Origin of the sequence: Edaphobacter paludis, from assembly GCF_039993895.1 — a bacterium.
GTDB lineage: Bacteria > Acidobacteriota > Terriglobia > Terriglobales > Acidobacteriaceae > Edaphobacter > Edaphobacter paludis.
The window spans coordinates 2,471,879-2,529,549 of sequence record NZ_CP121194.1; the positions used below are offsets into that span (position 1 = coordinate 2,471,879).

General features: G+C 56.3%; 49 protein-coding genes and 1 tRNA gene (2 of these 50 running past the window's edge). 35 read left to right on the forward strand and 15 right to left on the reverse strand.

What is annotated here, in order from left to right; translation table 11 throughout:
* The 3 genes from groL to P4G45_RS10265 form a co-directional block, all read left to right on the forward strand.
* Window positions 1-1,195: the 3' portion of a chaperonin GroEL gene (groL, locus tag P4G45_RS10255; protein ID WP_348266384.1), read on the forward strand. Its footprint begins 476 nt before the window's first position; the window shows 1,195 of its 1,671 coding nt (coding positions 477-1,671); the start codon falls outside the window, past its left edge; its stop codon occupies window positions 1,193-1,195.
* A 121-nt stretch (window positions 1,196-1,316) separates the two neighbouring features.
* Window positions 1,317-2,426 carry a Gfo/Idh/MocA family oxidoreductase gene (locus P4G45_RS10260; protein ID WP_348266385.1) on the forward strand — a complete coding sequence of 370 codons (1,110 nt, stop codon included), beginning with the start codon at window positions 1,317-1,319 and terminating at the stop codon, window positions 2,424-2,426.
* A gap of 234 nt (window positions 2,427-2,660) precedes the next feature.
* On the forward strand, window positions 2,661-3,419 hold the full coding sequence (locus P4G45_RS10265; protein ID WP_348266386.1) for a hypothetical protein: 759 nt from the start codon (window positions 2,661-2,663) through the stop codon (window positions 3,417-3,419).
* A 12-nt stretch (window positions 3,420-3,431) separates the two neighbouring features.
* On the opposite strand, the gene P4G45_RS10270 is transcribed toward P4G45_RS10265, so the two are convergent.
* Window positions 3,432-4,193, reverse strand: coding sequence for a hypothetical protein (locus P4G45_RS10270; protein ID WP_348266387.1), 762 nt, complete (start codon window positions 4,191-4,193; stop codon window positions 3,432-3,434).
* 89 nt (window positions 4,194-4,282) lie between these two features.
* Window positions 4,283-5,059, reverse strand: coding sequence for an ATP-binding cassette domain-containing protein (locus P4G45_RS10275; RefSeq protein WP_348266388.1), 777 nt, complete (start codon window positions 5,057-5,059; stop codon window positions 4,283-4,285).
* 35 nt (window positions 5,060-5,094) lie between these two features.
* Between P4G45_RS10275 and P4G45_RS10280 the strand changes: the two genes are divergently transcribed.
* On the forward strand, window positions 5,095-5,538 hold the full coding sequence (locus P4G45_RS10280; RefSeq protein ID WP_348266389.1) for a MauE/DoxX family redox-associated membrane protein: 444 nt from the start codon (window positions 5,095-5,097) through the stop codon (window positions 5,536-5,538).
* Between the two features lie 7 nt (window positions 5,539-5,545).
* On the opposite strand, the gene P4G45_RS10285 is transcribed toward P4G45_RS10280, so the two are convergent.
* A complete protein-coding gene (locus P4G45_RS10285) occupies window positions 5,546-6,307 on the reverse strand; it encodes a TIGR00266 family protein (RefSeq protein WP_348266390.1) in 762 nt (253 codons plus the stop codon).
* A gap of 166 nt (window positions 6,308-6,473) precedes the next feature.
* On the opposite strand from P4G45_RS10285, the gene P4G45_RS10290 reads away from it, so the two are divergent.
* The 6 genes from P4G45_RS10290 (at window position 6,474) to P4G45_RS10315 (ending at window position 15,597) form a co-directional block, all read left to right on the forward strand.
* Window positions 6,474-7,163, forward strand: coding sequence for a response regulator transcription factor (locus tag P4G45_RS10290; protein ID WP_348266391.1), 690 nt, complete (start codon window positions 6,474-6,476; stop codon window positions 7,161-7,163).
* Window positions 7,160-8,566 (forward strand): HAMP domain-containing sensor histidine kinase, encoded by a 1,407-nt coding sequence (locus tag P4G45_RS10295; RefSeq protein ID WP_348266392.1) that lies wholly within the window; start codon window positions 7,160-7,162, stop codon window positions 8,564-8,566. The genes P4G45_RS10290 and P4G45_RS10295 overlap by 4 nt, the downstream gene beginning before the upstream one ends.
* A gap of 150 nt (window positions 8,567-8,716) precedes the next feature.
* On the forward strand, window positions 8,717-9,742 hold the full coding sequence (locus P4G45_RS10300) for a YncE family protein (protein WP_348266393.1): 1,026 nt from the start codon (window positions 8,717-8,719) through the stop codon (window positions 9,740-9,742).
* Window positions 9,743-9,762: 20 nt separating this feature from the next.
* Complete coding sequence (locus P4G45_RS10305; RefSeq protein ID WP_348266394.1) at window positions 9,763-11,112, forward strand: TolC family protein; 1,350 nt, start codon at window positions 9,763-9,765, stop codon at window positions 11,110-11,112.
* 4 nt (window positions 11,113-11,116) lie between these two features.
* Entirely contained in the window at window positions 11,117-12,409 is a 1,293-nt protein-coding gene (locus P4G45_RS10310; protein WP_348266395.1) for an efflux RND transporter periplasmic adaptor subunit, read from the forward strand.
* Complete coding sequence (locus P4G45_RS10315) at window positions 12,409-15,597, forward strand: efflux RND transporter permease subunit (protein ID WP_348266396.1); 3,189 nt, start codon at window positions 12,409-12,411, stop codon at window positions 15,595-15,597. The genes P4G45_RS10310 and P4G45_RS10315 overlap by 1 nt, the downstream gene beginning before the upstream one ends.
* A 139-nt stretch (window positions 15,598-15,736) precedes the next feature.
* On the opposite strand, the gene P4G45_RS10320 is transcribed toward P4G45_RS10315, so the two are convergent.
* Window positions 15,737-16,054: a hypothetical protein gene (locus P4G45_RS10320; RefSeq protein ID WP_348266397.1), complete on the reverse strand. Its 318-nt coding sequence runs from the start codon at window positions 16,052-16,054 to the stop codon at window positions 15,737-15,739.
* Between the two features lie 77 nt (window positions 16,055-16,131).
* On the opposite strand from P4G45_RS10320, the gene P4G45_RS10325 reads away from it, so the two are divergent.
* The 4 genes from P4G45_RS10325 to P4G45_RS10340 are packed head-to-tail and all read left to right on the forward strand — an operon-like array spanning window position 16,132 to window position 19,674.
* Window positions 16,132-16,890 (forward strand): cytochrome C oxidase subunit II, encoded by a 759-nt coding sequence (locus tag P4G45_RS10325; RefSeq protein WP_348266398.1) that lies wholly within the window; start codon window positions 16,132-16,134, stop codon window positions 16,888-16,890.
* Window positions 16,887-18,653, forward strand: a complete 1,767-nt coding sequence (locus P4G45_RS10330) for a cbb3-type cytochrome c oxidase subunit I (RefSeq protein ID WP_348266399.1) — start codon at window positions 16,887-16,889, stop codon at window positions 18,651-18,653. Before P4G45_RS10325 ends, P4G45_RS10330 begins: the two co-directional genes overlap by 4 nt.
* Before the next feature lie 32 nt (window positions 18,654-18,685).
* Entirely contained in the window at window positions 18,686-19,459 is a 774-nt protein-coding gene (locus P4G45_RS10335; protein ID WP_348266400.1) for a cytochrome c oxidase subunit 3, read from the forward strand.
* Window positions 19,460-19,464: 5 nt separating this feature from the next.
* Window positions 19,465-19,674, forward strand: a complete 210-nt coding sequence (locus tag P4G45_RS10340) for a copper resistance protein CopC (RefSeq protein WP_348266401.1) — start codon at window positions 19,465-19,467, stop codon at window positions 19,672-19,674.
* 293 nt (window positions 19,675-19,967) lie between these two features.
* Here P4G45_RS10340 and P4G45_RS10345 read toward each other — a convergent pair whose 3' ends face one another.
* Together P4G45_RS10345 and P4G45_RS10350 are read right to left on the reverse strand one after the other, a co-directional pair.
* Window positions 19,968-20,669 carry an NAD(P)H-dependent oxidoreductase gene (locus tag P4G45_RS10345; protein WP_348266402.1) on the reverse strand — a complete coding sequence of 234 codons (702 nt, stop codon included), beginning with the start codon at window positions 20,667-20,669 and terminating at the stop codon, window positions 19,968-19,970.
* Window positions 20,670-20,795: 126 nt separating this feature from the next.
* Window positions 20,796-22,559 (reverse strand): CCA tRNA nucleotidyltransferase, encoded by a 1,764-nt coding sequence (locus P4G45_RS10350; protein ID WP_348266403.1) that lies wholly within the window; start codon window positions 22,557-22,559, stop codon window positions 20,796-20,798.
* 195 nt (window positions 22,560-22,754) lie between these two features.
* Here P4G45_RS10350 and P4G45_RS10355 point away from each other — a divergent pair, with 195 nt between their 5' ends.
* The 3 genes from P4G45_RS10355 (at window position 22,755) to P4G45_RS10365 (ending at window position 25,832) form a co-directional block, all read left to right on the forward strand.
* A complete protein-coding gene (locus tag P4G45_RS10355) occupies window positions 22,755-23,306 on the forward strand; it encodes a hypothetical protein (RefSeq protein WP_348266404.1) in 552 nt (183 codons plus the stop codon).
* A gap of 657 nt (window positions 23,307-23,963) precedes the next feature.
* The gene (gene lpxD / locus P4G45_RS10360) at window positions 23,964-24,968 is read left to right on the forward strand and encodes a UDP-3-O-(3-hydroxymyristoyl)glucosamine N-acyltransferase (RefSeq protein ID WP_348269248.1); all 1,005 of its coding nucleotides are present in this window, start codon (window positions 23,964-23,966) and stop codon (window positions 24,966-24,968) included.
* Window positions 24,969-25,019: 51 nt separating this feature from the next.
* On the forward strand, window positions 25,020-25,832 hold the full coding sequence (locus tag P4G45_RS10365) for a response regulator (protein ID WP_348266405.1): 813 nt from the start codon (window positions 25,020-25,022) through the stop codon (window positions 25,830-25,832).
* Here P4G45_RS10365 and P4G45_RS10370 read toward each other — a convergent pair.
* On the reverse strand, window positions 25,829-26,773 hold the full coding sequence (locus tag P4G45_RS10370) for a nucleoside hydrolase (protein WP_348266406.1): 945 nt from the start codon (window positions 26,771-26,773) through the stop codon (window positions 25,829-25,831). The genes P4G45_RS10365 and P4G45_RS10370 overlap by 4 nt on opposite strands.
* Before the next feature lie 116 nt (window positions 26,774-26,889).
* Here P4G45_RS10370 and P4G45_RS10375 point away from each other — a divergent pair, with 116 nt between their 5' ends.
* From P4G45_RS10375 to P4G45_RS10385, 3 genes are all read left to right on the forward strand, one after another.
* Window positions 26,890-27,261 carry a hypothetical protein gene (locus P4G45_RS10375; protein ID WP_348266407.1) on the forward strand — a complete coding sequence of 124 codons (372 nt, stop codon included), beginning with the start codon at window positions 26,890-26,892 and terminating at the stop codon, window positions 27,259-27,261.
* A gap of 279 nt (window positions 27,262-27,540) precedes the next feature.
* Window positions 27,541-28,215, forward strand: a complete 675-nt coding sequence (gene tmk / locus P4G45_RS10380; RefSeq protein WP_348266408.1) for a dTMP kinase — start codon at window positions 27,541-27,543, stop codon at window positions 28,213-28,215.
* On the forward strand, window positions 28,212-29,600 hold the full coding sequence (locus tag P4G45_RS10385) for a cytochrome P450 (RefSeq protein WP_348266409.1): 1,389 nt from the start codon (window positions 28,212-28,214) through the stop codon (window positions 29,598-29,600). Before tmk ends, P4G45_RS10385 begins: the two co-directional genes overlap by 4 nt.
* 29 nt (window positions 29,601-29,629) lie before the next feature.
* Here the strand turns inward: P4G45_RS10385 and P4G45_RS10390 are convergent, their stop codons facing one another.
* From P4G45_RS10390 to P4G45_RS10405, 4 genes are all read right to left on the reverse strand, one after another.
* Window positions 29,630-31,909, reverse strand: a complete 2,280-nt coding sequence (locus P4G45_RS10390) for an alpha-galactosidase (protein ID WP_348266410.1) — start codon at window positions 31,907-31,909, stop codon at window positions 29,630-29,632.
* Window positions 31,910-32,229: 320 nt separating this feature from the next.
* Window positions 32,230-34,365, reverse strand: a complete 2,136-nt coding sequence (gene glgX / locus P4G45_RS10395) for a glycogen debranching protein GlgX (RefSeq protein WP_348266411.1) — start codon at window positions 34,363-34,365, stop codon at window positions 32,230-32,232.
* A 253-nt stretch (window positions 34,366-34,618) separates the two neighbouring features.
* Entirely contained in the window at window positions 34,619-34,873 is a 255-nt protein-coding gene (locus P4G45_RS10400) for a hypothetical protein (RefSeq protein ID WP_348266412.1), read from the reverse strand.
* 22 nt (window positions 34,874-34,895) lie between these two features.
* Window positions 34,896-36,695 (reverse strand): sodium:solute symporter family protein, encoded by a 1,800-nt coding sequence (locus P4G45_RS10405; protein ID WP_348266413.1) that lies wholly within the window; start codon window positions 36,693-36,695, stop codon window positions 34,896-34,898.
* 350 nt (window positions 36,696-37,045) lie between these two features.
* On the opposite strand from P4G45_RS10405, the gene P4G45_RS10410 reads away from it, so the two are divergent.
* The 14 genes from P4G45_RS10410 (at window position 37,046) to P4G45_RS10475 (ending at window position 52,920) form a co-directional block, all read left to right on the forward strand.
* On the forward strand, window positions 37,046-38,653 hold the full coding sequence (locus P4G45_RS10410) for a carboxypeptidase-like regulatory domain-containing protein (protein WP_348266414.1): 1,608 nt from the start codon (window positions 37,046-37,048) through the stop codon (window positions 38,651-38,653).
* Complete coding sequence (locus P4G45_RS10415; RefSeq protein WP_348266415.1) at window positions 38,650-40,362, forward strand: carboxypeptidase regulatory-like domain-containing protein; 1,713 nt, start codon at window positions 38,650-38,652, stop codon at window positions 40,360-40,362. Before P4G45_RS10410 ends, P4G45_RS10415 begins: the two co-directional genes overlap by 4 nt.
* 65 nt (window positions 40,363-40,427) lie before the next feature.
* A tRNA-Ser gene (locus P4G45_RS10420) sits at window positions 40,428-40,515 on the forward strand.
* A gap of 704 nt (window positions 40,516-41,219) precedes the next feature.
* Window positions 41,220-41,531, forward strand: a complete 312-nt coding sequence (locus P4G45_RS10425) for a helix-turn-helix domain-containing protein (protein ID WP_348266416.1) — start codon at window positions 41,220-41,222, stop codon at window positions 41,529-41,531.
* 111 nt (window positions 41,532-41,642) lie between these two features.
* Window positions 41,643-42,887 carry a hypothetical protein gene (locus tag P4G45_RS10430; protein WP_348266417.1) on the forward strand — a complete coding sequence of 415 codons (1,245 nt, stop codon included), beginning with the start codon at window positions 41,643-41,645 and terminating at the stop codon, window positions 42,885-42,887.
* Window positions 42,888-42,943: 56 nt separating this feature from the next.
* The gene (locus tag P4G45_RS10435) at window positions 42,944-43,606 is read left to right on the forward strand and encodes a hypothetical protein (protein ID WP_348266418.1); all 663 of its coding nucleotides are present in this window, start codon (window positions 42,944-42,946) and stop codon (window positions 43,604-43,606) included.
* Between the two features lie 591 nt (window positions 43,607-44,197).
* Window positions 44,198-44,665: a hypothetical protein gene (locus P4G45_RS10440; protein WP_348266419.1), complete on the forward strand. Its 468-nt coding sequence runs from the start codon at window positions 44,198-44,200 to the stop codon at window positions 44,663-44,665.
* A 264-nt stretch (window positions 44,666-44,929) separates the two neighbouring features.
* Window positions 44,930-45,229 carry a hypothetical protein gene (locus P4G45_RS10445; RefSeq protein ID WP_348266420.1) on the forward strand — a complete coding sequence of 100 codons (300 nt, stop codon included), beginning with the start codon at window positions 44,930-44,932 and terminating at the stop codon, window positions 45,227-45,229.
* Between the two features lie 843 nt (window positions 45,230-46,072).
* On the forward strand, window positions 46,073-46,591 hold the full coding sequence (locus P4G45_RS10450) for a phage terminase small subunit P27 family (protein WP_348266421.1): 519 nt from the start codon (window positions 46,073-46,075) through the stop codon (window positions 46,589-46,591).
* Window positions 46,542-48,218 (forward strand): terminase TerL endonuclease subunit, encoded by a 1,677-nt coding sequence (locus P4G45_RS10455; protein ID WP_348266422.1) that lies wholly within the window; start codon window positions 46,542-46,544, stop codon window positions 48,216-48,218. Before P4G45_RS10450 ends, P4G45_RS10455 begins: the two co-directional genes overlap by 50 nt.
* A 9-nt stretch (window positions 48,219-48,227) precedes the next feature.
* Window positions 48,228-49,868, forward strand: coding sequence for a phage portal protein (locus P4G45_RS10460; protein ID WP_348266423.1), 1,641 nt, complete (start codon window positions 48,228-48,230; stop codon window positions 49,866-49,868).
* Window positions 49,858-50,595 carry an HK97 family phage prohead protease gene (locus P4G45_RS10465; RefSeq protein ID WP_348266424.1) on the forward strand — a complete coding sequence of 246 codons (738 nt, stop codon included), beginning with the start codon at window positions 49,858-49,860 and terminating at the stop codon, window positions 50,593-50,595. Before P4G45_RS10460 ends, P4G45_RS10465 begins: the two co-directional genes overlap by 11 nt.
* A gap of 149 nt (window positions 50,596-50,744) precedes the next feature.
* Window positions 50,745-51,971 carry a phage major capsid protein gene (locus P4G45_RS10470; RefSeq protein WP_348266425.1) on the forward strand — a complete coding sequence of 409 codons (1,227 nt, stop codon included), beginning with the start codon at window positions 50,745-50,747 and terminating at the stop codon, window positions 51,969-51,971.
* 544 nt (window positions 51,972-52,515) lie between these two features.
* A complete protein-coding gene (locus P4G45_RS10475) occupies window positions 52,516-52,920 on the forward strand; it encodes a hypothetical protein (protein ID WP_348266426.1) in 405 nt (134 codons plus the stop codon).
* 12 nt (window positions 52,921-52,932) lie between these two features.
* On the opposite strand, the gene P4G45_RS10480 is transcribed toward P4G45_RS10475, so the two are convergent.
* Window positions 52,933-54,126 carry a tyrosine-type recombinase/integrase gene (locus P4G45_RS10480; RefSeq protein WP_348266427.1) on the reverse strand — a complete coding sequence of 398 codons (1,194 nt, stop codon included), beginning with the start codon at window positions 54,124-54,126 and terminating at the stop codon, window positions 52,933-52,935.
* A gap of 304 nt (window positions 54,127-54,430) precedes the next feature.
* On the opposite strand from P4G45_RS10480, the gene P4G45_RS10485 reads away from it, so the two are divergent.
* Window positions 54,431-55,522, forward strand: a complete 1,092-nt coding sequence (locus P4G45_RS10485) for an integrase arm-type DNA-binding domain-containing protein (RefSeq protein ID WP_348266428.1) — start codon at window positions 54,431-54,433, stop codon at window positions 55,520-55,522.
* 79 nt (window positions 55,523-55,601) lie between these two features.
* Here the strand turns inward: P4G45_RS10485 and P4G45_RS10490 are convergent, their stop codons facing one another.
* The 3 genes from P4G45_RS10490 to P4G45_RS10500 all read right to left on the reverse strand — a co-directional run.
* Complete coding sequence (locus P4G45_RS10490) at window positions 55,602-55,835, reverse strand: hypothetical protein (protein ID WP_348266429.1); 234 nt, start codon at window positions 55,833-55,835, stop codon at window positions 55,602-55,604.
* 73 nt (window positions 55,836-55,908) lie between these two features.
* A complete protein-coding gene (locus tag P4G45_RS10495; RefSeq protein ID WP_348266430.1) occupies window positions 55,909-56,319 on the reverse strand; it encodes a hypothetical protein in 411 nt (136 codons plus the stop codon).
* Window positions 56,279-57,671, reverse strand: the 3' end of a protein-coding gene (locus P4G45_RS10500) for a CusA/CzcA family heavy metal efflux RND transporter (protein WP_348266431.1). It continues 1,745 nt past the right edge of the window; 1,393 of the gene's 3,138 nt are visible here — the last part of the coding sequence; the start codon falls outside the window, past its right edge; it ends in the stop codon at window positions 56,279-56,281. Before P4G45_RS10500 ends, P4G45_RS10495 begins: the two co-directional genes overlap by 41 nt.

A 57,671-nucleotide genomic window follows, 5' to 3' on the forward strand; every position in this document is an offset into this window, starting at 1 on the left:
CTCTGCCAACTCTGATTCGCAGATCGGCGAGATCATCGCCGCCGCGATGAAGACGGTCGGCAAGGACGGCGTCATCACCGTCGAAGAGTCGCGCACCATGGAGACACAGCTTGAGACTGTGGAAGGCATGCAGTTCGATCGCGGCTACCTCTCGCCCTACTTCGTCACCGATGCAGAGCGCATGGAAGTCTCACTCGAGAACCCCTACATCCTGATCTACGAGAAGAAGATCTCATCGATGAAGGACCTGCTGCCCCTGCTCGAGCAGATTGCCCGCACCGCCAAGCCCCTCGTCATCATTGCTGAGGACGTGGATGGTGAGGCGCTCGCAACTCTCGTCGTCAACAAGCTGCGTGGCACGCTGAACGTGGCTGCGGTCAAGGCCCCTGGCTTTGGCGATCGCCGCAAGGCCATGCTTGAGGACATCGCTGTCCTGACCGGCGGCAAGGCTGTCACAGAGGATCTCGGCATTAAGCTCGAAGGCGTGAAGATCGAAGACCTCGGCACCGCCAAGCGCGTAACCATCGACAAGGACAACACCACCATCGTCGATGGCGGCGGTGAGGGTAGCAAGCTCGAAGGCCGCGTGAAGGAAATTCGCGCCCAGATCGAGAAGACCACCTCGGACTACGACCGCGAGAAGCTGCAGGAGCGCCTGGCCAAGCTGGTTGGCGGCGTTGCAGTCATCAAGGTCGGCGCGGCTACCGAGACCGAGATGAAGGAAAAGAAGGCCCGCGTCGAGGATGCGATGCATGCAACCCGCGCGGCAGTTGAGGAAGGCATCGTCCCGGGCGGCGGCGTGGCGTTGATTCGCTGCACCAAGGCTGTCGAGGATGTCATCAAGAGCCTCGAAGGCGACGAGAAGATCGGTGCATCGATCATCCGCCGTGCGATTGAGGAGCCATTGCGCATGATCGTCTCGAACGCTGGCGAAGAGGGCGCTGTGGTCATCGGCAAGATCCACGAGTCGAAGGAGAACAACTTCGGCTACAACGCCGGAACGAACGCCTACGAGGACCTGGTGAAGGCTGGCGTCATCGATCCTACGAAGGTGACGCGCACTGCCCTGCAGAACGCGGCTTCCATCGCCGGGTTGATGCTGACCACCGAGGCCATGATCGCCGAAATTCCTGAAAAGAAGGAAGCGGCGGGCGGCGGACACGGCGGCGGCGGCGGCATGGACGGCATGTACTAAAAACCGCTGCTTTTTGAGCGAGCAAAGCCCCAGAGCGATCTGGGGCTTTTGCTGTTTTGCTGGAGCAGTATAGGATTCTCTAAATCTGTTTAGCTGGCAACAATGTACAGGAGAGGTATCCATGAGGCTTTCGCGGCGTGAGTTTTCGAAGTTAGGTGCGATGGGGCTGGCGGCACAGGTTTTGCCATCGGCAAGCTCAGAGGCGCAGGATGCGAACCGCAAGGTCGGCTATTGCGTCATCGGTCTGGGACGTATTGCGAACCACTTTATCGGTGGTGTGCAGGGCTCGTCCACGTCGCAGATTACCGGGCTGGTGAGCGGACATCGGGACAAAGCAGAGAAGTTCGCAGCGCGGCTCGGCGTACCCAAGAGCTCAATCTATAGCTACGAAGACATGGACCGGATGCGCGATAACAAGAGCATCGACGCGGTGTATGTAGCGCTGCCCAACAGTATGCATGCCGAGTACACCATCCGCTCGGCGAAGGCCGGCAAGCATGTCCTCTGCGAGAAGCCGATGTCGACCAGCGTAAGCGATGCGGAGGCGATGATTGCGGCGTGCAAGGCGGCGAATGTGAAGCTGATGATCGCCTACCGCCTGCACTACGAGCCAACCAACCTTCGCGCAATCGAACTCATCCGCCAAGGGGCACTGGGCAAGGTTCAGGTGATAGAAAGCGCGAACGGATTCTATGAGAATCTTGGCGAGTGGAGATTGAACAAAGCGATGAGCGGCGGCGGCCCGATGCTCGATGTCGGCATCTACAGCCTCAACGCCACGCGGTATCTGACCGGCGAGGAGCCCGAGAGCTTTACCGCATCGGTATCGACCATCGACCACGATGGCCGCTTCGACACGGTGGAGGAGAATACTACCTGGACGACAAAATTTCCGTCAGGCGCGCTGGCCAGTTGCTGCACGACCTATGGCGCGAACATGCGCAGCTATTACCGCGTGTATGGCTCGAAGGGATGGCTGGAGGTTGGCTCGTTCGGCTACGAGGGACTGAGGTTGCAAGCGAACTATAGCAGCGGCGGAAGAGGTACTCCAGCAACGGTGCTGGACGAGCCGAATACCGAGCCCGACCCGAAACAGTTCACCCGGCAGGCCGACCACTTTACCGAGTGCATCCTACAAAACAAGACGCCGAAGACTCCGGGCGAAGAAGGTCTGCGGGACATGCAATACATGCAGCAGATTTATAAAGCCGCGGGAGTTGTGGCGCTTTAAACAAAAACAGGCACTCGTTAACGCCGACCCTGTCTTCGATCCATGGCGATTTCTTAAGCGAGTCTTAAGCAAAATCCTCGATCATGAAAGGTTGTAGTGCAAAAAGTAGAGATATGCAGTAAAAACTGCGTAGCAAGAAAGGCTAAATTTATACCCGAATCTCAACGATGTCGCGTAGTTCGTCTGGTGCTGCGGTATGTGCGGTGGAGCACAATTGGCATCCTAGGTCTTCCTTTGGCATCTGTGCCTGCAAACGCCCAGCAAACCGATGTCGTGGCTCGGATGGCCGCCACTGAAAAGGCCGCGCGCGCGCAGGAGCGGCACTTCTCGTATCTGGCGGATGAACGCTCCACTCGGACGGGCAATCATATCTGGAAGGAAAAAGTCGTAGAGACGGACGACGGTGTGCTTCGGCGTCTGCTCGCAGTGGACGGCCGGCCCCTCGACGCGGGCCAGTCAGTTGCGGAGGAGCATCGTATCGAAGACATCGTTGCTCACCCTGATGCCTTCCGCAAGCTGAATCTCGGCCATACGGATGACGAGGTAAAAGCCACACAACTGTTGGAGATTATGCCCAGAGCTTTTCTCATCTCACCTGCTGGGGAGGAAAATGGCTGCGTTCGTTTTTCCGTTCGGCCCAACCCCGCCTTTCAGCCTTCCACTTATGAAGAGCGCATCATCCACGTCCTCGAAGGCACGGTCTCGGTCAAGGAGCCGGAGGAGCGGTTATGTGAACTGAAAGCCACAATCACGCAGCCGGTGGAGTTCGGGTTCGGCCTTCTGGGCAAGGTAAACAGCGGAGGGCGACTCGAACTGGAACGGGCGAAGGTGGACCCGCAGAATTGGAAGAGCGTGCACATCAGCGTGCATGTCGACGGTCGCATCCTTCTGCTGAAAAGTATTACGCGAGATCAGGAGACCACTCGCACCGATATCCACATCGTCCCTCAACATCTCAGCCTCGCCCAGGCGGCGAAGCTGTCCCTCCCGTGATCGGAACGATTCTCAAGGGATATTGATAACCTGAGCGCCCTTCGCTCCAAACCAGGCGACCCCGTTGCCGAGCATGGCCTGCCCGTTGTGGACGAACATGTCGTGGGGCATGGCTTGTTTGAATGCGTCAATGCAGGCTGGAGTGAAGATCAGGTCCCACTGAGCCGAAACTTCGGCTGCGGTCCGGAGCGTGCGGCCCTTGCCATTTTGATTGACGCGTAAAGGAAAATCGATATAGCGGACCGCAGTTGCGCGATCTCCAGCGAGGACGGCCTTGTAAAAGCACTGCACCCTGGCCTCGAATGCAGCATCGCTTTCGCTGGTGACACCCTCGTACCAGCGCGCATTAGCGAGGCCCTCGGAGCTTTGCTGCATTCGAAGCACGACCGGATACGAGCTGTCGTTCTTCATCCATCGGCCTTCCATGCCGACGCTGTTGTGGAAATCGAGCGGTTTGCCACCTTCGCTGCCGTTGCCTTTGAAACGCAGCGCAAACTGACCCCCCTCAGGTTCGAAAAGGACGATACCTGTACTCTGGGTTCCAGCTGTGAGGGGAATGTCCTTCAGGTCTTTCGCGTAGAAGTAGTGTCCGCCAGTGATGACACCTGCGCCGTTAACCAGCAGTGTCAAGCCAATTTTGCTTTGCCCCACACTGCCGGTAAAGCTGACTCTATTTATCCTGGCGGTGTTTTGTGCGTGCGAGATGCCAACTGCGAGGACGAGGGCAAGGACGACGATGCAGTGCATCAGTCCGCTTCTTCTCTTTCGGTTCAACCGGCACCTCCATGGGAAGGGTTAAGTGGCGCTAAGCATAACAAATGTTTAGACGCTGCACGTTAGTAGAAGAGGTGTTCCTCCGTTGCCTACCATGCGTGGTGAAAGCCGTCTCTTTGGGTTAGCTGGACCTCGGTCCGAAATAGATCGCTGAGTCTTGGTGCAGTGAGGAGTTCCTCTTTCGGGCCGTCGCCTATGATGCGGCCTTCGCGCAGTAGAAGGAGACGGTCAATCTCGGGAATGATGTCGGCGATGTGATGGGTGATGAGGAGAATGCCGGTTCCCTGCTGGGCCAGCTTGCGCAGCAGGTTACGCAGCTCGCGTTGCGCGCTGATATCGAGCGCATTGGAAGGCTCATCAAGCAACAGCATCTGCGAGGAGCCAACAAGGGCGCGGCCGATCATGATGCGGCGCTGCTGACCGGCGGACATCTCGCCCACAGGTTTGTCGATGAGATTGATAGCATCGATCTGTTCCAGAACTTCGTCTGCGCGCTCGCGCATGGCAGCCGTAACGGTGAGATTAGGCCAGAGAGTCGAACTCGAGAAGAAGCCGGTGAGCACGGCGTCGCGGCCCGTCGTATGCAGCGTGGGTTTGCCGGGAAGTTCGGCCGAGACCACGCCGAGCCGCTTTTTGAGTTCGGTCAGGTCCCAGCGCTCGCGGCCGAAGATGCTGACCCTGGTTTCCGGCTGGACGATGGGGTAGCACTCACACGTGATGGTCTTGATAAGCGTGGATTTTCCGCAGCCGTTAGGACCGAGAATGGCAATGTGCTCCCCGGTGTTGACGCTGAGATTGATGTCGTGGAGCACCATGTTGTCGCCGCGCGCTACGTTCACGTGAGTCAGTTCGAGAAAAGGTGGCATCTTATTCAGAATAGATTGTTTTGCGCGATGGAGGAATGATGAGAACTACATTCGATAGCAGCGATCAGCGGCTGGCATATGCTCTGCTGCGGATGGTGGTGGGCTTGAACCTGATGATGCATGGCGTCAGCCGAATGCTCGCAGGGACAGACAAGTTTGCAGCCCACATGGTGGGCCAGTTCACTCATTCACCGCTTCCCGGCTGGAGCGTATGGGATTTTGGCATGGTCCTGCCCGCCATGGAAGCGCTTCTGGGATTACTGCTGCTGATTGGTCTGCGAACTCGTGCGGCATTGGTCGCGGGAAGTCTGTTAATCATGGTGCTGACGTTTGGATCGGCACTGGCGCAGGACTGGCCCGCGGCCGCAACGCAATTGAACTACGCCCTCGTCTATTCAGCGCTGTTGTTCCTGCTGCGCTATAACGGCTGGTCGCTAGACGCCTGCATGGTCCGAGACGAGACCACACAGGCATCCTAGCTGGTTGTTAGCGATTGCTCATGCCCCCGAGGATGGACCCGACAATGCCGCCGACTACGCCGCCTTCAGCCTGTTCGGTGCGCTGTGTAGGCATGTATTCCATAATCTGGTGAGCGAGTTTCGAAATGGGCAGCGTCTGCAACCATACCTTGCCCGGGCCGGTAAGCGCGGCGAGGAAGACACCGTCGCCGCCGAAGATCATGTTCTTGATTCCGGGAACGCGTTGGATCTGAAAACTGACGCAGGACTGGAAGGCCCCGACGTGGCCGGGATGAACGCGCAGGGTTTCACCCGCGGCAAGATCTTTGAGAATGACTTCGCCCGAAAGTTCGAGCCACGCCGTACCCTGCCCGCTCACCTTTTGCAGAAGGAAGCCGTCGCCGCCGAAGATACCTGCTCCGAGAGATTGCTGAAAGCCCACGCCCAGTTCAATCTCCGGCGTGGCGCAGAGAAAACCGTGGCGGTGGATCATATACTCGTGGCCCGCGGCAACGTCGACGGGAAGGATGTGACCGGGAACGCGAGTGGCGAAGGCGATCTCGCCGGTTGCCCCAATGGCGCGGTACTCGGTCATGAAGAGCGAGCCACCGCCGGCGACCCGACGTATCGCTCCAAAGATTCCGCCGCCGCCGGCATGTTGGGTGTGGGTGGTCATCTGGATCGAGGCGGACATCCAGGAAAGCTCCCCGGCCTCGGAGATGATGGCGTCGTTGGGGCCGAGAGAAAATTCGAGGACGGGCATGGTGGTGCCGAGGATGCGGTTTTGCATGATTCTCCTGTGGTCGAACGAGTCGAGTCTATCGCGCCCGTGGAGTGTCCACAAACGCCATAGACGTGTACGGAGTTAAAGACTCTGCGGTTCACAGTTTGTGAGATGCGGCAAGCAGGCGGCACTTCAGCTTTGCTTAATCTTGTGATGGTGGAATGATGCTCAAATGCGGGTATTGCTGATAGAAGACGAGCGGCGGCTGGCGGAGAATGTGGCCACCGCGCTGCGCGACGGGCCGGGATTCGCGGTGGACTGCGCGGAGGATGGCTTAACCGGTCTCGATCTTGCGGGCAACCAGTGCTATGACCTGATTGTGCTCGACCTGATGCTGCCGAAGCTGGATGGCCTTGGCCTGCTCCGCAAAATACGGTCGAAGGGCGATCGCACATCGGTGCTGATTCTGACGGCAAGAGGCGAAGCGACCTCGATTGTCGAGCTGCTGAATGCGGGCGCGGACGACTATCTAAGCAAGCCCTTCGACCTGGGCGAGTTGATAGCACGGGCAAAGGCCTTGATTCGACGTGGCAAGGGCGTCGCCGATCCCGTGCTACGGCTCTCCGATCTGGAGCTGAACACCGTGGAACAGACGGTGCATCGTTCCGGCAGACCCATCGATCTTTCGCCCATGGAGTACCGCATTCTCGAGTACCTTATTCATCGCCCCCGAGTGATCGTCTCCAAGCGGGAACTGCTCGAGCATTTGTACGACTACAACTGGGAGCACCACTCCAACGTGATTGAGGCTCATGTATCGAACCTGCGCAGAAAACTCGACGCTACGACTCAGCAGCCGAGCATCGAGACGCTCCGCGGGCGCGGCTACCGGATGATGGTGGGCAAGCAGGAGAGCCAATGAGCCCGTATTCGCTGACGCGAAGGCTGGTGATCGCTGTGCTCCTGGTCGAGTTGCTGTCCGCGGTGGCGCTCACCGGGCTGGCCCTCGTCTACGAACGGCACACGCAGTTTCACGCCTTCGACATCATGCTGCGCGGACGCGCCTACTCACTGCTTGGCGCGGTACAGGATGCGGAAGATACCGCGGACAATCTGATGCTCGATGGGACAGAGCACAGCCTCCCGGTCAAAGATATCTACGAGGTCCGCGATGCAAGTGGGCGCATTCTGGGGCGCTCCGGCAACTGGAATGGACCTGGGGACAAGACTCTCAAAATTAACAACGACGGCTTCTTCCAAATCAGGATCAAGGGAAAGCACTACCGGGCCATTCAGGTGCAGGGTGTGCGCATCGTCGACCCCGGTGACAAGGGTGGAGGGATTCCAAGGCATGTCACGGTCGTTTATGGATCGGAAACTGAACATGTGTGGGACGTCATCACCGATGCGGTGCAGTTCTATGCGATCGCAAGCCTTTTGCTACTGGCCATCAGCGGTGTATTGATGTTCTGGCTGCTGAATCGTGGCCTTGATCCGCTCCGGGAACTGGCGGCGGCAGCGGCGGTCGTCTCGGTCAACTCGTGGGAGTTTGCCCCCTCCGAACGAGCACGGCAGATCAAAGAACTTGCGCCGCTGACCGGCGCGCTGGAGATTGTGCTCGATGGCTTGAGACGCTCATTCATGCAGCAACACCAGTTTGTAAGCGATGCCGCCCACGAGTTGAAGACGGCAGTTGCCGTGGCCAAGTCTTCGGTGCAACTGCTTACGATGAAACACCGGACAGCGACCGAATACGAGGCCGGTCTCGAACGATGCCAGGCGGATTGCGAGCGCATGGAAGAGATCGTCGCCAAGATGCTCACGCTGGCGCGTGTGGAAAGTCAGGACGAATCGAAGACGGTCTCCTATACAACGAATTTGAACGATTGCGTCGGAGTCGTTGCCGAGCAGCTTGCAACGGTGGCGCAGGAGAAGCGGCTGCGCATCTCGATCGTTGAAAGTGAAGTGGCGATCGTGGATGTAGCTGCCGAACAACTTCAATTGCTCTGCTCCAATCTGATTCTCAACGCCCTTCAACATAGCGTCGAAGGAGCAGAGGTGCGGGTGGCGGTGCAGGCCCACAGCCATAGCGTGGAGCTTCGCGTCGAGGATGACGGTAGCGGCATTGATCCGCAAGTCCTTCCCCACGTCTTCGACCGCTTCTATCGAAGCGATCCTTCGCGCAGCCGCAAGACAGGAGGGACCGGGTTGGGCCTCGCCATCTGCAAGGCCATCGTCAGCAAGGCGCGAGGAAGCATCGATATCACCAGCGAATTGGGACGGGGCGCCATCGTCACCGTCCGCTTCCCTCTGGAGGAAAATTGAGGGAGACGACACTCTCCATCTGTCTACGCAAGAAAATAGGTCCTTCTTCATCCTCGCTTAAGGTATGACTGGGATAGTAAAAATGGCCGGCGAATTACTTCGCCGAGTTCACCTGGAGCTTTTATGACATCGAGAAGTGTTTCCCGCATTTTGGAATTTGGAAAGCTCGCCCTCACCGCGTCTTTTGCCTGCGCGCTCCTGGCGCCGTCGGCCGCAAGCGCGCAGAAGCCTTACAGCGTTCAGACACGATGGACAGTCGGAGGCGACGGAGGCTGGGACTATCTGACCGCCGATGCCGGAGCGCATCGCCTCTACGTCACTCACGGAACCCGTGTCGAAGTTCTCGACACGAATTCGGGTAAAGTCGTTGGCAACATTCAGGGCCTGCAAGGCATTCATGGCGTCGCACTCGACAACGCCGGAAAGTACGGCTACATCAGCGACGGACGCGCAGGAGCGGTTGTGGTATTCGACCGCGCAAGTCTCAAGACGCTGGCTTCAATTCCGGTCGGCACGAATCCCGACGGAATTGTGTTTGAGCCGGTTACAAAAACAGTGTGGGCGTTCAATGGCCGCAGCAGCGATGTCTCCGTAATCGATACGGCGACGCGAAAGGTCGTTGCGACGATCGCGCTTCCTGGCAAGCCGGAGTTTCCAGTTGCAGACGGAAAAGGCACAATCTTCGACAATATTGAGACCAAAAACTCCATCGTGCGGCTGGATGCAAAGACGAAAACGCTGACCGCCACATGGCCGCTCACCAACTGCGAATCCCCTTCCGGGCTGGCGATGGACCAGGCCGGTCGACGGCTCTTCACTGTCTGCGATGGAAAAACGATGAACGTTGTCGATGCAAACTCAGGCAAGGTGCTCGCCACCCCGGCGATTGGTGATGGTCCGGATGCAGCAGCCTACGACCCAGCCCATAAGCTGGCATTTGCGTCGAATGGCGATGGCACGCTGACCGTGGTGGATGCGAGCAAAAATACCTTTCCCGTACTGCAGAATGTGGCCACCCAGAAGGGTGCGCGTACCATGTCTCTTGATACCGCCACCGGCCGCATCTATCTTGTGACTGCTGAATTCGGTCCCAAGCCTGCTGCCACGGCAACGAATCCTCGCCCACGGCCTGCCATCCTGCCAGGAAGCTTCACGGTACTTGTCGTCGGGCGTTAATGAGGTTATCTCTGGCTTCTATGCGTATTTTTGTAGCAGGAAAAGCTTTGCTCTGTATTGGTCTGGCATCCGCATCTGCTGTCGCTTCGGCGCAGCAGGTGCAGGCTGCTGGCGCCGCTGCCCCGGCCTCCGCGATTACGTTGGACCAGGCGATCAGCCGCGCCAAGGCGAACGAACCGAACTTTGCCGCGGCTATGGCAGCCAGTGGAGTCAGTAAACTTGACCGCTCGATTGCGCGATCAGCATTGCTGCCCAGCGTTATCTATCACAATCAATTTCTATACACCCAGGGAACGGGAGCGCTGACACCGGTCGGTCCCGCGGGCACGGTGCCCACGCCACGCTTTATTGCGAACAACGCCGTTCATGAGTACACCAGTCAGGGAGTGGTGAGCGAGACCATCGGGTTGCAACAATTTACGGCTCTCGCGCGCGCCTCGGCGGCCGCCTCCCTCGCCAGCGCGAACCTCGAAATTGCGCGTCGAGGACTGGTCTCGACCGTAGTTAGCCTCTTCTATACTTCACTTGCAACGGAAAACAAAGTTGCGGTCGCACAACGCGCCGCCAGCGAAGCCGACGGTTTCGTCACCCAGGCCGAGCAGCGTGAGACTGCACGCGAAGGTGCTCACGCAGACGTAGTGAAGGCGCAGCTTCAGCAGCAGCAGCGCAGTCGCGATCTGGCCGACGCTATTGTTCAGGCGCAGAAAGCGCGGCTCGATCTGGGCGTTCTGCTCTTTCCCGATCCGCGTTCGCCCTATACGCTGACGATGGCGGCCACGCCCCCGCTTCCCGCACGCACCGATGTGGAGGCTGCCGCGGCGCAGCACAATCCCGAATTGCAGAGCGCACTGGCATCGCTGCATGAGAGCAATCTTGGAGTGACGGCTGCACGCGCTGCTTATCTCCCTGACCTTTCACTCGACTTCGCTTACGGCATCGATGCGGCACAGTTCGCAACCAGGAACCCTGAGGGCTTTCGCAACCTCGGCTACTCAGCGACCGCCACGCTCGACATTCCCGTTTGGGACTGGTTTGCGACACAGCATAGGGTCAAACAGAGTCAGATCCTTCAGCACGCTGCTCGCGTCGTATTGAGCTCGACACAACGCCAATTAATCGCGCAGCTCGATGAGTTCTACGCCGAAGCCGTCACCGCACGCGGCCAGCTCGAATCGCTCAATCTCAGTGTCCAGACCGCAGCCGAAAGCTTGCGGCTCACCCGGCTTCGCTACACTGCCGGGGAGGCCACGGTGCTCGAAGTTGTCGATGCGGAGAACTCGCTCACCACGGCAGAGCTAGCCCGCGAAGACGGAACGATCCGCTACCAGATCTCGCTTGCCAATCTCCAGCTTCTGACAGGAACAATCTAAAACCATGAAGCCCTCTCACCCCGTCCGATCGGCCCTGCACGCAGTTGCATCTTCCGCCATCGTATTTTTTCTACCCCTTGGTTGCACAAAGCCGGAGGCCCCGCCCACGCCTGAGGTATATGTCCAGGCCGCTCATCCATCGCAGGGCACCATCTCCGAGCAGATCACCGCAGATGCTACGCTCGCGCCGCTGGCACAGGCCGCCATCTCGCCGAAGATCACCGCTCCTGTAAAGAAGTTCTACGTTCAGCGCGGCTCTCACGTAAAAGCCGGACAGCTTCTGGTTACGCTGGAGAACAGCGACCTGCAAGCCGCGGCGCTCGATAACAAGGGAAGCTATACAGCTGCGCAGGGCGCTTATGCAACTGAGACGCGTGCGCAGGTTCCGGCAAATCTTATCAAGGCGCAAACGGACCTCGCACAGGCCAAGGCTAATCTCGATCTGAACCAGAGCATCGTCAATGGACGTTCGCAGCTCTTCGCTCAGGGCGCGATTCCCGGCCGCGACCTAGATACCGCGAAGGCCGCGCTTGTTCAGGCGCAGGCAGCCTACGACATCGCCAGGCAAAGCCTCGATGCAATTCAACAGGTTGCGGGCAAGGCTGCTCTCGAGAGCGCCCAAGGCCAGCTTACTTCTGCCAAAGGAAAATATCTCGGCGCAGAGGCCCAGTTGAGTTACACCGAGATCCGCAGCCCCATCAACGGCGTGGTCACCGACCGCTCTCTGTTCGCCGGAGAGACCGCACCCGCAGGCGCAGCCGTCGTTACTGTCATGGATACCTCTGCTCTGCTTGCCAAACTGCACATCTCGCAGATGCAGGCGCAGCAGCTCTCACTCGGCGCGGCCGCCACCATCACCATTCCCGGCGTCACCGAGCCAGTCCCGGCCAAGGTCTCGCTCATAAGTCCAGCCCTCGATCCCGGCAGCACCACCGTCGAAGTATGGCTGCGACTTGAGAATCCGAAGGGCCGCTTCAAAGCGGGAACCCCGGTGCATACCACCATTACTGGCCGCACCGCGACCAATGCGCTTCTCATTCCCGCCGAAGCCGTCCAGACCGCGCAGGACGGCTCTTCAAAATCCGTCATGGTCATCGGACCGGACAGCACCGCCCATCATCAGGCTGTTGCGCTGGGCATCCAGACTCCTGAAAACGTTCAAATACTCAGTGGCGTCACTGCCTCCGATATGGTCATCACCGCTGGTGCCTATGCCATGGACGATGGCACCAAAGTAAAGATCGGCAAACCGCCCGCCGAGAGCGCTGCTCCTAAAACCAAGGGCGGTGACGACTGATGACTGCGCCCGAAAAGCAAACTTCGGCCGCCGAATCTTTCTGGCTCTCGCGCGCCGCCAAGCCAATCTTCTTCTTCCTCATCGTCCTGACCTTCGCCGGGGTTTACGCCGCGTTTCAGGTGCCGATCTCCGTCTTCCCGATGACCAACTTTCCCCGTGTGGTCATCGGCATCGACAACGGCGTCATGCCAGTCGAGCAGATGCAGGTCACCATCACCAAGCCGATTGAGGATGCCATCAACAGCGTCCCCGGCCTGCTCACGGTACGCAGCACAACCAGCCGCGGGTCAGCCGAGATCAGTCTCTTCTTCGACTGGAACGTCGATATGTACCGCACACTCCAGCTCACCGATGCGGCGCTCGCCAAGGTGCAGCAGGCGTTGCCCCCCACAGCACGCATCACGACCAACCGCCTCACCTTCGCCACCTTCCCCATCCTTGGCTACGCGCTCACCGCCGAAAACCGTGGCAAAGACACCGTCTCGCAGACGCGTCTCTGGGAGATCGCAACCTACGATCTGAAGCCACCCTTGAACCGCGTCCTCGGCGTCAGCACGGTCGTCGTTCAGGGCGGACAGGTCCCCGAGTTCCAGATCACTCCCAATCTCGCCCGCCTCCAGACCGCCGGCGTCACGCTTCTCGACCTCGTCAATGCCGTCCAGGCTTCCAACATCATCGATTCGCCCGGCCTGTACGAAGCCGACCACAAACTCATTCTCGGGCTCGTCGGGGCGCAGGCACACGACGCCTCCGAACTAGGCAACCTCGTCGTCAAAACCACCACCGGGGGCGCCCCCGTCCGCGTCTCCGATGTCGCCACCGTCGAGCCGTCAACCATGCCCGTCTACACGATGGTCACGGCGGATGGTAAGCCCTCCGTTCTCCTCAACATCGCGCGCCAACCGGACAGCAACACTGTCTCCGTAGCCAATGCCATCGCCGCAAAGATCGATTCGCTCAAGTCGGTCCTTCCGCCCGGCGTCAAACTGGAACCCTTCTACGACCAATCCGAACTCGTTCGCGAAAGCATCGCCAGCGTCCGCGACGCCATCCTCATCGGTCTCTTTCTCGCCTGCGTCGTCCTCTTCCTCTTCCTTCGCGACTGGACCTCCTCACTCATCGCTGGTCTCGTCATTCCTGTCACCGTCGCAGTCACAATCCTTTTTCTCTGGATCATCGGACAAAGCTTCAACCTGATGACCCTCGGCGGCCTCGCCGCAGCCATCGGCCTTGTCATCGATGACGCCATCGTTGTTGTCGAGGGCATCGTCGTCCATCGCGACTCCGGCGAAACGCGCATCACCGCCGTCCGAAAAGCCCTGCACGAACTCTCCACCCCGCTCGTCTTCTCCACGCTCACTCCGGTCGTCGTCTTCCTCCCGCTCATCTCAGTCACAGGAGTTACAGGCAGCTTCTTCCGCGCGCTTGCCGTCACCATGACGGCGGCCCTGCTCACCTCGCTCGCGCTCGCGCTCAGTTGGACACCTGCCCTCTCGCTCACCATTCTTCGCAAATCTAAAAAGACCGTCGCCGACCCAGCTCCGGATTCCGCAACAGTACTTGCCGATCCGCCCTCCGAGCACACATCGCCACTCGAGAGCCACGAAGAGAACGGCCCCCTCATGCGCCGCATCCTCCACGCTCACGAGCGGTCCCTCTCCTGGGCATTGTCTCGTCCGCTCGCCCTCGCCGGTATCTGCGTCCTGCTTGTTGTCGGTGCATACTTTGGCTACAACGCTCTCGGCTCCGACCTCCTCCCCGCAATGGATGAAGGCGCCTTCGTCCTTGACTACCTCATGCCCGCCGGCAGTTCCCTTGTGGAGACCAACAAGGTTCTCCTTCAGGTCGAGCAGATACTGCACAACACGCCCGAAGTCGAAATCACATCCCGCCGCACCGGCATGCAGATGGGATTGGCTCCCGTTACCGAAGCCAATACAGGAGACTTCACCGTCCGTCTGAAATCAAAGCGCTCGCGCAGCATCGACGAAATCATGGCCGACGTCCGCCAGCAGATCAAAACCAGCGTGCCTCAGCTAGACGTCGAGTTCACGCAGGTCCTTCAGGACATGATCGGCGATCTCTCCAACTCACCCGAGCCGATACAGATTAAACTCTTTTCCTCCGACACAACGCTTCTCAACCAACTCGCCCCCCGTGTGGCCGACGCCATAGGCAAGATCCCAGGCGTTGTCGATATCCAAAATGGTGTCGACAACACCATCAGCGGTCCAGCCACTAACTTTCAAATCGATCCCGTCGTCGCCGGACGTCTCGGCTTCACGCCCACCGAAGTCGCCGAAGACGCCACCTCCATCCTCGATGGTCTGCCCACCACGAATCCGATCATTCTCAATGGCCGCCCCTACACCATCCGCGTCCGGCTTCCCGACGCCAACCGCGCCTCGCTCGATGCCATCGAGAACACGGTCTTCAACAGCAGCACCGGCCACACCGCAACCCTCGGCTCAATGGCGAAGGTCGAAGCCCTCCCCCCTCAGAACGAAATCCTCAGAGAGAACCTGCAGCGGCTCGTCACCGTCAGCGGACGCCTTGAAGGCTCCAACCTCGGCGGCGCGATGGTGCAGGTCAAACAAGCCGTCGCCAACCTCAATATCCCAGCCAGCGTCCGCGTCGAGTACGGAGGCACCTATCAGGAGCAGCAGAAGTCCTTCCACGATCTCGCTCGCGTCCTCATCCTCGCGCTCGCCCTTGTCTTCGGTGTTCTCCTCGCAGAATTCCGCAACTTCTCTGCCCCCATCGCCATCCTCACCAGCTCTATCCTCTCGATCACCGGTGTCGTCGTCGCCCTGCTCATCACCGGCACCATCTTCAACGTTGCCAGCTTCATGGGGCTCATCATGGTCATCGGAATCGTGGCCAAGAACGGCATCCTGCTTCTCGATGCCGACGAGAAGGCGCGCGCCACTGGCATCAATGCGCGCGACGCCATGCTCCACGCCGCCCAGCGACGGCTTCGTCCCATCATCATGACCGCCATCGCCGCAATCTGCGGTATGCTGCCGCTGGCCTTCGCCCTCGGTGCAGGCTCACAGATGCTCCAGCCGCTGGCCATCGCCGTCATCGGCGGCCTTTTACTGTCGGTCCTTCTAAGCCTGATCGTCACCCCGGTGATCTACTACATCCTCACCAGCAAGCGCCACGATCAAACAACCGCCCAGGCTTAGGAAAATCTCCGCTCAGGTCCTAGTCTTAAAGGACCACGCCTTCACAGGTTGCACAAAACATTGCTTCGCTTAAGGGCACGGCTTCAGCCGTGCCATAAGCGCTCTGTCTTTTAAGGGGCTTTAGCCCTGAGGTAGGGTCTCAAAGAGTTTGATCCGGCAAAGCTGCCTTAGTCTCCACAACAAAGCTCTTCACAATAACGCCTTCCGTCTCAAAGTGCGTCACCCGATGGTCTGTACTATGCCCCATAAAAACAGCCTTGCGCAGAAGCGTAATCAGCGGCCGCGAGCTTTCGGGAAACCACCGATCGGCAGCCTGGTCCCAATCGACCACGAGGTTGTAAGTCACATCGCACTTGGGGCAATTCAGCGGAGTATCCAACCAGCGATGAAATGCGCCCGTCGGCAACTTGCCCACCGGGTCGGTGCCCGAACGAATCGCTGCAATCTTCAGGTTCATTGATCTTCAGCTTAACATTCGCGCCATCCTTCGTTTCATCCGGGCAATGGCAGAATGCGAACGCGCTATCCTTAACTGTGACCTCTGCCTCCATTCAGTCCGGCCTGCACGCTCTTTCGCTGGCAACGTGGAGACTCCCATTCGACGCCAGCGCGCACGGTCCTGCCCTCGACCATCATCTCCTGCTGAACCTCTGGATCATCCTCGGCCTCGCCGCCCTCGCCCACCTAATCCTCCTCATCGGACTAGCCGCCCGCCGCCGCCCCGAATCTAAAAGCTGGCGAATCGAATATCTCCCATTGGCAGCCCTCGCCATCCTCTTCGCCTTCCTCACCCTCCGCGCCGAACGCCTCTGGGCCGACTCCCGCTACACCGGCCCCGAACCCACCGCGCTGCAAGTTCAGGTAGTCGGCCAGCAATTCGCCTGGTACTTCCGCTATCCCGGAACCGACTACACCTTCGGCGTCACGAAGCCCGAACTCGTAGACGCCCCATCCGGCAATCCACTCGGCATCGACCCAGCCGACGGTCACGGCGCGGACGACATCGTCACCTCCGAACTCGTCCTGCCCGCGAACCGCCAGATCGACCTCCGCATCAACTCGCTCGACGTCATTCACGGCTTCTCCGTCCCCGTGATGCGGCTCAAGCAAAACGCCGTTCCCGGCATGACCATCCACATCCACTTCACGCCAAAGGTCCCCGGAACCTACGCCATCCTCTGCACCCAGGTCTGCGGCCTCGGCCACTACCGCATGAACGCCAACCTGCGCGTCCTTCCGCCCGACCAGTTCGCCGCATGGCTCGCCGCGAAAGAAAAGGCGGTGCAGCCATGAATCTCACCAAACTACCAGCGAAGCGCCGCCGCCTCTTCACCACCGACCACCGCATCATCGGAATCCAGTACCTCATCCTCGCGCTGGTCTCCGTCACCATCGGCACACTGCTCTCGCTGCTGATGCGCATCCACCTCGTCTGGCCCGACCGCATTGTTCCCTTCCACGGCCCCATCCTGCCCGAAGACTATCTCGCACTGGTCACCATTCATGGCACCATCATGCTCTTCTTCGTGCTCACGACCGCACCGCAATCCGGCTTCGGAAACCTCATCCTCCCCGCCCAGATCGGCGCTCGCCGCATGGCCTTCCCCGTCGCCAACGCCCTCAGCTTCTGGCTGACAGCGCTCGCACTCCTCATCCTGCTCAGCTCCACCTTCGTCCCCGGTGGCAGCGCCATCTCCGGCTGGACAGCCTATCCACCCTTCAGCGCTGTTCCCAGCGCCGGTCCCGGCCAAGGCCTCGGCATGGACCTCTGGCTCGCCAGCATCGCCGTCTTCGCCATCGCCTCAACCATCGGCGCGATCAACACGCTGGTCACCATCATCAAGTTCCGCTGCGAAGGCATGACCTGGGAGCGAATCCCACTCACCGTCTGGGGCTGGTTCACCGCCGCTCTGCTCAGCATCATCGCCTTCTCCGTCCTTCTCGCCGCGCTTCTACTGCTCTTCTGCGACCGCCACGCCGGAACCAGCTTCTTCATCCCCGCCGGAGACCTCGTCAGCGGCACCCTCCACGCCGCCACCCACCCCGGCAACGGCTCCCCTCTGCTCTGGCTGCATCTCTTCTGGTTCTTCGGACACCCCGAGGTCTACATCGCCATCCTCCCCGGTCTCGGCCTGACCTCGATGCTGTTGGCCAACTTCAGCCACCGCCGCGTCTTCGCCTACCGGACGATGATCTTCACCACCCTCCTCATCGGCTTCCTCGGCATCCTGCTCTGGGGACACCACATGTTCGTCGCCGGGCTCAACCCCTTCGCCGCCTCTGCCTTTTCCGTCTCCACCATGGCCATCGCCCTCCCCGCCTCCGCCAAGGTCCTAAGCTGGCTCACAACCGTCTGGCGCAGCCGCCCGCGCTACACCACGGCCATGCTCTTCTCGCTCGGCTTCGTCTCCCTCTTCATCACCGGAGGCCTCACCGGCCCCATCCTCGCCCAACCCATCCTCGACGAGTACCTGCACAACACCTTCTTCGTCGTCGCCCACTTCCACCTCATCATGGCGATGGCCGCAATCTTCGGCCTCTTCGCCGCTACCTACTACTGGTTCCCCCTGATGACCGCCCACAGCGGAAGACCGGGCCGCCTGATGTCCGAACGCCTCGGCCGCCTCCACTTCTGGACAACTCTCGTCGGAGCCTACGCCACCTTCCTCCCCATGCACCTCACCGGTCTCATGGGCGAGCCCCGCCACTACGCCCAGCTCATAGGAGTGCCCAACGCCGCCGGACATCTCCTCGCCGGAACCCTGCCCCTTAACCGCTTCATCACCTGGTCGGCAATCTTCCTTGCCACGTCGCAACTCCTCTTCTTCGCCAACCTGATCCACACCCTCCTCCGCGGCAAAACAGCCCCGCCAAATCCCTGGCAGGCCACCACGCTCGAATGGCACCCGGCGCTGCACCCCAACGCTCCTCCTGAAGCGTCTGAAGTACAGATCGCCGTCTATCGCCAGCCATGCGAATACCAGTCCACCGCCGAGGGAGAATTAATCCTTCCCCAGTGGAGCACCGATACAATCTCAAACATCAAACCGGAGTAAGCTGTAGCCAGTGCGTGCCATGAAAGGGCGCCATGCCGACAACCATCACGCCGACCAGTACCGAACCAAAACCGAAGCGACACCTCGAAGACCACGACCACGGTTCAGGCCGCAGGCCGCCAACCGACAAGCGCACCGGTGGCGGTGGCGATAACGACAACTGGAACGACCGCCCCAACGGGAATCGCGGCCCGCGCGAGCGTCTCGTCCGCTACCGCATGGGCATCTTCTTCGCCCTCGCCAGCGACCTGATGTTCTTCGTCGCCATCGTCAGCACCTTCTTCGTCAGCCAGTCCACCGGCCACTTCGACGCCTACAACAACTACGTCAACGAGTGGTCACCGACCCTCATTCCGCCCATCCTCTGGCTCAACACCGCCGTTCTCATCCTCAGCTCCATCACCATGGAGGCGGCCCGCCGCCGCATGTTCCACGAGGTCGACGTCATGGACGAGTGGCTCGGCCTGGGCAAACCCATCACCCGCGGTGCCATCCCCTGGGTCGCCGCCACAGTAATTCTGGGCATCGTCTTTCTCATCGGCCAGTGGGTCGCCTGGACCCAGTTGGCCCTCCAACACGTCTTTTTCCTCTCCAACCCCAGCAGCCACTTCTTCTACCTGATTACCGGCGTCCACGGAATCCACCTTATCCTCGGCATCTTCGGCCTCTCCGCCGCGCTGATCGGCCTCTACGCCTCGCGCTCACTCGAATCCCGCCAGATCATGGTCGATTGCGCTGCCTGGTACTGGCACTCCATGGGCATCTTCTGGCTTTTCCTCTTCACCCTGTTAGTCTTCTTCCAATGAAGACGATGAAGCGCACTGTCCTCGCCGCGTCGCTGCTCTTCGCGCTTCTAAGCGCCGCCCCAGCCCTCGCCCAGGGCTGCACTCAATGCCGCGACAACACCGCCGCCACCCCACCCGCCACCCGCACCGCCTACCGCCACGCCATCATCCTCATGGCAGGCGCCGGGTGCGGCCTCTTCATCGCCACCCTCGTCCTGCTCAAACGCCAAAGCTAGAGCCAAGTAGCAGTTCGCGTCGAGTCGGTCGTATCTCCTGGTTGTCATTCCCGAAGGGAATCTGCGTTTGACTCCCTCCCTGCCAACAGCAAATTCGATCTGATCGCCTTCGCCGCACCAAACCTTGTCATCCGCGCTGCGCCAAAGCCTTGTCATCCTTCGCCGCAGGCGGAGGATCTGCGTTTCGTCCGGGTATCCATCACCATCGGAGGCGCTTTTGCTCCCGCTTTGTTCTTATCCGTTCTTCTCCGCGCAATCCGTGGTCGTGTCTTCCCCCTCCACGCCAAATAGCGTCAATAAGGCAAGCCCTTCTCCCGCTCCCGCTTCATCGCCCGCATATACCACTCGAACTCATCGAAAAACTTCCCACTCTTCTCCGCGAGTTCCTGCGTCAAAGCCACACCATCCTCGCTCAAAGCATCGCCAATCCTGGGAATCGGCTGCACCGAAGGAATCGACGGCATCCCCGTCTCCGCCAGCAAAGCCCGCAACTGCATCGCCGCCCGCACCCCGCCAAACGCCGTCGCCGAATAGCAGACAATCGCCGATGGCCGAAAGAAATACTCCTCCAGAAAATAGTCGATCAGGTTTGTCATTCCCGGCGAAATGCTGTGGTTGTACTCCGCGTTGACGATGCAAAACCCATCCGCCCGCGCATACAGCTTCGCCAGCGGAGCCAGCTTCTCATACAGCTCGGCATATTTTGCAGGAGGATCCTTCTTAATCTCTTTCCACATCTTGTCCAGCAGCGGCAGCTTCAACTCCGCGGCATCGACCAGCACCGCCTCATGCCCACGCTTCTCCAGCTCAGCCACCGCCCACTTCGCCGCACGAATCCCCATCCGCTCCGACCGCACCGACCCCAGCAAAACCGCAACCACCATCGCAGATTCCTCCACACCATTCAGATGCGCGATAGCGCGAAAGCAGCACCGTCCCTTTTTGTTTGTCATTCCGCAGCGAAGCGGAGAAACCTGCCCTTCGTTTGACCGCATCAACCTCCGTCATCTCGACCGGAGCGAAGCGCAGTGGAGAGACCCCTGTATTTCGCCTTTGCTCGACGCCGCAAAAAAGGCGACCCAAGTCTAGCTCAGGTCGCCTCTTCTTCCATCAAAAAGTAACTACCGCTTCTTTTTAGCCGGGACAGCCTTCTTAGCCGGAGCCTTGGCCGGTTTCCCCTTCACCGGAGCCTTCTTAGCCGCAACCTTGGCAGGAGCCTTGTGGGGAACAGCCTTGACCACCGCCTTTTTAGCAACAGGCTTCTTCACCGGGGCAGCAGCTTTCTTCGCCACAACCTTCTTCGCCGGAGCCTTGGCCACAGCCTTCTTCACCGGAGCGGCCTTCTTTGCCGGCACTACTGCCTTCTTAGCCGGCGCAGCAACATGCTTCGCCGCCACCTTCGCCGGCGCAGCCCCCTTTGCAGGAGCAACCTTCGCTGGAGCAGCCGCCTTCACCGGCTTGGCCGCAGCCACCGGCGTCTCAGCCGAAACCTCCACAGCCTCCGCCTCAGCACCTTCCTCGACCGCAGCAGCGGCCTTCTTCCGGCTCTTCGCTGGTTTCGCGTCCTTCTTCGCCACGCGCGCCCGTCGCAGATGCACCGGAGGCGGCGGAGCCGGAGGAGAATAAGGCTCCAGATACGCCTTCATCTCTTCCACCGTGCCCAGCTTCGAATCCATCAGTTCAAAGAACAGCTTGTCCAGCAGCTCCTCGTAGTGAGGCACACCCGGAACGATCCGCATCTCCTGCATCAGCGTGTAGGGCAGCTGCTGCTTCGCCTGCGGCCATTCCGTATAGAAGCTCTTGAACTTCGCCTGCACCGCCGGGCTCTTTGCCGTATGTGCCGTCCACAGAATCGCCTCTGGCTTCGACGAGTAGAGCAGCTTCCAGGCCTGCGAAGGCGCCGCCGCTCCCTTGCCCGAAAACTGCGTGGCAAACTCCTTCGCCTCGCCTTCCAATGCCTCGATTTCGGCCACGAAACCCTGTCGTGGAAAGCTCTGCTTCAGCGCCGCAACTTCCTTGGGTGTCATCTTCGCGGTCAACAGCGGAAAATTCGCCACCGAACCCTCGGGATGGATTCCCCGCAACTGCAACTGTGTCTGCGTTGCCCGCAGCCGCTCCAGCTCTGGAACATTCGCCTTTGCCGCGGTCAACGACGGGGCAAGGTACTTCATCCAGCCCTCGCTCTCCAACCGTCGCAGCACCCGCAGGGGGTCTTCCTCGTGGAAGATCTCCTCCGTCTCATATCCGCGATGAAAGTCATCGAGCGCCGCAATGTAGTCTTCGCGCTTACCGGTCTCGTAGCGCTCCTGGGTCTTCTCGTCCATGTGCCAGCCCAGGCGTGCGCCCAACCGGACTGCGCGGATCATCCGCACCGGCTCCTCGATGAACCCGTAATTGCTCACCAGCCGCAGCTCACGGTTTTCGATGTCCGCCACACCGTTCAGAGGGTCCATCAGCAGACCATAGGAACCGTCATTCAGCGAGATGGCCATCGCATTCGCGGTAAAGTCACGCCGCCGCAGATCTTCGAGAATCGTTGCCGGCTTGAATACCGGCTTCCCTGGCTTGGGATAGGTGGCTGACAGGGTGCTGCCAATCTCCATTCGTACGCCATCAGGAAAGCGCGCATAGAAGGTCTGCTCGGCCTCATGTTCCCCCGAGATCTTGCCTCCAGCTTTCTCTATATCTTTCTTCAGCTTGAGAGCATTTCCCTGAACCACTACATCCAGGTCGCGTACAGGTGATCCACTGGTCAGGTCACGTACAGCTCCGCCCACCAGAAACACGGTAAGCCCTTTGTTTCGCGCAGCTTCGCGCACCGTCTGTAGCGACGCCTGTTGACCTTGCGAGAGGCGGTTTTCGAGCAGGTAAATGTAGTCGGCCATATCTGCTGCGTTCACTCCATGCCGGGTGTAACCCGGGGACGCGCCGCTCGCCTTAAACTGCGACGAATCAATCGCTTAGAAAGATCTGTGAAGCCAAGCACAAAACGTCACTTTACCACATGGATGACGAATTGGCTACCTTTTTTGCACCTTTTTCGCTGCGATGCTCGCGTTCATGCGACAATCCGCGAAAGCATGTCTTCCTCTCGCAAAAAAGTCATCGTGCGCCGCATCACCGGAGAGACGGTTCCCGGCTATCTGCCCTTGGCTGCCTTCGTCCACAACCGGACGGTCGATCTCCTAGACCTCAGCGGCCATGTCATCCCCATCCCTTTAAGTGACATCAAGTACATCTGCTATGTCCGCGACTTCAATCTGAACGACTCCCTGAACCCCGAGCGCCTCACTCGCCGCACCTTCCTCGCCCGGCCTCGCACCGAAGGACTCTGGCTCCGCATCACCTTTCGCTCCCCCACCCCGGAGGCCGATCAGCTTGAAGGGCTCGCTCCCATCGACGCCTCCCTGCTCGACGACCTCATCAACGACGCCGGCCTCCAACTCACCCCACCCGACATTCGCTCGAACACCCAGCGCATCTACGTCCCCCGAACCGCCATCTCTGATCTTCAGCTCATAGCAGTCATTACCACCCCCTCCCGCAAGAAGCCCCTGCCCGCCTCTGCCGCCCCCAGTCTCCAAAGCGATCTCTTCAACGCCCCTCTCCCACCCAACGCCCGCCCCAACTAAGGTTCGGTTTTGAAAGGGCACGACTCTACCAGGCGCGGAAATAGCCGGTTTTGCTTAAGGGCACGGCTTCAGCCATGCCACAAGTGCTTTCCTTGAAATGGGGCTTTAGCCCCTGAGGTACGGTTCTTCGTTGCACATCGACTTTTCCGCAGCCTGTTTAATTGGGCCGCGAGCGCCTTATCTACAAGGTGCTGTGGTAGTGTGACGAATCGCACTTGGCTTCTAGGTACCTCAAGGCTTCAGCCTTAGCCCTCTCAGCATCACCCAAAAGGCGGGGCTTCAGCCCCTGGGGTTTGGTTTCCAACCTTATGATGAACAAATCCCTGTCAAGCCCTCAATCCCCCAAGAACAGCTCGAAGATCAACTAAGTTGAACAACACAAACCACTTCCACCAAAAAAATAAATCTCTATCCTCTGCAAAATAGTTTTCTTTCATTCGCTATACTGGAAACAGAAGAGAAATAAGAGGGCCCAGCGACATAGCTGGGCCTAAATTATTTAGAATCAACAGCTTAGACATAAACAATTTGAAATCAATACTTTACGATTTAACCCTCATACAATCAAGACTTTAGGAGTAAAAGTACAGGAGGGGGGGTACCCCCGAACGGAGAGGAGCAATGGTGAAAAACGTCAAGCGCGCTACAATCCCATCCATGAAACTCGCCGACCTCGCCCAGCGTCTTGGGGCCACCCTGCATGGCGACCCCGAACTCGAGATCACCGGACTCGCCGCCATCGACAAAGCCGCTCCCGGCGACCTCTCCTTCATCGCCAACCCCAAATACGCCGCCCTCGCGCGCTCCACCCGCGCCAGCGCCGTCCTCGTCGAACCAGCCTTTTCCGGGATCACCGCCGCCACCCTGCGCATCGACAATCCCTATCTCGCCTTCGCGCGCGCCATCGAGCTCTTCTACCAGCCGCCCAACTATGCTCCCGGCATCCATCCCACTGCCGTCGTCTCCGCCACCGCCAAAATCGGCGCGAACGCCCACATCGGCGCCTACGTCGTCGTCGGAGATTACGTTGTCGTCGGAGACAACGCCACGCTGCTCCCTCACGTCGTCCTCTACCCCCATGTCCGCGCCGGCAACCACTTCTTCGCGCACGCCCACGCCGTAGTCCGCGAGCACTGCCAGCTAGGCGATAACGTCATCCTGCAAAATGGGGCCATCATCGGCTCCGACGGCTTCGGCTTTGCCAAACAGGCAGGCGTACCGCCGGGCAAGAGCTGGCACAAGATCCAGCAATCCGGCCCCGCCATCCTCGAAGATGCGGTAGAAGTGCAAGCCAACGCCTGCATCGACCGCGCCAGCATCGGCGAGACCCGCATCCATGCCGGAGCCAAGATCGACAATCTCGTCCAGGTAGGTCACGGCTCAACCGTCGGCAGCGACACCCTCCTCTGCGCCCAGGTCGGCCTCGCCGGGTCGACCACCATCGGTCGCGGCGTCATCCTCGCCGGGCAGGTCGGCGTCGCCGGTCACTGCACGGTCGGCGACGGCGCCATCGCCACCGCCCAATCAGGAATCCCCAACGACATCCCTCCCGGCAAGATCGTGAGCGGCTACCCGGCCGTCGACAACCGCCAATGGCTCCGCTCTGTGGCGCTCATCAACCGTCTGCCCGAACTTCTGCGCAATCTCAAGTCGCCAAAATAACCGTCCCTCTGGTTACCTCCGGAACGGCAAACGCATCAAAGGGCTTAGCTGATGATCAATCCACCTGAAACACGCAGTGGCGACAGCTCTGTCTCTCTCAGTCCGCCACGCGTTCGTGTCCTTCTGCTCGACGACGAGCCTGACAACCTGTTTCTTCGCGCCACCATCCTGCGTCAACACGGCTACGACTGCGTTCCCGCCTCCAGCATCGAAGAGGCAACCGCTCTCTTCGGCGGCATCGACATCGCCGTGCTCGATTATCACCTCGGCGCGGGCCAGTTCGGCACCGAAGCCGCCGCTCTGCTACGCCGCAGTCGGCCGCACGTTCCGATCATCATCCTGTCGGCAACCCTCGAACATATCTTCGGCGGGGCCGAAGACATGCATCTGCTCAAAGGCTACAGCTCAGTCGAGGACATTCTCTCCGCTCTAAGCTCCCTGGAAGCCAAACGCCGCGGCGCTCCGGTCGTCGTCGATGCCCGCGACTTCTTCTATTCGCGCATCGCGATGGCCATCGGTTCCGATGTACTCGTCCAGATCTTCGACAGTCGCAGCATCTGGCTCTACTGCAACGAGGCCGCCGCCGAATACCTCGGTCAGCCCCGCGACTGGTTTCCCGGCCGCAGTCCTGCCGCCGAGATGCCCACCTTCATGCGCGATTGGAGCGGCATCATTCAGACCGTCTCCCACACCCGCGAGACCTACCTCGACCGCACTCGCCGCGGCCTACTCAATGTCCCAAAACCGGACGAGCAGAACATCACCTGGAGCGTGCTCGCCTTTCCCATCACCCTCCACGACAACCGCAGCGGAGTCGTCCTCACCGCCCGCATCCTCGACCGCTCTCCGTCCGCTTACGTTTAATTTCCGCTCGGAGCGAGCAGGCGAGGCAAATAGAAGTGAAAGAAAGCATCAGAGCTGGAGTTCAGGCAAACCTGCGCGTTTGGCGCTCCATCGCTGGGAATTGTCATGCCACGATCATCGATGCTCAGATGCAGCGGAGTCGTCGGACAAAGCGCGGGATTGATCGCATACGCAACAGCCATCGCGTCGAAGAGCGTCGGCGTCGGCTGACCCCATTCCTTGTACAGAATGGCAAGCTGATCGGTCAGATGCGATCCATGTGAAAACACCTGCTGGCGCTTTGCGTCATCGAGCTTCAGGTTCGTCGCATCGAGCGGCATCACGAAAATGGGCACGCCAGATGCGAAGAGCTTGCGCGCCGAGCCAATGTCCATCTTGATGTTCCACTCCGGTTCTGGAGTCTTACTGTCGTTATAGCCGCGGTGAATTGAGCCGCCCATCAAGACCACTCGCTTCAGCTTGCGAAAGGTTGCAGGATCGCGGTCGATCATCGCGCCGATGTTGCTGAGTGGAGCGATGGCAATCAGTGTGATCTCGCCCGGTGATTTACGGATCAGGTCCAGCGATGTACCAATCGCGTCGGCATAAGGACGGGAAGGCTCCGTCTGCTGCTCCGCATAGACACGCTGCGTAAAGAGGTTGGTCGTGTGAGTGACCACTCCCTGCGCCACTGGCACCGGCAGCAACGATGCGTCGTGCAGAAAATGCTCCAGCAACCGAGCCCGCAGATGGGTGTCGCCATATACTGAGTCGATCTGCAGAATCTGTAGTTCAGGACTGCGAAATGCCAACGCCAAGGCAAAGGCATCGTCGATGTCGTCGCCGATATCCGTGTCGATGATGACCTTCTGCTTCGGAACGGGATGCTGCGCCGCTGCGAGGTGACCGCCCGCCAAAAGCAGGCCGAGCGCGGCTGAGGTAAGAACATGCCTGACGAGCATCTGGGGTGTGCCTCACTGTTGCTATCGAAGTGTTCTGATTCTGAAGAAATCCTATCAGCGTGGGGTTACCGATGCCGGCAATTTGATTGAGTCACTTGAACTGTTACCTTTGAACCATGCGTCCGTTCGGCATCGTTATTTTTCTCACCTGCCTGCTCGCCGTCACTGGCTGCCACTCTGCCCACGTACAGGCAACCGTCAGCAACCACACCAGCCAGCCGCTCCTGCTGCTCGAGGTGGACTATCCCAGCGCCAGCTTCGGTACGCAGGTACTAGCTCCTGGCGCGGACTTTCACTACCGGTTCAAGGTGCTTGGCACAGGAAATCTCCACCTCACCTATACCGACCAGTCCCACCACGATCACAAGTCGGAAGGCCCCTACCTCAACGAAAACGCCGACGGCCCCATCCATATCACCGTCGATCCCGACGGAGTGCATTGGCAGACTAGTCCGAAGACGACAATGCAGGCACCGCCAGAGTCATAGCTCCGAATGCAAACCTACTAATCTTCTCCGGGCGCCCGGCCTATGTGAGGCGATGCTGTTACGTCGACGACTGGCGTCTCACTTTGCCCTTTCCGCTTTCGATTTCTTGCGCCGAAGATCATGAAAATCACAATCGCGAGCCCGAGCACTAACAAATACAGAATGATCATATAAATCCCCCCTTCTTTCAGTGGGTTGGGTTGAGCGTCGCATCTTCCATCGGCAACGCTGCTCCATCTTGTTGGATGCCAATCGCTGACATTGAGATAACCTGTCTCCATGGCGCGCGGTTATTTCATCACCTTCGAAGGCCTTGACGGCTCAGGCAAAACCACCCAGCTTCGTCTCCTTGCCGCTTCACTTACCGCCGCGGGCCGCAACATCGTCACACTCCGTCAACCCGGCGGAACCGCCCTTGGCGACCGCATTCGCGGCATCCTGCTCGATTCCCGCTCCGAAGCCGCGCTCGGCACCATCGCACCACCGACCGAGATGGCGCTGATGTTCGCCGACCGCGCGCAGGCCATCGCGGAGATCATCGAACCTGCTCTCGCCGCCGGCAGCATTGTCCTCTGCGATCGCTACACCGACTCTTCCGAAGCCTATCAGGGCGGTGGCCGCCAGCTCGGCAGCGAGCGCATCCTCGCCATGCACGCCGCTGCCTGCGGCAACCTGCAGCCCGACCTCACGCTGTTGCTTCAACCATCGCTCGAAGACTCTCTTCGCCGTGCCCGCCGCCGCAACCAGCGCCACATCCAGAAACTGGGCACCGATGAAAACCGCTTCGAGCGCGAGTCCGACGACTTCTACCGCCGCATCTATGAGAAGTACGAAGAGATCGCCACCCGCGAGCCCCGCCGGATCATGCCCATCCGCGACGAAGCTCCCATCGACCAGATCCATAATCGCATCCTTGAAGTCGTCGCTACGCGGCTAGGCACAGTCACGGCATGAGCGCACGGGCGAACTCCAGATGGAACCTGCCGCCCGGCCTCAAATATTCGCTGCCCTTCTACGCCAATAAGCCGTGGGTCAAGCTCGGCGAGCCGATCCTTCTCTTCGAGCATCTTCACCGCACCTATGGCCCCATCGCCCACTACCGCTTCATGGGCACGCCGATCGTCTTCCTCAACGACCCGGAATACATCCGCGAAATCCTCATCAACCAGGCCGCATCCTTCGTCAAGGAACGGACCGTTCGCCGCATGAAGGTGCTGCTCGGCGAAGGACTCATCACCTCCGACGATCCCGTCCACCTGCGCCAGCGCCGCATTGTCGCTCCGGCCTTTCACCGGCAGCGCATTGCCGGCTATGCCGATCAGATCGTCGCCAGCGCCGCCGCTCACCGCGACCGTTGGCAGTCCGGCGAAGTCCTCGATATCTCCGCGGCGATGATGTCACTCTCGCTCGAAATTATTGCTCGCACCCTGTTCAACACCGAGGTCACAGACGACATTCGCCGCATCAACGAGGAGGTCAACACCATCATGGATCTCTACAACTTCCTCGTCGTCTTTCCCCGCCTCGAATCCTTTCTGCATCTCCCCATCCCCGGCGTTATTAAATTTCGCCGATCCCGTAACCGACTCGACGCGGTCGTCAATCGGCTTATCCGCGAACGTCGCGCCTTCGGCATTGACAAGGGAGATCTGCTCTCGATGCTGATCTCGTCGCGCGATGAACAGGACAACGCCACAACGAACCCCGCAGGAATGTCCGATGAGCAGGTCCGCGACGAAGTACTTACCATCTTTCTCGCAGGCTACGAGACTGTGGCCAATGCCCTCACCTGGACGTGGTATCTCCTCAGCCAGAATCCCGAGGCCGAAGGCAAGCTTCATGCAGAACTCGATACGGTACTCGGTGCTGGCAATGCAGCGCGGCTTCCCACTCTCGCCGACTATCCAAACCTTCGCTATACCGAACAGGTCTTCGCCGAATCGATGCGGCTGTATCCGCCCGCGTGGGCGATGGGCCGCATGTCCACTAAACCTGTCACACTGGGTCCCTATCGGATCCCGCCCGGCTCTCACTTTTTCTTCAGTCAATACGTGATGCATCGCAGCGAGGAGTACTTCCCCGATCCTCTCCGCTTCGACCCCGACCGCCACACGCCAGCGAATAAGGCCGACCGTCCCCGCTTCGCGTACTTCCCCTTCGGGGGCGGCGGACGTCAATGCATCGGCGAAGGATTCGCATGGATGGAAGGTGTGCTCGCCATTGCCACCATCGCGCAGCGCTGGCGATTGAGGTACGAAGGCGCGGCCCCTCCCGAAGTCCAGGCCAAAATCACTCTGCGCCCACGCGACCCATTGCGGATGAAAATCGTTCCTCGATGATGACGCGATCGCTTACTTCCCTGCTGCTCTTATTCAACCCGCTGCAGGGTGAACGCCGCTGCCTGGAAATCGCCGTTAAGCTGAACGTCAACTCCCCGATTCATCCAGTACGCTCCGCTCGCGGAGTCAGGCGTATCGCCTGCCAGTTTTCCGTCCAGCGCCGCCAACCGATACGTTGCACCTGCATCGAGCCCGCGCAGATAGATGCGCGGAAAGGGATATCTCTCGCGGCTGGAGTGCAGGAAGGCAAAGGTGACAGCCTGCTTACCGTCGCGTGAGACGGATTCCGTTACCGACTGCTCGCTGTTGTCCTCTGGCGTGATGAGCCGATACAACGCTCCGCGCTGTACGGTCTCGCGGATCGCCTTGTATTGCGCCACCATCTTCTTCGCTGTGGCGAAGTCTTCCGGTGTCCACTTATTCAGATTGGCTCCGATGCCAAGCGATCCCTGCATAGAAGAGAGGAAGCGATATTCCAACGAGAGAGTGCGCTGGTTGACCCATGTGGGCGAGTCGGTAACCCAGGCCATCATCACGCCTGGGGAATAGGCATAGGTGAAGCCGTTCTGGATGAGGAGCCGGTCATAAGCGTCGGTGTTGTCGGAGGTCCAGAACTCATCGGTAAGCTTCATGACGCCGAGATCAACACGGCTGCCGCCACCGGAGCAGCTTTCAATCTCGACGTTTGGATGCTTCGCGCGCAGCTCCGCGAGAATGGAGTAGAGATTGTTAATGAAATCGACGTAGACCTTCTTCTGGTCTTCTGGCGCGACGGCAGGCCAGCCTGGTTCGGACCAGTTGCGGTTGTAGTCCCACTTGAGAAACGCTATGTCGTTCTCGGTGAGGAGCTTGTCGAGGAAGCCATAGACATAAGCGCGCACGTCTGGCCGTGCCAGGTTCAGCACTAACTGATTACGTCCCTCGGTGCGTGGCCGCCCGGCAAAGTTCAACACCCAGTCGGGATGCTTACGGTAGAGATCGCTGTTGGGGTTAACCATCTCTGGCTCGACCCACAAACCGAAGTCCATGTTGAGCGAGTGGACTTTGTCGATGAGCGGTTTGAGACCGTGGGGAAATTTCTGCGGATTCACATACCAGTCGCCTAGGCCCGCGTGATCGTCCTTGCGCTGCCCGAACCAGCCATCGTCCATCACGAAGCGCTCAACGCCAATGCTGGCGGCCTTTTCGGCGAGCGCCATCTGGCCCGGTTCGTCTACACGAAACTCCGTCGCCTCCCATGAGTTGTAAAGGACCGGGCGCAGCTTCGGCGTCGGTGCATGAGGCAGCAACGAATCGATCTCGAAGCGGTGCAGTAGACGCGATGCGCCGCCGATGCCGTGGCTCGAGTAGCCGCCGTAGAAGTACGGCGTCTGAAGTCGCTCGCCTTTCTGGAGACGATAGCCGAAGTCAAAGGCGTTGAAGCCGCCGGTGACGCGCACCTGTTGCAGCAGGTCCTGTTCGACTGAGATCTGCCACGATCCGCTCCAACCGAGCGCTCCGAACCAGACGCCACCGGTATCCTGATCGTTGTTGCCTTCGTGGTCGATTGCAAACCAGGGATTGTTCTGTGCACCGGTGGTACCGCGACGGCTCTCGAGCACCGTCTTGCCCGGATGAACTGCCTGCTCCTGCACGTTCCACTCACCTGCCCAACGTCCGGTCAGGTAACGCAGGCGATAGTCGGTGCCACGCGGCAGGTTCCAGGTCGCAGCGGCGGCCTGTTCGACGGTGAAAGGTGCGTCGGTGCGGTTTTCAATCTCGGCAGAACGGCGCAGAATGCCGGTTTCTGCATCGGCCTGATATTGCAGCGTGACGTAGACGTCGCGCGAGATGTCCTTCGTGACGATGCTAAGCTTGTCGCCATCGATGTGGTGCGAGACATACTTGAGCTCAAGGTCGCGATTGCCGTCTGGGAACGTGATCTTGAGATCGGGTTCGACATACAGGCCGCCGCCCCAACCGACGAACTCATGCGGGGTCGTCGTAATGGGGAGGTCGAATGCTGCTGCGCCGGGCATGGCCTTGGCGGCTGGAAAGCTGTCATTGGCGCCCAGCCGCTTGCCCCAGTAGAGCGACTGGATCTGCTGATGCTCGTTAATGCCAAGAACGTAGCTGGTGTCAGCGGCATCGATACGGAAGATGCGGGTTGCAGCGTCAAATCGAATCGAGGCGGTCCCGGTCTCCGCCGTGGCAATGGAAGCCTGCGAGACGAGGCAAAGCAGAATGGCAAAGGCACAAGTCCGTGCGACGCGGCGGAGTTGGCGCTGGCATAGTGAAAAAGTATGTGATGCGTCGTAACTCTCGTTCATTCCTGGCTCCTCACAATCGCAGACTGGTTCCTATAAAACCCGAGGGAAACTCGATTGGCGAAGATACACAGCTTCTCCTGGCCGCAGGCCAAATGGAAGAGCCACATCCACAAAACGCACGCAGAATGCCACCACGGGTTCGATAGCAACGATAGCAGAAAGCAGTGTACGTTCTGTCGTGGGCAGGAAGAATGTGCGAGGAAAATGAGAACACACGCGTGCGATCTGAGCCAAGAAACCCGATCCCGTATGGCGAGATGGTCTTCCGGGCTTCTTCTCAGACGATTGCAATTGGCGACTAGAGCAGCAAGGTATGCAGCTTAGTATTCACCGCTTTGTGCATTCTTCGATTTCAATGCGAACAGAAGAAGCGAACGCGCCGTCACTGAATAGCTCTCGCCTGTCTTGTGTATGCCCTGAGCCTCGTTCTCTTCGAGATTTGTGTCGATGAGGAGAGCCCATTGGTCGCCACCGTATGACTCGGGCAAGGTAAATTCAACCAGGTCATGATGCGCATTGATCACAAGAAGCATGGTGGCGTCATCGCCGGGCTTCTGAATTCCGGTCCGCTGGGCGCGCCCGTCCATCAGCATACCGAAGCACCTCATCTCATCGTCAGCCCATTGCTCGTTTCCCATCTCCTGCCCGTTCGCATTGATCCACGTCAGGTCCTTGACGCCAAGCGCCTCATTGTAGGTTCCGCTATAGAATCGGCCTCGGCGCAGAATTGGGAATTTATGTCGCAGAGCAGTGAGTCTCTGTACAAAGCTGACCAGATGCTTGCCTTTGTCCCGCAGGTCCCAGTTCAACCAGGAGATCTCATTGTCCTGGCAGTAAGCGTTGTTATTGCCCTGTTGAGTTCGTCCGAACTCGTCGCCGGCAACCAATAACGGAGTGCCCTGTGAAAGCAGGAGTGTGGCCAGCAGATTCCGAATCTGGCGCGATCGCAAGGTGTTGATCTCCGGGTCATCTGTGGGACCTTCTACACCACAGTTCCAGGATCGGTTGTCTGAGTTGCCATCGTTATTGTTCTCACCATTCGCTTCATTGTGCTTTTCGTTATAAGTCACAAGGTCGTTCGTGGTGAAACCGTCATGCGCGGCGATGAGATTGACGGAAGCCCATGGCTTGCGCCCTACCCGGTGGAAAACCTTGGCTGAGCCGCAAAGGTAATCTGTCAGTTCGGCGGCTGAGGCATGGCCGCGCCAAAAGTCACGTACCGTATCGCGAAATTGATCGTTCCATTCAGCCCAGCCCGGAGGGAATCCCCCCATCTGGTAGCCTCCAAGACCCACATCCCATGGCTCCGCAATCAGCTTGACCGAGCCTAAGAGTGGATCTTGCGAACACGCTTTCATGAAGCCGCTCTGGCTGTTGAAGCCGTCAAGATCCCTGGCAAGAATCGTCCCGAGGTCAAAGCGGAAACCATCCACACTGGTCGACTCTACCCAGTATCGCAAGGAGTCCATCACCAGTTGCAAAACGCGTGGATGATCCACGTTCAGCGTGTTTCCTGTGCCTGTCTCGTTGATATAGTACCGGGGCTGATCGGGCAAGAGGCGATAGTAACTCGCATTGTCAATGCCTTTGAAGGAGATCGTCGGGCCCTTTTCGTTGCCTTCGGCGGTGTGGTTATAGACAACATCGAGAATGATCTCCAGACCAGCTTCGTGATAGCGGGCGATCATCTCCTTGAATTCTCTTAGAGTATTAGGCCGGTCTGCAGCATACCTGGGATCCGGTGCGAAAAATCCAATACTGTTGTAACCCCAGTAATTGACCAGTCCTTTCTCGAGCAACTGGCTGTCATTTACGAAAGTATGAATGGGAAGAAGTTCAACAGAAGTCACTCCAAGCGATTTGATGTAGTCGATCACCGGCTGTTGAGCGAGGCCCGCATACGTTCCCCTGAGATGCTCGGGAATGTCTTGCCGAAGTTTCGTAAATCCCTTTACGTGCGCTTCGTAGAAGATCGTCTCATCCCAATGAATACACTTCCGCCCTCGCTCGCCGGTGAAGTCGAAGTTGGGATCGACCACGATGCATTTCGGAACAAAAGGCGCGGAATCACGTTCATCGAACGTGAGGTCGTCCATGGATTCCATGTTGTAACCAAAAATTGCCGGATCCCAAATTAACTCACCGATATGAGCTTGGGCATAAGGATCAAGAAGCAACTTGTTAGGATTAAATCGATGTCCATTTTCCGGTTCGTAAGGACCGTAAACCCGATATCCGTATCGTTGCGCGGGTCCAATGTCCTGCACATAGCCATGCCAGATCTCATTTGTGTGTTCGGGGAGGACAATGCGCTCCAGCTCTGTCTTCCCATCCTCTGAAAACAGGCACAACTCCACCTTTGTTGCGTTTCTTGAAAAGAGCGCGAAATTGACGCCCTTGCCGTCCCAAGTGGCGCCGCGCTTCGTCGAGTAACCTTCTTGAATTTCGTAAGGCATTTGTACCTTCCATATCTGATTGCCGGGCTGAAATAGCATGATCAACCCTTGCTTCAGTGCTTAGGTCATAAGCTACTTACACGAAAGGCCACGCTTCCGCGAGAGACACATCTCCAGGAGCAAAATGTTCTTTTCGCTGTCTCTTTGTTTGGTGCATTTGTGCCGCTGTGAGTTGCATACTCCTACATGTGCTCGAGGCGCAGACCTATAGGGAGGGGCTTATAGGTCGCGCGCAGCAGCCATCGGCACGCAATTAGTGATGCGGCCCCGCACCGCGCTCCCATGGACGCGGACTGACGGGGTCATCCTGCCACTTCTTGCGCCGCCCCACCAGAAACATGATGAGCCCGAAGACGAACATGATCGCCCCCCAGGTCAGGTTAAGGTTGATTCCCATCGACTTCTCGTAGATTGCGGCATTCCCGCGGGTGATCAGTCCATAGACGCTCATCAGGCCGCCAGTGATAAGGAAGATGAGGCCAAGGGGGATGCGTATGTCGAGTCCCATTGAAAGTTCCTTTGCGTGCGCTTTAGGCGAAGACGAGGTTGAGGACGACGAGGATGGCAAGAACCGCAATAGCGAGCGTCGCAGGCTTCTGATACCAGCTTAGATGCCCTTCCTCGGGCTTGGGAGTCAGCGAGTAAACCAGCCCTACGAGTTCCGCCTCTTCACGCGGGCGAGTGGCGAGGCTCACCACAACCGTTACAAGCAGATTGACGGAGAAGGCAAAGATGGCCGTCCAGAAGTTCTGCGCCATATCGCTCGGATAGTGATGAACGATGGCGATCCATCCGCCATGCATGCCGGGCTTAGCGTCCGTGGGAATCGTGAGCCCATGATGCATCAAAGCGGCGACTGTGCCCGAAATCAACCCGGTAAAGGCGCCATGCCCGGTCGTCCGCTTCCAGAACATCCCGAGAAGAAACGTAGCGAAAAGCGGCGCATTCACGATGGAGAACACCAGTTGCAGCGCGTCCATGATGTTGTTGAAGTTGGTAACGGCGTAGGCCGCCCCAATCGATAAGAGGACCCCCCCGATGGTTGCCATGCGACCCATCCAGAGATAGTGCGCGTCTGTTCCCTTCTTATTGATGTACGCCTGATAGATGTCGTAGGTCCAGACCGTATTGAATGCAGTGACGTTGCCAGCCATGCCGGACATGAAGCTGGCGAGCAGTGCGGTGAGACCGAGACCGAGGATGCCCGTGGGAAAGAAGTGCAGCAGCATGACCGGAATGGCGAGGTCGTAGTTATAGACGGGATTGCCGTTGGTGTCGAGCACCGGCAAGCCAGTGATAGCGTCCATCTTCTGCGGAATGATGCCGTGCGGATGCTGCTCGTCCAGCGGAATGGCGTGACCGCTGGCGGTATGGGTAGCAACGACGGCTGAAGGAGTCGCCATGTGCGAGGTCACCGTGATGGCGATCAGGCCGGGCAGGATAACAAGGAACGGAAAGAACATCTTCGGGATCGCCGCAATCAGCGGAACACGGCGGGCCGAAACCTCGGAGTCGGCCGCCATGGCGCGCTGGATAACGAGGAAGTCAGTGCACCAGTAGCCGAAGCTGAGGACGAAGCCCAGCCCCATGGCCAGTCCCACCCACTCGACGCCGAGCGTGTTCGTGGAGGCATGCGCCATGCCCTTCCACGAGTGGGTCATGGTGGCGGGCAGGGTCCGCTTGATGCCCTCCCATCCGCCAACGTTGCGGAGACCTATCCACACCAGGGGAGCGAAGCCCGCCACGATAAGAAAGAACTGTAGAACTTCGTTATAGATGGCGCTGGTAAGGCCGCCCAGGAAGATATAGCCGAGGACGATGATCGCGGAAAGAAATATTGAGACGTGAAAGACATACTGGTCCGGGATGATGCCATGAAAGAGACCCAGCGTCTGGATCAGCAGCGCCATCGCATACATCGAGATGCCGGAGCTGAAGATGGTCATGACCGCGAAGGAGAACGCGTTGACGGCCCGAGTCTTCTCGTCGAAACGCATCCTCAGATACTCGGGCACCGATCGCGCCTTCGAACCGTAGTAGAAGGGCATCATGAAGATGCCGACAAATACCATGGCAGGAATGGCGCCTATCCAATAGAACTGGCTCGTGATGATGCCGTACTTCGCACCCGAGGCACCCATGCCGATGACTTCCTGTGCCCCCAGATTTGCCGAGATGAAGGCCAGGCCGCAGACCCAGGCCGGTATGGATCGCCCTGCAAGAAAAAAGTCGTTGCTGGTGCGCATGTAGCGCTTCAGCGCAAACCCGATTCCCAGAACGAAGACGAAATAGACCAGCATGATTAGCCAGTCAATAATGGATAGAGTCACGGTAACCCTTAAGCGAAAGCTAAGTTTGGATTTGGGACGCTCTGGCCAACTCTAAATTGTCCGACAGGCTGCGTCCAGCGGGAAAAGGTTCGGAACTGTTTGAAATGCCTATATTCCGCAAGAGCCCTCCTTTCTGCCAAAACTGTTATTTTCCACCCGTTCTGGACCCATGTCATTTGACCGGGGCGATGTACAACCTCATCGTGGACGCGCTGTATGAAAAGATTGGCGAGAAAAGGCAGATTCGTGCGGCGGAAAGGCACGGAAGTCAAGACCTCATTTAAGCGCCTGCTTCGTCTCACAAATGCCGGAATCGAATAATCTCATTGCTGAGCCCGATGCGAGACCCTGTGCAAGCAACCCGAAGCAGATTTCATCTTGGATCCTATGTCCTCCTGCTCTCTCTGGTGGGGACGGGAGCCGGCGCTCCGGCCCAGGGGCAGAATAGTTTTCCCCAGTCTGCGTCCGCCACCGACTCGTCTAATCCCGTTACCGTCTCTGGACGCGTGTTGAATGCCACTACCGGTCAGCCGGTTGCGCGCGCGCTCGTACGTTTGAACGATCGGGCGGTGCTGACCACCTATGACGGAAGATTCGAATTTAGCCAGGTGACGGATGCCGGCAACGTCCAGGTCAGCAAGCCGGGCTTTTATGCCAGCACCGAGCCTGGGGGTTCGTCCGGCATTTTTCTGCGTACAGGGGAGCCAACGACTGCGTTGGAATTGCGTCTCTACCCCGAGGCTATCTTTACCGGTACGGTAACGGCGCCGAATGGCGATCCATTGCCGAACATTCTGGTGAGCGCCAAAAGAAGTATGTTCAATGACTCAGGCCACATCTGGATACCGGTTGCGCAGATGCAGACGGATGCTCATGGCCGATTCCGCCTGCCCGTGCCCGCAGGCGATTACAAACTCACGTCAACCTACGCATCTCGGGTGAATGGAACCGACGAGGTTGTCTTACCGGTGACTCTTCCGTCTGAAAACTCCGCAAACACCTCAGGTTTACTCCATATTCGAAGCGGTGAGGAGCAGCATTTTGAGCTGCATCCAATAACCAGCCGCGCCTATACCGTAACCGCCGTCTTCGACTCCGATTTAGGTCGCAGCTTTCCTCGGATCACCGCGCGCTCCAATAACGGCGCCTCCCTCTCGTTGCCGATTCGTACTGTAGCAGGAGCCACCCAGACCGAGCTTCCCAACGGCACCTATACGCTCAACGCCAGCATTTTTTCGATCGACGGGATCGAACAAGGTGAGACCACCGTGACCGTGGCAGGCCACGACGTCTCCGAAGTTTTCTTCCACCTGACGCCCGTGCCAAAGCTGCCGGTGGAGCTTCAGATTGATGGTGCTGCAACGGCTGATGACCGCCAGCCTAATCTGATGCAATTTGGCCTGATGCTCGAAAACGATCAGGTTGATACTGACGGCATCAACTCGGTCTATCTCTCCATGCAGAGAGGAGGCGCGATGGGCTTCACAGCCCTTCCTGGCAGCTATCGGCTTCGTGCGCGCAACAACGGCAGCAGCACCTGGTATATCAAATCCGTCACTTACGGAACGTCGGATGTTCTGCAACAGGAGGTGGTCGTCGCTCCCGGTACAACTGGTGGGCCCATTCGGGTGACGGTGAGCAACCAGACATCAAGCCTTCAAGGCACCTGCAAACTGGGTGGCGTTCCGGCTGCCTGCTGGGTTTATTTGATACCCACGACTCCCAGCGCGACCTCCGTCTTCACGGAACGGAGTAATGAACGGGGCATCTATAACTACCCTCACCTGCCGCCGGGAAGCTATCAAGCCGTCGCGTTTGAGCAGAAACACTCGATCGATTATGGAGACCCTCCCGCGCTTACTCCATTTGCTACCCACGTCCGCGCAGTTACCGTCAACGTTGGAGACAAACCCTCGCTCGATCTGGATGCAGTCCCCGAAGCGGAGATGGCGCCATGAAGCTGACCTCCCTGCTGCGCCTTTTGGTCTTCGCCTTCGCAGCCAGCGGATATTTTGCGGCCGCACAGAGCAAAACAGCGCCTGCGATCTCCTATCGAATTACGGGCACAATCGTCAGCAGCGCCGACGGCTCGCCGATTCCGCATGGTCACCTGACTGCTACCCTCGTTCCCCGGGGAGGCGATGGCGAGCAGCAGTTCCCTGCTCCTGTCGGCACCTTCGATGCCGATGATCATGGCCGATTCTCGATGGCGCTGCCGTCGGCGGGAATGTGGCGGGTCGTTGGCAGCGCTTACGGATACGTGGCACAAGCCTACGATGAGCATCAACTCTTTTCGAGCGGCATTGTGCTGACCCCCGCTTCGCCAGTCATCGACGTTCGTTTTCAGCTTTCGCCGGAGGCGGTGATTACAGGCAACATCATCGACGAGGCAGGCGAGCCTGTCCGCAATGCCCGCGTTTCCCTGTTGGCGGTTCCCTCTGCGGAACCGGATTCGACCCAGCCTGCCGCGCGAACTCGCGCCAGTACATCCACGGATGATCGCGGCTCGTACGAGTTCGACGACCTCGCGCCGGGTGACTATCGCATCAAAGTGCAGGCGCAGGTATGGTACGCGATGGCCGCTCAACAGGGAGGATCGAGATCCGACTCGGATCAGCATCCACTGGATCCCTCGCTGGACGTGACCTATCCCCTTATGTGGTATCCGGGAACCAGCGATCCGTCAACCGCCGAGACACTCACGCTTCATGCTGGAGACAGCCGTCAGGCGGACTTCCAACTGACTCCTATCCCGTCCGTTCACCTTCACATCCTGCCCGAGGAGAGCGCGGATTCAAGTGGCCGCCGGATGCAAACTTATCCAATGATCGAACGGCTGTCTTCTGATGGCAATGACTTCGTTCCCGTCTCCGCACATATAGGTCCCCAAGGCACGATTGATGTCGGCGGACTTGCGCCCGGGCGCTACGAAGTGAGGATGCAAGGCGCGGGGCAGACGATCAAGCCTGCGCTGGTCGAAGTAGGAGAGGGCTCCGCGCAGACGCTGGATATGAGTGCCGCATCATTGGTTGCCAACGTATCGATTCACTTTGAAGGAGTCCCTGCCGCGGATGCCGGCTCCGTGCATGTCAACTTTATCGATCCAGAGAGTGGACGCGATGCCACACGGGATGATGCAGGCGCTTATTTCCTATCCGGCAGCCTGTTGCATCAACGACGAACGAAGGTCCTCAGCCGGACAGTGGAAGTGCCGCCTGGCCGCTATGAAGTGCTACTGACAGGCAAGCCCAACCTCTATCTCACCGGAATTACCGCTGAATCGGCGACAGCCACAGGACGCTTCGTGACCGTGCCCAGCGGCGACTCGGCGCTTACTTTGCATATTGCCGAAGGCCGATCCACGCTGACCGGCGTAGCCATGTTGCAGGGCAAGCCGTCGGTAGGTGCGATGGTTCTTCTCATTCCTGCGACCCTTGGCGAACCGGATAGTCTCAACATCACTCGTCGCGACCAGACGAATACCGACGGCAGCTTCGATCTCAACAACGTGTTGCCCGGCCAGTACATCCTGCTCGCAATCGACCACGGTTGGCAGGTCAACTGGAAAGATCCTTCCACGCTGCGCGGCTATATGATGCATGGCGTTCCCGTGGATCTCACGTCAACGCGCAAGATGACAGAGACCATCGAAGCCCAGGCCCCGTGAGTCTGGCGCTTGATCCATTCATCTCAAGGGCGACTGTGTTAGATTCAAAAAGGTAGCTCGATCGCGGAGAGATGGCCGAGTGGCTGAAGGCGCACGCTTGGAAAGCGTGTATACCGCAAGGTATCCAGGGTTCGAATCCCTGTCTCTCCGCCATATTCCTTTGGAATCAATAACATACATAAAAACAAGGACTTATGCTGTCCTCAATGTTCATGGATTCGACCTTGGTTAGGCTGTTCCCCGTTTTTACCTAGCTATAAAAATTTACCTAACTAAGAATTTTCAAGTAGCCTGGTTTCGTGTCGAACAATAGCACTTGACACATGGCGCTGGGTTCAGTTATGGTTGGAAATGTTCCCGCCTCCATCTAGGCGGTCGATCTCTTTTACTCCAAAATAAGCTTGACATTGCTGTGTGCGCACGGTAGGTTATTGTTATGCCTAAACGAGAAAAGAGGAATTCCAACCCCAACCAACGCTAAGACAGAAGCCTGTCATCCCCTGAAGCGGGAACAGAACACCCAATTGCAGTAAGTGCAGCAAGGCAGCGCCCTGAAGAGCGACCTTTTAGCCAATTGCGATAAGTGTTGATATCCCTCGGTAATGCCTAAGATATCTCGAACAACGGTTCCGTAGAAAGCGGACAGCAAAAGTTTAGATATGGCCACGTATCGCCAAACGTGTAGTTTTTGGCAGTCTCTCCTATGGAAGAGGATCTGAGACTAGAGGATGGCCCACTGAGCGGCCCAATACACCCTAAAAACGAAGCAAAGAAGGCAGAGTTGACGTGTGTGATTTTGCGCATGTTCATCCTGCGCACATTAACCCTCAACACATGATTCCCAAAGGAAATCAATAATGCCTGAAGCTGAACTGTTTAATTTTTCTGCTCCATCTGTCTCATCCATTCTCGATATCGCAGCAATAGATGAATGTTTTATTGGAGAAATCTGCGCCTCGGCTGAGAACAGCTTGGCCCGGATGGTGGAGGACTACGGCTGCGCGATCACGGTCGTCCAGCTCGCCAAGATCCTGCAATGCTCACGCGGTCAGATTTACAAATTGATTGACGATAAACGATTGCCAGCCCTGAAGGTGGGAACAATGGTGCGCCTAGATCCGGGCACCGTGGCTGACTGGATTAGACGCAAGATGACAATGACCGCCTAGTTCCCTCCCCTAAAACCTATCGACGCAGCCACGACCCCACAGAGGGCCGAGAGGATGCCTGTCTTAATTCCTGCCTATTGGCTTTACCAAGAATAACGAGTGAAAAGAAACATGAGTGATATCCAGCTTAAACGATCTACAGATTTGTATGACCACGCTAAACCACGACGGTTGCGTGAGAGTGACAAAACGATTCCGGCATCTGCTCCCACCTCAGCCAGCCCTGGAAGGTGGCTATCAGAAATCATTGTTGATGCTCTGTTGCCGGATGAATCCAATCCGCCTGAACCTCGAACAGAGGAACAGGCTGCACAATATGTTTCTGCTGTTGAGATTCTGAATGCATACCGCCTGGTTCCACGGTACAAGCGTCTCCGGTATCCCACTGAGCTTATTTATTACCGTTCATGGGAGAAAGAACTCCCTGCCACGAAGTTTATAGAGGATGAATTCGAGACACTGGAAACCAAGTCTCTTTGCTTTGGGTTTGCGGATATTGCCGCGATGAAGGCTGACGATGACTCCTCCAGCTTCTCTATGTTGGGACAGGATGGTGTGCTGTCTGGAATCCAGTTGCATGAGTACCAAACCAATCGAGCTAAAGAGCTTGAGGGCTATAAGGCCACACGCAAGCCAGCCAAGAAAACCAAGGGTAAGGCGGCAGATTCTAAAGTCAAGAACAAATATGACTTCATTCCTGATGACGTTATGGACGCAGCTTACCGCACCTGGTTCATTGATCCCAACGACGCCAACAAAGAAATCCTCTGGAAGACTCTGCACAATTTCTTTTCGAGGGAAACAAGCCTTGCACGCAAAGGTGATGACCTGCACGCACAGGGCGAGTCTGATGACTTTCAACAGAATTTAGTCATTAGGCTTATGGGTGTTCTGGAAAAGATGGCAGCAAGGGGCAAAGAGATTGAGCAGCCATCTAACTATCTGCGGAGGACCTGGAAGAATTGCCGGATAACTGCCTTTGAGAAGCTAGACAAGGCAAACCGCACTTGGCTGCCTATCGAAATTCCTTGCTCAGACGGTGACGGCGCACCTTCCAATGATGAATCATGCGATGCGCCAAACCATCTTGACGAACAGGCTTATAAGAATTGGGCTGACGGCAACAATGCTACAGGTGAGGCCACAGAAGACCCAGAGGTGATCCGTCAGCGCCGTTTGGCTATGCTGCCCATGTTGCGTGATGACATCCGCGACGTTGTAGGAATGCACCTCGCTGGCAAGACACAAACGGAGATTGGCACTGAGAAGGGTGTCAGTCAACAGGCGGTGAGCAAAACCTTAAAAAAGGCGGCAGAGTTGCTACAGGCGATGCAGCACGAGGCTGCGACGAAATGAGCAATATGCTTCGAGGACTAGGTCTTAGCTATTCGCAAGTACCCGATGACGTGTCAATGAGTGACTCCATGATGTCCGCACTCAGAGGTGATTCGCTAAAAATATACATAAGGGTATGTGGGATAACGCAACAGAAGAGTAAAACTACGGTGAGGATGGCATCGAAGGAAATACAGGCATTGGGCATAGGTATTAATTATGTGAATGCCGCCGTAGACAATCTTGTGGACCTGGGATTGATGGCAGTAACACGGCGTAAGGGGCCAAGTGGCTACTTCGAGTTTGAACTTCTGGACCCGCTGACCCGTCTACCCATTCCGACGCGGTACGCACGGAAACTAGATGCTAGTACGCTGACAGACAGGCAGCTTGAAACGTACTTCATGCACAGGCTACAGACAAACTACAGTCACCATGATACGCAGGGGTTCATGGCTTTCTGTCCGTTCCATGAGGACGGCAGGAAGAAACCCACCCTGTCAATCAAGACTGTAGGCAGTGGAGCATGGCACTGCTTTAATCCAAAGTGTCCGCACCATATTGGTGGCAGCGTGATCTATTTTGAAGTTGCTTACAATCTGCTTTTCAACCACAGGCCGATTAGTATGCCCCTCGCCTGGGAGCGCATAGTCTGCATTATCCGTGGAGCAGAAAGACGGGAAGAAATAGACAACCAAAGTGTGAGCAATGCTACAGCGGAAATGGCGTCCGTGCAGTAGGAGTAAAGCAGGAGTCATTTTCACGAAACCGTGAACAAACTTGTAACAAAACGTGAAAATGACTCCTGCAACTTATAGATAAACCGTGTACTTACAAGACGAGTTTCATTGATATATGGGTATGTGTTAAAGGGAACAAGAGGGGTACAGTTTGGGTATCGTCGCTACCGCTCCTCTTCGGGTACTAGCGTACCCTCATCCACCTGTTTACCTGTCACTCCCTTTACTTGTACCCGTCACTTCGCTACCGCTCGTGACAAAAACAAAACCCTTTGCATAGGGACAGTCTGAGAATCTCTTAGCGAATACCCTCTGAATACTCGGACTGTTCCTACTCTGTTCCCAGAGAACCAATGGGCGAAATTCCCAGATTCCTTACAGAGTGTGCGCGAGTGTCTACCTGGAAACCAACGCGCATATTTATGCTCAAACACATCCTTTAAAAATAAATTCATAAATCTTGATCAACTCTGGTTGTGAAAAGTCCTTAGTGCTGTCTATGTATTAGGAAGGGTATTTCACTCACTTTCTATTCTTGTTCGGGATGCCGGACCTACTCCAGCCGGTATCCCGTTTTTTATTGAAAGGAAGATGATGACGACCCCATACAAAACATTAGATGTACTCGATACAAAGATTCAACTGGTCCGGCTGACCACACGCCAGATTCACGAAAATTACACCGGGCAAGAAGATGATGCAGAGCAGACAGACACCCTTCTGGGAGTTTTACATCAGTACGAGCACGCACTTCTCCGCGAACAATTGAAGTTGAGCACCAGTTTTGAAAACATCCGCTGGATCAAAGAAGCCATCCGCAATGCGGGTTGCCTGCTGGTCGATTTAGGGCAGGATGAACCCGATTTGATGCGTGACTGGGTTCATGGTGCTCCACCAATCAATCTTGCCTATGCCGTTGCCAATCTCTTGAGCAGAATAATTCTCGAACTCAGTGGAATCGTCTGGGTATTTGAGCAGAACTATCCAGAGATGAAGGAAGAATTTGATGCGGAGCGCAGGTATCACGCAAAGCTGATTCAGGATGCCGAAGATGCGTAGGCACATTGTTTATAGACAGCCATATACCCCTGATGCACCTGGTCTGCACAGAATGCTTGCATTCCTGCTCAACCGTCGCCACATGGACAAAATCAAGCTCAGAGACTCAGACACAGCAAAACGGCTTGGCGTGACGATTGACGAATTGGCTAGATTGCAGGCAGCGGTTGAGGCAGAAGGTTTGCTATTCGTGCGCAGGTCATCGGCAGAAGCAACGCGGACAGTTTATGGATTTACAGATACCAACAATGGAGCAGACGTTAAATGATTCGCAGCAGCCGTTCGCCCAGAATGCCTTTCCAAACTATAGACAAAATTCTCTCGCCTGATATCTACGAACGGCTCTCGCCATATGCAAGAAAGGTTTACTCAGGTGTTTGGAATTCTGCCAACTGGCGGGGAACGAATCCAATTTGGTTGAAAGATGATGAAGTGGCAGAACGTGCCAAGGTTCCTATGAGTGCAATGAATACGATTCAATCGGATCTAGTGAAGGCTGGCCTGTTGCATATTGTGCCTGGCAGTTTCGACACCCAATATGAAATTCTCGATATTGACCAATAGACATTTAGACATTGCTGATGGATGCGCCACCTGGCCACCAGCAATACCCGTTCGCAATAGCGGGTTTATGGGATGATGCTTTCTTTGCGTGATGGTTTTAGGCGGCTGTCACGATTTCCGTTCACATCATCTCATCAGGGGCAGCCGCTTGACTAGCAGGTTGCTGTCCCTCAACAACATTGATATGCGTTAGGGTGACTCATAACACCTTAACGAGTAGGGTTGGTCTTTTTCACACGAGTTGACGCTCTTCGCGTGTGCCTTTCTCCCAACCCGATGAACGGGGTAGTAGAGCGCAACTGCTCCTGCCCCGTCTCATTACCATCGCAATCCAAATGACATTGATCGTGTCCCATCGTGCTTACAGGCTGCGACGACATAGGACTGCGACTTGCCATCAGTTTGTCGAAGACTAATCACGTCAACGATTGTGTCGCAGTCTCCATTTTGATATTGCCGTGGGGATTCCTCACCCGTTCGACACGGCAATGGTTGGTGCCTACATCCGCAGTGCTCGTTCCACTGTGGAGACTCCTCACCAATCGTATGGCGTGGGGTGTGTCTGAGCTATGCTCCGCACTCCACCCATCAACTACCAAACTCCTAACAGTAAAAATGATGTAACTATCATGTTATCAATAAGATGGTAGGCGGTCGAATTCTTACAGTACTGTTCAATCCGGAACCGACGCCAACCATTTGCGCGTGTATTCGCGAAATAAAAATTCTGAATTACTGGAAGTTTGAGGCAGGATCTTAGGCTGTTACTCGCCGTTTGCACAATCTGCAAAGCCAGTCTGCCTAACTACAGAGTACCAAACAACAGACAGGAAGTCAAGAATTATGGGCAGAAAAACTAAGCCTACAGCATTAAAGAAGTTACAAGGTAATCCTGGTAGACGTGCTCTGAATGACAGTGAGCCGCAATTCTCAGGCACTCCAAAGTGTCCGGCCTGGTTGGATAAAGACGCTAAGACGGAATGGAAACGAGTTACTAGAGCATTGGCTGCACTAAAGATGCTTACCGCTGTAGATCAGGCCGCACTAGCTGGATATTGTAAGTCCTATTCAACGTGGAAACAGGCTGAGTTACTGACTACTAAGCACGGCATCGTCCTATCTGAACCCATTCTGAGCAAGACGGGTGAGGTGATTGGACAGCGAATGAAGCGCAATCCAGCCACAACGATTGCCTCTGACTCCCTTAAATCACTTGCACGATACGGATCTTTGTTTGGATTCGATCCTTCATCGCGTGCTCGATTGCATATCTCCCCCAATGAAACGGCAGACCCGTTTGAAGAGTTCCTAAATGCTGAAGACGATGAAACAGAAGATGTCTCCAGCGGAGGAATTCATTGAAGGGGTTCTGGACGGAACAATCGTCACTTCTGCGCTGGTTAGACAGACGATTGAACGTCATGAGCGGGATCTCGACTTTGGGCATCTACGGGGCTTGCGGTTTGATCGTAAGAAGGCGCAACGGGTTATAGATTTCTTCGGCTTCCTCAGACATTCAAAGGGTGAATGGGCCGGACATAAATTCATTCTGGAACCCTGGCAACAGGCTTTTATCTGGATTCTTTTCGGATGGGTTCATGCTGATACAAGCCTGAGACGGTTTCGTTTCAGCTATACAGAACTTGCCAGAGGCAACGGGAAATCAACCCTTGCGTCTGGTGTTGCTCTGTTCCTATTGGCTGCTGACGGTGAGGGCGGAGCAGAAATCTACTCCGCTGCCACAAAGAAGGATCAGGCGCGAATTGTATTCAGTGAATCAGAGCGGATGGTTAAGAGTTCGCCTGCACTCAGAGCAAAGATAGCAACCTTCAGAGATAACCTGCACATTGTCGGCACGGCTTCTAAATATCAGCCTCTCAGTAGTGACAAAGACAGCTTAGATGGTCTCAATATCCACGGTGTTATTGCTGATGAAGTCCACGCATGGAAGGGTAGAGCACTTTGGGACGTGCTTGTAACCGCTCTTGGCAAGCGCAGACAGTCTCTTTTGTTTGCCATCACCACGGCGGGATATGACAAACATTCTGTCTGCTTTGAGCAGCACGGTTATTCAGAAAAGGTACTCGCTGGAATCATTGAGGATGACACCTGGTTCTGTTGGATAGCGGGATTGGATGATGAGGACGATTGGGAGGATGAGTCCAATTGGATCAAAGCTAATCCTGCACTTGGCACGATGGTAAAGATTGAAGAGTTGAGGACAGCGGCGGCCAAAGCCAAAGAAACACCTGGCTCTCTGAATGCCTTCCTACGGCTTCGCCTCAACAAATGGACCTCACAGCACACCTTATGGATGCCGATGGACAGGTGGGACTCCTGTAACGCAGCATTCACCCCTGAGAGTTTGCACGGTAGAGAATGCTTTGCTGGTTTGGACCTGTCCACCACAACGGATATCTCCGCTCTCGTTCTGCTGTTCCCACCCATTGAGACAGATAAACGATGGTACGTGCTGCCCCATTTCTTCATCCCGTCAGAGAACATTGAGGACCGCGTAAAGCGTGACCGTGTTCCCTATGACGTTTGGAAGAAACAGGGACACCTCATCACCACTGACGGCAACGTGATTGATTATGACGCAATCCGCCTCAAGGTGAATGAGCTAGGCCAGTTATACAACATCCGTGAGCTTATGTTCGACCGTTGGAACGCAACACAGCTTACAACTCAATTGGCTGGTGACGGCTTTGAGACGGTGCAGTTTGGGCAGGGATTCACCAGCATGAATGCACCCACCAAACGACTGTTAGAGCTTGTCCTCTCCTCTGAGTTGGCGCATGGCGGTAATCCTGTCCTTCGATGGATGGCTTCAAACGTCACTGTCAAACAAGATCCAGCCGGCAACCTCAAACCAGATAAATCGAAATCGACAGAGAAGATAGACGGGATTGTTGCTCTCTGTATGGCATTAGGCCGAGCAAGTGTCGCCACTCCTACACCCATCCCAGCAGGCATATTTTTTGCCTAGAAAGAATTCATGAACATTATTAAAAGTGTAAAGACTGCCCTGGGCATGGAGCAGAGAAGCAATCCGAACGGCCAAGGTCTATCGTTGCGTGATCCTAGTATCGCTGGTTGGCTTGGTGGTGAGCCTACCTCTAGCGGTGTAGAGGTGACAGAGACCACGGCACTGAGAAACCTTACGGTGATGGCAATTCTGAAAGTGCTTTCCAACTCTGTGGCCAGTTTGCCCCTTGTACTTTATGAGCGAACTGACAACGGCAGGGTGGAAGCCTTTGATAATCCGCTGCACGATTTGCTCAGTGTCTCTCCCAACCCAGAGACGAGCGCATACACCTTCTGGGAATCATTCACTTTGGCTCTAGCCCTGGGCAATGCGTATGCAGAGATTGAAAAAGATTCGACTGGCCGAGTTGTTGGGTTGTGGAATCTTCATCCCTGGTTAACCCGTCCGTGGCGTGCCGGAGATGGTTCTCTCAAATACATCACAACCGATGGAGAGAAACTAGGCCAGCAACGGATTTTGGATAAGTCGCAAGTGCTTCACTGCCCCTTGCTGTCTTTTACTGGTGATCTCGGTTGGTCGCCCGTTAAGATGGCCGCTGAGTCAATCGGCGTCAGCATTGCCACTGAGCGTTTTTCAGCGCGATTTTTCGGATCGGGCAGCAGACCTGGCGGGATAATGTCGTCGCCAACCCACCTCAAGCCAGAGGACGTAACACGGACGCAGCAAGATTGGCAATCGTTACAGGGCGGGGCGAATCAAGGGAAGACAGCATTCCTGATGGGGGATTGGAAATATCAGCCTCTCTCATTGACTCCAGAGGAATCTCAATTCATTCAATCGCAGCAGTTCAACCGTCAGCAATTGGCTGCCCTCTGGTCTGTACCGCCTCACATGATTGGCGATATGACGCGGTTGAGCGATAACAATTACATTTCCCAGCAGCTTGAATTCCTCTGCGACTGTATCCGCCCATATACGTCTAGGATCACTCAGCAAGTGACAATGAAAATTCTGGGACCCCAGAGCAAGTATTTTGCTGAGTTCAATTTGCGTGAACGTCTGAAGGGTGATCCGAAAACCACGATGGATGCCCTCAGTGCGGGCAGAAATTCTGGCTTCTACAGTGTTAATGACATTCGCAAGGAATTGGGTGATAACCCGATTGGGCCAGAAGGGGATATCTATCTGGTGCCAGTTAATTACACCAACCTTGCAACTCTTCTGAAGCCTGCCACGCCTGAACCCGATGCAATTCCTACTGAGCAGGTACGGAACACGCTAGGCAGCATGAGGACGGCTTATCTGCATACTGTGCGCGATGCGGTTTCCCGCATGTGTGCCAGAGATGCAAGCAAGCGGGATGCAATGGCAGTCAATAAGACTTTCGAGCATATTCTCCTGAGTCTGTCTGAGGTTTCCGCCGATGAAGTCCGCTCTACTATGGGGCAGACCGAATGGAAGCCTGATGCAGCCAAAGCCATTAAAGAACATCTGCGTTCAATCTCTGAGCGAGTTTCAGGATGGAAAACAGAAGATATCGACTCCATTACATCCGCAGAATTGGTTAGAGCAGTAAAGGCCATGAGCTTTGCTGTCCACCATTCCGCCGCTGACTACACAGCAAAGAAAGCGTCCTCACATGAACAGTAAAAATAAGCAGGAAATCCGCACACTGCCTGCAAAGGAATTGCGAATCGCTCCAGTAGCAGCAGACGGGACCAGAACCCTTACGGGCAGGGCGATTGTGTTCAATCAGCGCAGCCAAGATTTGGGCGGGTTTCAGGAGATTGTTTCGCCTGGTGCTGTAACTGAGACTTTGAGCGGCAGCCCCAATATCCTCCTACTTAACAATCACAACACCAGCCAGCCCCTTGCCTCCGTTCGCGCTGGTAATTTGCAGCTAACAACGGATTCAAAGGGTGTGTCTTTCAGATGCAAACTGGATACGCGAATCAGCTATGCAAATGACTTGGCACTCTCTGTAGAAAATGGTGTCACTCAGGGATGCAGCTTCGGATTCCGCACGCTCAAAGATTCGTATGCAAATGAAAATGGAACCCTGGTGAGAACACTCGAAACGATTGAGTTGCTAGAGCTAACAGTCACTACCTGTCCCGCGTATTTGCAGACGCAGGTTGACGTTAGATCCTGCCCAAAGGAATTAAGAAGCCTTCTGACTCGTTCTCTTGATGATGAGGATGACGAGGATGAAGACGGACCTTGCGACGATCCAGACTGTGAAGCCTGCATTAACGGTGACTATGCTGATTGTCCCAATCGTGATGATGATGACGATGATGAGGATGAAGACAGAAGCCTCAGCAAGTCTGAAGTCCGCCGTCTCGAAATGCGTCTAGCTCTCGCAAAACTGCGATAGAGCAACAACCAAAAAGTTTACAGGGATAGAACGCTTGGCCTTTTGGTCATGGCTTGGATGCCGTGCGTTGTGCCCCTTGGATGGAAGTTATCAGCGTGCAGTTGATAGCCGTCCTCCACCAAAAAATCAAATCAAAGGTAACAAATAAAATGTTGAATCTCAATGATCTAAAAGTGAAGCATGGCCAGTTGCTCAACGAAGCTAAAACCCTGATTACGGGTAAGAATGTTACCAGCGAACATCGCAGTCAGTTCGATAAGATCGTAGCCTCTGCCGATGAAATCCAGCAGGATATCAACCGTCTGGAACAGGTTGCCAAGTTTGAGGCAGAATCCCGCTCCACCTCGAAGCCACCGCGCAGCCAGCCCGGTGAGCAGCAGGAAGCCACGCCAGAGCGTGTAGAGAATGAGAAGCGTGCATTCTCGCAGTGGTTCAAGACGGGCCATGTGAGTGAAGAGAACCGCAGCTATCTGCGTAGCTCAGAGACTCGTGATCTTGGTGCAGGCGCGGTGACTGGCTCGATTACTGGCGGGGCCTTCATGGTGCCAGTCTCGATGTATCCATCCATCATTCAAGCCAAGAAATCCTATGGCGCAATTTTGGCTTCGCTCGATACTCTCGTAACGGACCACGGCAACCCGTTGCGTCTGAGCCTGAGCAATGATACCGGCAACGGTCTGACGGTCATCGGGGAAGCTGTAGCGGCCAGTGAGACAGACCCTATCCTTACGGGTGTAACCAGTTCCTGCGACTTCGTAACGACTGGCGTAGTCAAGGTGTCTCTGTCCCTCATTAGTCAGAGTGGCTTTGACCTCGAAGCCTTCCTCACGCAGAACCTGTATCAGCGGTATTACCGTGGCCTCAGTCAGCTTGTAACCAACGGCTCGACCTCTGGCAACGTGGCATCGTTCACGGCCTCTGCAACGGCGGGTGTTACGACTGAGAACCCCATCTCCATCCAATATTCTGAGTTGACCAGTTTATTTGGTGCGCTTGACGCGAGTTTTGTCGAAACGTCCTCGTTCTACATGACAAGCTCGACCAGGGCCTACCTCATGTCCCTTACGGCATCGGCTAGCGGATTGCCCGTCCTACAGCCAGATGCTAACGGCAATCCTTTTTCGAGCATCTTTGGTCGTCCGATTGTTATTTCTCAGTTCAGCGATCAGATTGCAGCGACCAAGACGCCGATCCTGTTTGGTTCGGGTGTTGATAGCTACCTGGTCCGTGAGGCAGGCGGATTGAGCGTCTCCGTGATGCGAGAAGCGTTTTTGCCGCAAGGAGAATTGGGAGTGATTGGCTTTGGGTTGGTCGGAGGTGTCAGTAAGAATGCTGGCGTCTCTCCGCTGGTTGCTCTCAAGATGGCAACCTCGTAAGAATAATGTTTCCTGTCCCTGTATACATCTGAGAGAACCTGCTCACTCGTATACAGGGGAGTGAACACAACAGCTTCACATATTGGAAACAAACTGCCCCGTCCTCTGGATACTCTCCATTGGGCGGGGCATTTTCTGCGTTAGGGGTTAAGGCATCGCTTGAGTCCAATTTCCAGCTTGTCCATGCGGTTGTAGAGACTTGTTAACAGTCGCTGCTCAGTCTTGGTTCTCTGTCTCCCTGCACTCTGTGCAATGATGGCAGCAATCTTCTTTGCTACCGTTTCCATCTTCAGGGCAGAGTCCATTACTCGCATTGGCATTTCAATGTATGGGCTGTAGCTGGATGATTGTGGACCGGAGAGAGGACGGACAGCGATTGTATTTGTTGCAGTCATGATTAAGGCTCCTGGGTTGTTTCTAATTACTCAACCATAATCACACATGCACAAAAGTTATCGCAATGTCAAGACATTTTATACTGCATGGATATTATTGAACGTAATAGAGTTAATAGCAAAAATGAAGAGAAAGGTATTCTGCTCAAATGATGCAGCACTCAATACTCAAGGATTCGCACTTGGTCACAATCAATTACACAGGCGGCAGCAGTGATTCTCTCCATGCCGCAAAATTCACTGTTGACGCCAATGACTCCACCGCACTCCTGGCTTTCGATCTGTCTTATAACCAGAGAAGAGGCAAACAGACGGACAACTATACGGACGTGACGTATCTGTTGGAACACTTAGCGAAAGTTCACATCATTCAAATGAACATAGATAAGGTGAGCAAAGAGCTAAGAAAGTACGACGACAGATATCCTAATGCCAAGTGGACATTGGAAATGGTGTTTGCAGATGGGGTGAAACATCATTTTCCCGGTAAGCTAAACGCGGGATTCAATTCCTTCACTGTGGCTGCACAGGACGGCGCAATTCCTACGTCTTAACCTGATGGCAGGTCATGCTGTCCAGTCAATCGAATTGATCTTGGATTGTGTGTGCGCATCCTCTTGTGGTCGCAAATAACGCATGGTTGAGGCTATGTCAGAGTGTCCCATCATCCCCTGTACCGTGCGGAGATCCAGACCAGACCGGAGCAACTGAGTGCAATAGGTGGCACGAAACTTGTGAAGAAACCACTTCTCACACTCTTCCCTGCTCTTGCATCCCTCGCAACGTCCGCAGTTTAGCTCTGCCTTCTTAACCAAGCCTTTCAGCAACCGGAGCAACTTTGTGTGCGGCCTGTCTTTCGCATTGCCAATAACGAAGTGTTTGTCTGGATTCGCTTCCCTGTACTTTTTCAGCCTCTTAATCAAATCCAAGGGGATCGGGACAGACCGTTCCTCTTTATCCTTGATCCTGAAACCTAATGATGGCTTTGAATGGATGGTGAGCGTTTGGGTCTGAAATGAAATGTCCTCCCATTCCAGATACATTGCTTCCTGTTCCCTCAATCCAGTCTTGAGCAAAAGATCGAAGATGAGCAGATGGTAGGGATCTGTCAGAAACTCGAAAAATGTCTTCAACTCTTTAGGGTCGTATATCTCAGGCAGAGTCTTATCGTATTTGGGTGCACTCTTGCCGAGGGCTGCCACAGGCACGCCACAATCGACTAGAAACGCCTTTACGTTCATGTGCCGGTTGTGAACAGTACGAGCACCACACCCGCGCTTCTTGAGGGCTAAATGGTGGGCTGCAATGTCCTCTGCTGTCACCTGGTCAGCGTATGTCTTGCCTGTGACTGAAAGAAACTCACCTATTGCGAGACGGTATGCAGCGGCAGCAACGGTTGCCCCTCTGTCCTCTGCCGACTGGACAAATGTGTCGGCCCGACGCGATAGCAGAATGCGCCCTTTCTCTTCTACCAGCACGGCACCACCTGCCACGGCTGCATCACGCGCAACCAACAATTGCGCTTCCTTGTCTCTCTCCTGCAAGGCATCCTGCGCATTGGTTCCAACATTGCGATAGACAGGCTTTGATCCTTTATAGGACCGCAACTCGTAATGCCCTTCCGCATACTCGCGGGGCTGGCCATCTACGACCACATAGTTAGGTCTGATTCGTCCATTGCGACCAATGGCGACGGGGTAACGTCTCCACCCTTTTTCGGTTTTGCAGTATCGGAGTAGGATTACCTTGCGATTTGCCATGAGCTAGCCTCTGGAGGTGTTTTACCTCGCTAAAATCTAGCTATGACTATATGCCAACATCTAAGTAATTGTAAACAATAAGGTAACAGATTATTAGCTTACAGTCCCTGTCTCTCCGCCATAAACTAGTTCCAAGACTTCCAAAGACATCTAAACGAGATCATCTAACCCCAGAAAATACTGGGGTTATGTTTTTTAGCGTCCAATAAGGTACAGGGGGAGCCAGCGCTGGGTGCGGGTACATTCGCAGGTATCCTCCTCGCGTAATGCGGGTACATCTCAGAAAAACGGGTGCGAGAGCACGATGTCGCTTACCGATACCGAGATCCGAAGGGCCAAGAAGAGGGAGAAGCCCTACAATCTGAGCGATGGCGGAAACCTCTACCTATGGATCACGCCTCCGGGTGGGAAGCTGTGGCGCTGGGCTTACAGGTATGAGGGAAAAGCGAAACTCATGACCTTTGGAAGGTACCCTGAGATTCCCCTTGCACTGGCCAGGGAGCGCCACGGTGAAGCCCGCAAGCTATTGGCAGTCGGCGTTGATCCGATGGCGAAGCGCAAAGGCGATAGAGCCGCGAGCAAGGCATCTGACGCGAACTCCTTTCAAACTATCGCGCAACTGTGGCTGGAGCACTGGAAGCAGGGTAAGAGCGCTCGCCATGCCGACGGTACGCGGCGACGATTGAAGGCGAATGTGTATCCTCTGCTGGGCATCCGCCCTATTACGGAGATCGAAGCTCCCGAACTTGTGGCGATGGTCAAGGCAATCGAGACGAGGGGCGCAGCTGATTTGGCCAAGCGAGCACTGGAGACAACCGGGCAGATCTTCCGTTATGCCATCGCGCACGGCTGCGCTAAGCGCAACACCGCCGCCGACATCAAGCCCCGGGACGTTCTCAAGCCGACTCGCACGGTCAATCTCGCCCGCGTAAACGCCAAGGAATTACCTGCGCTGCTGAGAGCGATCGAGGTCTACCGAGGGAAAGTGATTACCCGACTGGCAATGAAACTGATGGCTCTAACCTTCGTTCGCACGTCTGAACTGATCGGCGCTCGCTGGGATGAGTTCGACTTAGAGGCGCAGCGCTGGAATATCCCAGCCGAGCGGATGAAGATGAAGACCTCGCACATTGTCTCGTTGGCCACTCAGGCTTTGGAACTTTTGGAACTGTTGCGCCCGCTGACAGGAGGCAGCGAGCTGCTCTTCCCCGGCGACCGCGATCACCGAAAGCCCATGAGCAATAACACCATTCTGGGATCGCTGAAACGCATGGGCTATGGCGGCGTCATGACCGGCCACGGTTTAGGGGGCTCGCGAGCACGATCCTTCACGAGCAGGGATATCAGCATGAGCATATCGAGTTGCAGCTTGCCCACGCGCCTCGTAATGCGGTGAGCGCCGCTTATAACCATGCGCTCTATCTGGAGCCGCGAGCGAAGATGATGCAGCAATGGGCGGACTTCTTAGAACAAACTCAACGCGGCGCCAAGGTCTTAGTCTTTCGGGACGTGGTGGCATAGTGCCAGTCTTCAATCTGGGCGTAACCGTGTCGTCGCTCTCCATCAGCACGTTTTTCTAGCTCCGGAAGCTGTTTGCTGAGCCAGATCGAGTGCGTCCCAGCCTTCATGGCCACTCGTGTCGGAGGCACATCAATAAACCACTTCTCGACTCCCTTCGGAGCGGCTTTGAAACGGTTTCGATCGACCACTTCTACTTCTTCGTTGAGCGTGCAGTAATAGCTCTAGACATCTCCAAGGTTGATACCGACCATCATCTCAACCCTAGGCTGTCTGCATTGGACTTTCGCGACGAGGTGCTGCGAAGAATTTTTCATAGGAAACAGCTCTTTCTCTTTTGAAAGGCCTGCTCATCCTATTTTCCAAATTAATTCGCAAGACAGAGAAATATGGTTCAGGAGTGACTGTATTTCGATTTTCGGTGCAGATTACTTTTTCCATTGATCGAGTGCCTGAAGCAGGACCATCACAAAAATCCACATTAGAACCACCATAATCAATCCAAAACCCACCCAGAAAAGTATCTGCACAAGCTGACTTCCGAACGGTTGCTTTTTCCGCGGATAACGATTTTTCGACATCAGTCACTCGGATTTCGAAGAATGTTTTTAAGTGCAGAGCAGAAATTTCGGCGCTAATTCTGAAACTCTGTCTCCACAGCAGGAAGAATGTCATCGTCGTCAGCAATCCAAACGTATAACGTGGGCAGCAGGAAAACACTCATCACTAGACTGGCGACTAGACCGCCGACGATCACAATGGCAAATGGCCGCTGCGAATCGGAGCCAATTCCGTGTGACAACGCAGCAGGCAGAAGACCGAGCGTTGCCACGAGCATCGTGATCATGATCGGGCGCAGGCGTAGAACGGCGCCTTCCACTGCAGATTCTTCGATCCCATTGCCACGTGCACGTAACTGGTTGATGTATTCAAGCATGATGACGCCTGTCTGCACCGATACGCCGAATAGTGCCAGCAGTCCGACATCAGAAGAGACGCTGAAGTTAGTATGTGTGACCAGGAGCGCCACCAGTCCGCCGATGCTGGCCAGAAGCACATTGGCCATGATGAGCATCGCCCACTTGAAGGACTTGAACATCGTGTAGAGGATAAGAAAGATGAGCAGCACTGTAACGGGAAGTACTACCGCAAATCGCCGGTTAGCGCGCTTCTGGCTTTCATACTCGCCGGCCCAGTCGAAGTGATATCCAGGCGGAAGTTTTACCTCTTTGTTTACATGTGCGATCGCTTCTTCCACAGTGCTGCCCAGATCGCGTCCGCGCACGCTGTACTTAATTGCCACATAACGCTGGCCGCCCTCGCGGTAAATCTCCTCTGCTCCATCATCGGTAGTCGCATTTGTGAGTTGTGCAAGAGATACGCGTTCGCCCGATGGAGAGAGCAGGCGGATGTTCTCGATGGCTTCTCGGGTATCTCGATATTGTTTCTGGTACCGTAATGTGACATCGTAACGTGCATCACCCTTCAATACCTGCGTGAGCGCCCCACCGCCGACTGCTGTCTGAATAGCATCCTGGACATCCGCAACATTGATGCCCCAGCGCGCAGCAGCATCGCGGTTTACGGTGAGATTGAGGTTAGGTTGGCCGATGATGCGGAAGAGTCCCAGATCCTGCACTCCGCGCACGTGACTCATGACGTCGACTACTTGATTGCCCTTTGCTTCGAGAGTCTTCAGATCGTCACCGTAAATTTTTACTGCCAACTCGCCTTTTACTCCGCTGACGGCTTCTTCCATGTTGTCCGAGATCGGCTGCGAGAAGTTCCAGATCACTCCGGGCATTTTCTCCAACTGCTGATTCATGGCAGCGATCAATTCATCCTTGTTCTGGTGAAAGACAGAACGCCATTCTTCCTTTTGCTTTAGATCTACAAAATACTCGGTATTGAAGAAACCGGTTGTGTCGGTGCCATCATCGGGACGGCCAACCTGGCTGACCACCTGCTTGACTTCAGGAAATGAAGACATAACAATGCGGGCCTTGTTCATCAGGTCCACACCCTCG

What these genes read in the sequence shown, in the direction of transcription:
- P4G45_RS10305 (WP_348266394.1), top strand. Translation starts at nt 9,763, where the DNA reads ATGCGTATTTTTGTAGCAGGAAAAGCTTTGCTCTGTATTGGTCTGGCA.
- P4G45_RS10370 (WP_348266406.1), bottom strand. Translation starts at nt 26,773, where the DNA reads ATGCTCGTCAGGCATGTTCTTACCTCAGCCGCGCTCGGCCTGCTTTTG.
- P4G45_RS10290 (WP_348266391.1), top strand. Translation starts at nt 6,474, where the DNA reads ATGCGGGTATTGCTGATAGAAGACGAGCGGCGGCTGGCGGAGAATGTG.
- P4G45_RS10465 (WP_348266424.1), top strand. Translation starts at nt 49,858, where the DNA reads ATGAACAGTAAAAATAAGCAGGAAATCCGCACACTGCCTGCAAAGGAA.
- P4G45_RS10315 (WP_348266396.1), top strand. Translation starts at nt 12,409, where the DNA reads ATGACTGCGCCCGAAAAGCAAACTTCGGCCGCCGAATCTTTCTGGCTC.
- P4G45_RS10260 (WP_348266385.1), top strand. Translation starts at nt 1,317, where the DNA reads ATGAGGCTTTCGCGGCGTGAGTTTTCGAAGTTAGGTGCGATGGGGCTG.
- P4G45_RS10285 (WP_348266390.1), bottom strand. Translation starts at nt 6,307, where the DNA reads ATGCAAAACCGCATCCTCGGCACCACCATGCCCGTCCTCGAATTTTCT.
- P4G45_RS10470 (WP_348266425.1), top strand. Translation starts at nt 50,745, where the DNA reads ATGTTGAATCTCAATGATCTAAAAGTGAAGCATGGCCAGTTGCTCAAC.
- P4G45_RS10320 (WP_348266397.1), bottom strand. Translation starts at nt 16,054, where the DNA reads ATGAACCTGAAGATTGCAGCGATTCGTTCGGGCACCGACCCGGTGGGC.
- P4G45_RS10430 (WP_348266417.1), top strand. Translation starts at nt 41,643, where the DNA reads ATGAGTGATATCCAGCTTAAACGATCTACAGATTTGTATGACCACGCT.
- P4G45_RS10415 (WP_348266415.1), top strand. Translation starts at nt 38,650, where the DNA reads ATGAAGCTGACCTCCCTGCTGCGCCTTTTGGTCTTCGCCTTCGCAGCC.
- P4G45_RS10275 (WP_348266388.1), bottom strand. Translation starts at nt 5,059, where the DNA reads ATGCCACCTTTTCTCGAACTGACTCACGTGAACGTAGCGCGCGGCGAC.
- P4G45_RS10375 (WP_348266407.1), top strand. Translation starts at nt 26,890, where the DNA reads ATGCGTCCGTTCGGCATCGTTATTTTTCTCACCTGCCTGCTCGCCGTC.
- P4G45_RS10460 (WP_348266423.1), top strand. Translation starts at nt 48,228, where the DNA reads ATGAACATTATTAAAAGTGTAAAGACTGCCCTGGGCATGGAGCAGAGA.
- P4G45_RS10400 (WP_348266412.1), bottom strand. Translation starts at nt 34,873, where the DNA reads ATGGGACTCGACATACGCATCCCCCTTGGCCTCATCTTCCTTATCACT.
- P4G45_RS10450 (WP_348266421.1), top strand. Translation starts at nt 46,073, where the DNA reads ATGGGCAGAAAAACTAAGCCTACAGCATTAAAGAAGTTACAAGGTAAT.
- P4G45_RS10485 (WP_348266428.1), top strand. Translation starts at nt 54,431, where the DNA reads ATGTCGCTTACCGATACCGAGATCCGAAGGGCCAAGAAGAGGGAGAAG.
- tmk (WP_348266408.1), top strand. Translation starts at nt 27,541, where the DNA reads ATGGCGCGCGGTTATTTCATCACCTTCGAAGGCCTTGACGGCTCAGGC.
- P4G45_RS10345 (WP_348266402.1), bottom strand. Translation starts at nt 20,669, where the DNA reads ATGCGGTCAAACGAAGGGCAGGTTTCTCCGCTTCGCTGCGGAATGACA.
- P4G45_RS10425 (WP_348266416.1), top strand. Translation starts at nt 41,220, where the DNA reads ATGCCTGAAGCTGAACTGTTTAATTTTTCTGCTCCATCTGTCTCATCC.
- glgX (WP_348266411.1), bottom strand. Translation starts at nt 34,365, where the DNA reads ATGCCTTACGAAATTCAAGAAGGTTACTCGACGAAGCGCGGCGCCACT.
- P4G45_RS10445 (WP_348266420.1), top strand. Translation starts at nt 44,930, where the DNA reads ATGATTCGCAGCAGCCGTTCGCCCAGAATGCCTTTCCAAACTATAGAC.
- P4G45_RS10365 (WP_348266405.1), top strand. Translation starts at nt 25,020, where the DNA reads ATGATCAATCCACCTGAAACACGCAGTGGCGACAGCTCTGTCTCTCTC.
- P4G45_RS10335 (WP_348266400.1), top strand. Translation starts at nt 18,686, where the DNA reads ATGCCGACAACCATCACGCCGACCAGTACCGAACCAAAACCGAAGCGA.
- lpxD (WP_348269248.1), top strand. Translation starts at nt 23,964, where the DNA reads ATGAAACTCGCCGACCTCGCCCAGCGTCTTGGGGCCACCCTGCATGGC.
- P4G45_RS10385 (WP_348266409.1), top strand. Translation starts at nt 28,212, where the DNA reads ATGAGCGCACGGGCGAACTCCAGATGGAACCTGCCGCCCGGCCTCAAA.
- P4G45_RS10390 (WP_348266410.1), bottom strand. Translation starts at nt 31,909, where the DNA reads ATGAACGAGAGTTACGACGCATCACATACTTTTTCACTATGCCAGCGC.
- P4G45_RS10495 (WP_348266430.1), bottom strand. Translation starts at nt 56,319, where the DNA reads ATGACATTCTTCCTGCTGTGGAGACAGAGTTTCAGAATTAGCGCCGAA.
- P4G45_RS10355 (WP_348266404.1), top strand. Translation starts at nt 22,755, where the DNA reads ATGTCTTCCTCTCGCAAAAAAGTCATCGTGCGCCGCATCACCGGAGAG.
- P4G45_RS10455 (WP_348266422.1), top strand. Translation starts at nt 46,542, where the DNA reads ATGCTGAAGACGATGAAACAGAAGATGTCTCCAGCGGAGGAATTCATT.
- P4G45_RS10280 (WP_348266389.1), top strand. Translation starts at nt 5,095, where the DNA reads ATGATGAGAACTACATTCGATAGCAGCGATCAGCGGCTGGCATATGCT.
- P4G45_RS10350 (WP_348266403.1), bottom strand. Translation starts at nt 22,559, where the DNA reads ATGGCCGACTACATTTACCTGCTCGAAAACCGCCTCTCGCAAGGTCAA.
- P4G45_RS10310 (WP_348266395.1), top strand. Translation starts at nt 11,117, where the DNA reads ATGAAGCCCTCTCACCCCGTCCGATCGGCCCTGCACGCAGTTGCATCT.
- P4G45_RS10330 (WP_348266399.1), top strand. Translation starts at nt 16,887, where the DNA reads ATGAATCTCACCAAACTACCAGCGAAGCGCCGCCGCCTCTTCACCACC.
- P4G45_RS10295 (WP_348266392.1), top strand. Translation starts at nt 7,160, where the DNA reads ATGAGCCCGTATTCGCTGACGCGAAGGCTGGTGATCGCTGTGCTCCTG.
- P4G45_RS10475 (WP_348266426.1), top strand. Translation starts at nt 52,516, where the DNA reads ATGATGCAGCACTCAATACTCAAGGATTCGCACTTGGTCACAATCAAT.
- P4G45_RS10340 (WP_348266401.1), top strand. Translation starts at nt 19,465, where the DNA reads ATGAAGCGCACTGTCCTCGCCGCGTCGCTGCTCTTCGCGCTTCTAAGC.
- P4G45_RS10480 (WP_348266427.1), bottom strand. Translation starts at nt 54,126, where the DNA reads ATGGCAAATCGCAAGGTAATCCTACTCCGATACTGCAAAACCGAAAAA.
- P4G45_RS10440 (WP_348266419.1), top strand. Translation starts at nt 44,198, where the DNA reads ATGATGACGACCCCATACAAAACATTAGATGTACTCGATACAAAGATT.
- P4G45_RS10435 (WP_348266418.1), top strand. Translation starts at nt 42,944, where the DNA reads ATGAGTGACTCCATGATGTCCGCACTCAGAGGTGATTCGCTAAAAATA.